Genomic DNA, 51,176 nt, shown 5'->3' with positions numbered 1-51,176 from the left:
TTTGGGCCGTGGGTGGCTTCGGTGATGGCTAGGGCGCGTTCGGCCAGGGGGCGGGCGGTGGCTGCCTCGCCCAGGTCGCGCAGCAGCGTGGCGAGGTTGTTCAGGCGGATGGCGACGTCGGGGTGGTTTGGGCCGTGGGTGGCTTCGGTGATGGCTAGGGCGCGTTCGGCCAGGGGGCGGGCGGTGGCTGCCTCGCCCAGGTCGCGCAGCAGCGTGGCGAAGTTGTTCAGGGAAATGGCGACGGCGGGGTGGTCGGGGTCGTGGGCGACTTCGTCGATAGCTAGGGCCTGCTCGAAAAGTGGACGCGCTTCTCGTGCCCGGCCATGCACCTGAAGGTAGGTGCCAGCGCGGTCCAAGAGCCAGGAGACTGAGCTGGCCAAGGACATGTCGTCCGGCATCACTCGGAAATGCTCGACAGCCGCTAATACATGGGGAAGCAATATCACCCACCGTGGCCAATCTTGCGGGGCGCCCATGATCTGAGAGGGCGCGTCCGCCTGCAGCAGGCGTAACGCTGCCCTTAACGGATCTTGATCATGCCTAGTTTCTTGAGAGACCTGCGAGGGTGCATGCGCCGAAGATGATGTCTGATGGGCGCGAACAGCTGCCTGCACGAGGCGGTGAATCTGCAGTCCACTGCCGGTCCGCTTCGCCAAGGAGAAGTCGACCAGCGTGGCGAGGACATCAGCGAACTCAAGAGAGTCAGCCGCTGCGTCGGACAGCGGGGTGGGCAACAGAGCTGGATGGCTGGTGAACAGATCGAGAGGTATTGCCTCTGGCGCGAGGTAGGCACACAAGTCGAGCAACTGCACAGCCGCTGGGGAGTTCGGGGCGATTTGATCCAGGCTGAGATCCCACAGCGTCGCGACGGTTGTACCGGCTCGATCTGCAACCAAGCCTCTGCCGATCAGCTCCTCGGTCCGGGTCTGTAGCAGCGTCAGGTACTCCGACGCCGGTATGCCTGTCGTGTCTAGGTAGGCCGCTGCCTGCTCCAACGCCAAGGGAAGGTGGCCCAAGAATTCGGCAATGCCGGTGGCGACCTCAGTGTCAATCTCGGGCGCTCGTGTTCGGATCAACGCGACGGCCGCGTCGGGTTCGAGAACGTCGAGATCTAACACGGAGCCGATGCCCTTGAATCCGCCGCGGCGCGTGGTGACCACTGCATGCCCGGGGATACCGGCTGGCTGCGGGAAGGTGGGAATCCAGGCCTGTACGTCAGCCACGCCGTTGGCGTTGTCGAACACCAGCAACCAGCCACGGGCCTGGCGCAACTGCTCGTGTACGGCTGTCCGGATCGCGTCCGGGTCAGGGTCGGGCTCCAATCCCAGCCGAGCAGCCAAGGCGGCGAACTGGTCGGGAATGGTCTCGGTCGTCTCGGCTGCAATCCACCACACCACCTCGTACTTGGTGGCGTGGGTGTGCACGTACTCGTTCACCAGTTGGGTCTTGCCTACGCCACCCATGCCGTGCACCGCGCTGACCGTGACCGCCGACTCGCCGTCGAGCGTGCGCGCCAGGGTGTCAAGGGCATCCGCTCGGCCAGTGAAGTTGGGATTCCGGGGCGGCACGTTCCAGACCCGGGCCCCTGTGCCTGGAAACGGCGTCTGATGGGGCACCGCTCGAGATGCGGGTGGGAACGGCGGGGGCGAGGCAGGCTTGGCCCGGCCCTTCCTCGCGCCGTCGACGAGTTGCCGCAGCTGCTGCCGGGCAGTTGCTTCCGCTAGCCCGAAGAGGTCCGCCCCAACCACACCACCTAGCAATCCTGGACGCTCACAGTCGGTGATCCGAACCGTCAGGAGCTTGCGCTGCTTGCCCGTCGGATCGGCCGCCCAGGCGGCTTGCCACTCGGCGCCGCCATACACCGACTCCAGGTAGGCGTCGGACAGCACCGCCAGAGTTCGCTCGGCGCGGGTGACACCCTCCTGCATGTTGTGGATCCAGTTGCTGCCGCCGACGAAGTCCCAGGCCTGGATGAGCACCCGGTTACCGGCTTCCTCCAACTGCCAGGCCACCCATTCGGCCCATGGGCGGTCCGCCTGGGTGTAGGAGACGAAGAAGTCCCACCTTTCGGAGTCCGTAGCCTTCGTCACCAGAGAAGAATCCCACAAACCGACCGGGCGACGGGCCGATGGCGGCGCCTGCGAGTACCGGCTCAGGCGCGGGTGAGGATCACCACCGGGATCTCGCGGTCGGTCTGCCGCTCGTGCTCGGCGAAGAACGGGTAGAGCTCCTTGAGCATGCTCCACAGCCGGTCCCGCTCGGCACCGGAGGCGGTGCTGGCCGTCGCGTCGAAGCGCTCGCTGCCGGCCTCGCTGTCGACCTCGACGCCGACCCGCGGGTTCGCGGCCAGGTTGACGTACCAGTCCGGGTGCTTCGGCGCGCCGATGTTCGAGGCGATCACCAGCAGCCGGTCGCCGTCCGGGTGGAACATCATCGGCGTGGTGCGCTGCTGGCCGGTCCTGGCCCCGGTGGTGGTGAGCAGCAGCAGCCGCTCGCGGTGCATGCCCTCGATCGGCCCACCGGCCCGGAACTGCTCGATCACCCGGCGGTTGATCTCCTTGACGTCCATGCGGTGCTCCTTCCGAGCCGATCACCTGGGTGCCGATTCTTGCGCTAGCCGAGTGCCAGCCGCACCGCGAGCACCCCGATCAGCGCGCCGGAGACCAATGCGGTGGCCCGCCGGGCCCGGGCACCGCTGAGCACCCGGCCGAGCAGCGCGCCGCAGCAGGCCAGGCCCAGTTGCCAGCTGGCCGAGGCGGCGAAGGCGGCGGCCACGAACAGCGCCTGCTCTCCCGGGCCGGGCGCGATCCCGGCGCGCAGCCCCACCACCAATGCCACGAAGTAGATCAGCGTGGTCGGGTTGACCGCGGTCAGGCCGGCCAACAGGCCGAAGGCGCGCAGCGGGCCGGGTGCCGCCGGCGCACCGGACGGTTCCGCCCTGCCAGCCACGGCGGAACGTTCGGGCGCCAGGCCGGCCCACACCGCCCGGGCGGCGACCGCCGCCAGCACCGCGACCGACACCCAGTGCAGCGTCCCGAGCGCCGGCCGGACCGCCTCCGCGGCCGCGGCTCCGCCCAGGGTGGCGCCGAGCGCGTAGGCACCGTCCACCGCGGCGATGCCGAGGGCCGCCGCCGCACCCACCCGCACCGAGGTGCGGGCGGCCAGCGTGATCAGGTAGGTGCCGACCGGGCCGATCGGTATGGCGATCGAGTACCCCGCCAGCAGGCCCGCCAGCAGCGCGGCGGTCACGGCTGGGCCAGGATCGACCTTCCTGCAGGGACGGACTGCTGACGGGTGGCCGCCGAGTCGGCACCCGCAGTTCTCCGTGTCCGGTCAGTGTCGAAGGTCATGCGGACAGGATGGGGCAGCCGGCGCGCCGCCGGCAACCGAGTTTCCTCCCGGCCCGGTCAGCCGATCCTCAGGACGACTGCCCCGCGCTGATGTTCACCAGCCAGCTGACGCCGAAGCGGTCGGTGCACATGCCGAAGAAATCGCCCCAGGGCGCCCGGTCCAGCGGCATGGTGACGGTCGCGCCGTCCGACAGCTTGTCCCAGTAGCCGCGCAGCTCGCCCTCGTCCTCGCCGCTCAGCGAGACGGCGAAATTGGACCCGGGCGTGTAGTCCATGCTGTTGGGCGTGTCCGCTGCCATCAGCGCCAGGCCGTTGTCGGTGATCAGCTGGGAGTGCATGATCTTGTCCTGCTCGGCCGGGTCCTCGCTGGCGTGCATCTCGGCGAACGTGCTCGTGGTCAGCTCGCCCCCGAACACCGAGTGGTAGAACTCCATCGCCTGCCGCGCGTTGTCGCGGAAGTTGAGGTACGGGTTGAGCCTGGTGGTCATGAGATCTGCCCTTCACTCGTCGGTGGCCTGATCCGGTACCCGCCAGATTTTGCCCTGCCGGCAGGCGGGCGGAAGCCATGTTGCCACCGTTGGTGCAGACCGCCTAGTGTCCGCCGCTGCCAGGTAGGAGGTGCCGGTGACCCTCAGTCGCGGTCGGCGCGCAGCAGCAGCACCGACCGGGCGGTCAGGCTGAGCTCGGTGCCGCCCTTGAGCGGCTCGGCGTCCGGCCGGCCGGCCACCTCGGTGGTGTCGATGACCACCGCGTAGCGGTCGGCCCACGGCCGGCCGGGCAGCGCGAACGGCATCGGCTGCTCGCCGGAGTGCAGCAGCAGCAGGTAGGACTCGTCGGAGATGACCTGCCCGCGCCGGCCGCGGTGGCGCAGCCCGCGCCCGTCCAGGTACATGCCGATGGTGCGCAGCCCGGGGTCGAACCAGTCGCGCTCGGTCAGCTCCCGGCCGGCCGGGTGGAACCAGGCCAGGTCCTTGCAGCCGTCGGCGTTGATCGGGCGCCCCTCGAAGAACGCCCGCTGTCGCAGCACCGGCGAGGCCCGGCGCAGCGCGATCAGCCGTCGGGTCAGCTCCAGCAGGTCGTCGGCGGCCGGGGAGTCCGCCCAGTCCAGCCAGGACACCTCGTTGTCCTGGACGTAGGCGTTGTTGTTGCCGCCCTGGGTGCGGTAGCGCTCGTCGCCGGCCACCAGCATCGGTGCCCCGGTGGACAGCAGCAGCGTGGTGAGCAGGTTGCGGACCTGCTTCAACCGCAAAGCGTTCACCTCCGGGTCGGTGGTCTCGCCCTCCACCCCGAAGTTGATCGAGCGGTTGTCGTCGGTGCCGTCGGCGTTGGACTCGCCGTTGGCCTCGTTGTGCTTGCGCAGGTAACTGGCCAGGTCGCGCATGGGAAAACCGTCGTGCGCGGTGACAAAGTTGATCGAGGCGAACGGCAGCCGGCCGTCGTCGGCGTACAGGTCCGACGAGCCGGTCAGCCGGAACGCCAGGTCCCGCACCCCGCCGGAGCCGTGCGCCCAGAAGTCCCGGACGGTGTCGCGGTACTTGCCGTTCCACTCCGTCCACAGCGGCGGGAACTCGCCCACCTGGTAGCCGCCGTCGCCGATGTCCCACGGTTCGGCGATCAGCTTGACCTGGCTGATGACCGGGTCCTGGTGGATGGTGTCGAAGAACGAGGACAGCTTGTCGACGTCGTGCAGCGACCGGGCCAGCGCCGAGGCCAGGTCGAACCGGAAGCCGTCGACGTGCATCTCGGTGACCCAGTAGCGCAGCGAGTCCGTCACCAGCTGCAGCACCGCCGGGGTCCGGACGTCGAGGGTGTTGCCGCAGCCGGTGTAGTCCAGGTAGCGGGCCGGGTTGGCCGGGTCCACCCGGTAGTAGCCGGTGTTGTCGATGCCCCGGTAGGACAGCACCGGCCCGGCCGGGTTCAGCTCGCCGGTGTGGTTGTAGACGACGTCGAGGATCACCTCGATCCCGGCGGCGTGCAGCGCCCGCACCATCGCCTTGAACTCGCGCACCTGGTTGCCGCCGAGCCGGCCGGTGTGGGTGGCGTAGGCGGCGTGCGGGGCGAAGAAGCCGATCGAGTTGTAGCCCCAGTAGTTCTTCAGCCCCCGCCGCTGCAGCGCCGGCTCGCTGACGAAGTGGTGGATCGGCAGCAGCTCCACCGCGGTGATGCCCAGCTGCTTGAGATAGGAGATGGCCGCCGGGTGGGCGAGCCCGGCGTAGGTGCCGCGCAGGTCGGCGGGGATGTCGGGGTGCCGGGCGGTGAACCCCCGCACGTGCAGCTCGTAGATGATGGTGTCTTCCCACGCCGTGTTCGGCCGGGGGTCGTTGCCCCACGGAAAGGCGTCGAGCACCACCACCGAGCGGGGGACGAAGGGTGCCGAGTCCAGGCCGTTGTCCGGGTAGCAGGCGACGTCGTCGACGAAGTCGCCCTCGATGGCCCGCGCGTACGGGTCGATCAGCAGCTTGGCCGGGTTGTGCAGCTGGCCGGCCGCGGGGGAGTACGGGCCGTCCAGCCGGAAGCCGTAGCGCTGCCCCGGATTGACCCCGGGCAGGTAGCCGTGCCAGATGTGGAAGCTCTTCTCCACCAGCCGCACCCGGGTCTCGGCGCCGCGGGCGTCGAACAGGCACACCTCGGCCCGGGTGGTGGCCGGCGACCAGATGCTGAAGTTGGTGCCCTCGCCGTCCCAGCTGGCGCCCAGCGGGAACGGGTCACCCGGCCACGCCACCAGATCGTCGGGGGAACTGCCCAGCCGGTGGGCCAGGCCGGAGCGGAGGTCGGATGCGGGTTCCATAGCGCAGGCGAGGTTACGCTGCCACCCGGCGGGCCGTTCTCTCACCGCTTGCAAACATGCGGTTGGATAGGGGCGTGGTTCCCGACTTCGAGCCAGATCTCGACGCCATCCTGCAGCTGCGCCAGGTGACGGTCCGGCGTGGTGAGAAGCTGCTGCTCGACTCCGTGGACTGGACCGTCGAGGAGGACGAGCGCTGGGCGGTGCTCGGCCCGAACGGGGCCGGCAAGACCACCCTGCTGCAGCTGGCCGCCACCACCCTGCACCCGACCAGCGGCGTGGTGACAGTGTTCGGCGAGCGGCTGGGCGGCGTGGACGTCTTCGAGCTGCGGCCCCGGATCGGGCTGTCCTCGGCGGCGCTGGCCCAGCGGATTCCGGCGGGCGAGCTGGTGATCGACGTGGTGGTCTCGGCCGGCTACGCGGTGATCGGGCGCTGGCGGGAGGCCTACGGGCGTCTCGACGTCCGGCGGGCCCGGACCCTGCTGGCCCGGTTCGGGGTCGCCGAGCTTGCCGAGCGCAGCTATGGCACGCTCAGCGAGGGCGAGCGCAAGCGGGTGCAGATCGCCCGGGCGATGATGACCGACCCGGAGCTGCTGCTGCTGGACGAGCCGGCCGCCGGCATGGACCTCGGCGGCCGGGAGGACCTGCTGCGCCGGCTGGCGCGGCTGGCCGCCGACCCGGAGGCGCCGACCATGGTGCTGGTCACCCACCACGTCGAGGAGATCCCGCTGGGCATCAGCCACGCGCTGCTGCTCGGCGAGGGCCGGGTGGTGGCCCAGGGGCTGATCGGCGACGTGCTGACGTCGGAGAACCTGTCCCGGGCCTTCGGGCTGGACCTCACCGTCGACTACGAGGGCGGCCGTTACTTCGCGCGTGCCCGCTGAGACCGCATCGCACGCGACCTGTCGGCGGCCCTGGGTAGGCTCGCGGCCATGACTGAGTTCGTAGCGCTCGAGGTCGCCGACGGGGTGGCCACCCTCCGCATCGACCGGCCGCCGGTGAACGCCCTGAACACCGCGGTGCAGGACGAGCTGCGCGCGGCCGCCGCCGAGTGCGAACGGCGCGACGACATCCGCGCGGTCATCCTGTGGGGCGGCGAGAAGGTGTTCGTGGCCGGCGCCGACGTCAAGGAGATGCACACCATGTCCGCCCAGGACATGCAGCGCCGGGCCGGCGCGGTGTCGGACTCGCTGGACGCCATCGCCCGGCTGCCCAAGCCGGTGATCGCGGCGGTGACCGGCTACGCGCTCGGCGGCGGCTGCGAGCTGGCGCTGACCGCCGACTTCCGGGTCAGCGCCGACGACGCCAAGTGGGGACAGCCGGAGGTCCTGCTGGGCGTCATTCCCGGGATGGGTGGCACCCAGCGGCTGGCCCGGCTGATCGGCCCGGCCCGGGCCAAGGACCTGATCTTCACCGGCCGCTTCGTCGACGCCCAGGAGGCCCACCAGCTGGGCCTGGTGGACGTGGTGGTGCCGGCCGACGAGGTGTACCGGACCGCGCAGGCGATGGCGGCCAAGTTCGCCCGCGGACCGGCGCTGGCGCTGCGGGCCGCCAAGACCGCCATCGACGTCGGCCTGCAGACCGACCTGGCCAGCGGGCTGCGGCTGGAGTCGCAGCTGTTCGCGGCCGTGTTCGCCACCGAGGACAAGCAGCGCGGCATGGCCTCCTTCATCGAGTCCGGCCCCGGCAAGGCCGAGTTCACCGGGAACTGAGGTCGGGAACCGAACATGACCACCGAACTGCGCACCACCGCACCGACTCCCGCTGCCAGCGCCGAGCAGGTCGAGGCCGCCTGGCACGACCCCAAGCTCGCCAACGTGCTCTACCACGACTGGGAGGCCGGCAGCTACGACGAGAAGTGGTCGATCAGCTTCGACCAGCGCTGCATCGACTACGCCCGGGACCGGTTCAGCCACGTCGCCGGCACGTCAGGCTGGCCGTACCGCCGGGCGCTGGAGCTCGGCTGCGGCACCGGGTTCTTCCTGCTCAACCTCAAGCTCGCCGGGGTGATCGACTCCGGGGCGGTGACCGACCTCAGCCCCGGCATGGTGGAGGTGGCCCGGCGCAACGCCGCCAACCTCGGCTTCGAAGTGGACGGCCGGGTCGCCGACGCCGAGTCCATTCCCTACCCGGACGCGAGCTTCGACCTGGTGGTCGGGCATGCCGTGCTGCACCACATCCCCGACGTCGAGCAGGCGCTGCGGGAGGTGCTGCGGGTGCTCAAGCCCGGCGGCCGGTTCGTCTTCGCCGGTGAGCCGACCCGCTACGGCGACTTCGTCGCCCGCCGGCTGTCCCGGCTGACCTGGTGGGCCACCACCCGGCTGACCCGGCTGGAGCGGCTGTCGGCCTGGGCCCGTCCCAAGGCCGAGCTGGACGCCTCGTCCCGGGCGGCGGCGCTGGAGGCGGTGGTCGACCTGCACACCTTCGACCCGGCCGAGCTGCGCCGGCTGGCCGAGCGGGCCGGTGCCACCGGGGTGCGGACCCGGACCGACGAGCTGACCGCGGCCTGGTTCGGCTGGCCGGTCCGGACCTTCGAAGCCGCCGTGCCGCGGGACAAGCTCGGGTTCGGCTGGGCGATGTTCGCCTTCACCACCTGGCAGCGGCTGCACCGGCTGGACTCGACGGTGCTGGCCCGGGTGGTGCCGGCCAAGCTCTTCTACAACGTCGAGATCACCGGGACCAAGCCGGCATGATCGATACCGTCCTGTTCGATCTCGACGGGACGTTGAGCGATTCCGCCCCCGGGATCCTCGGCGCGCTGCGGGCCAGCTTCGCCGAGGCGGGCCTGGGCTGGGTGGATCCCGACACCGCCCGGTCGCTGCTCGGCCCGCCGTTCTGGCACTCGCTGCCGCCGCTGGTCGGTGAGGAGCGGGTCGAGGCGGTGGTCGAGGCCTACCGCCGGCACTACGTCACCGACGGCGCGATGTTCGACACCACCTGCTACGACGGGGTGCTCGAGGTGCTGCAGGACCTCACCGGTCGCGGCTACCGGCTGGCGGTGGCCACCAGCAAGCCCGAGCCGCACGCCAGCGAGATCGTGGCGCACCTCGGGCTCGCCGGGTTCTTCGTCACGATCGGCGGCGACACCCTGGACGGCGCCCGGGACTCCAAGGCGCTGGTGGTGGGTGAGGTGCTGCGCCGGCTGGGCGAGCCGGACCCGGCCCGGGTGCTGATGGTCGGCGACCGCAGCCATGACGTGCTGGGGGCGGCGGCCCACGGACTGGCCTGCGCCGGCGCGCTGTGGGGCTACGGCACGGCCGCCGAGCTGACCGCGGCCGGTGCGGTGCGGCTGTGCGCCAAGCCCGCCGAGGTGCTGGAGCTGCTGCCCCGGCCGGACGCCGGCTGAGCCATGCTCGGCAGATGGCGGTTCCGCGGGCAGGCTGTCACCGGCGCTGCTGACCAGCCCCGCTACCTGAGCCTGGCCAGCCTGCGCTGGGTGCTGCGGCACCGCGCCTACACCCCGTGGTACCTGCTGCGGTACTGGCGGTTCTGGCGGTTCAAGCTGGCCAACCCGCATGTCGTCACCACCGGCTTCGTCTTCCTGGGCCGCAACGTCGAGCTGTTCGCCCGGCCCGGCTACGGGCGGCTGGTGCTGGGCCGCTGGGTGCACCTGGGCGACGGCACCTCGCTGCGCTGCCACGAGGGCACCCTGCGGATCGGCGACAAGGTGGTGTTCGGGCGCAACAACGTGGTCAACGCCTACCTCGACGTCAGCATCGGCGCGGCCAGCATCATCGCCGACATGGTCTACGTCACCGACTTCGACCACGTCTTCACCGAGCTGGACCGCCCGATCAAGGACCAGGGCATCGCCAAGTCCCCGGTGCGGATCGGGGCTGACGTGTGGCTGGCCAACAAGGTCTCGGTGGTGCGCGGCACGGTGATCGGCGACGGCTGCGTGGTGGCCGCCAACGCGGTGGTCACCCGCGACCTGCCGCCCTACTCGGTCGCGGTCGGGGTGCCGGCCCGGGTGATCCGCAACCGGCGCGCCGACCACGCGGCGGCCGCCGACACCCGGGCCGCCCTCGCCGACATGGCCGCCAAGCTCGGCCTCACCGGCTCCCAGACCTGACCGGCAAGCTCGGTCTCACCGGCAGGCTCGGTCTCACCGCCAGGCTCGGTCTCACTGGCTCCCGGGCCTGACCGGCAGCACCTCCGCGTAGACCTCCGCGGTGCGAGCGGCCACCGCCGTCCAGCCGAACTCCTGCCGGGCCCGGTGCTGGGCGGCTGCCGCGCGCCGGCGCGCGGCGGCCGGATCGGCCACCACCTCCCGCACCACCGCGGCGATGGCGGCCGGGCTCTGCGGGACGAACCGCAGCCCGGTGACCCCCGGTTCCACCAGCTCGGCCAGGCCACCGGTGTCCGAGACCGCCACTGGGGCGCCGGCCAGCTGCGCCTCCAGCGCCACCATGCCGAACGGCTCGTACAGCGAGGGCACCACCACCAGGTCGGCGGCGGCATACAGCCTGGCGAGCTCCCGTCCGTCGAGGAAGCCGGCCCAGTCGATCAGGTCCGCCACGCCGTACCGGGCGGCCCGGTCCTGCTGGTCGGCCAGCTGCTGGCCGGTGCCGGCCACCACCAGCCGGACCCCGGGCAGCTCGTCGCGCAGCAGCGGCAGCGCCTTGATCAGCTCCTGCAGGCCCTTCTCGTGCACCAGCCGGCCGGCGAACACCAGCAGCGGCCGGCCGGTGTAGCTGCGCGCCGGCCGGGCACTGCCTGCCGGGGGTTCGGCCGGCTCAGGATCCGCGCCGTTGCCGATCACCCGGATCTCCTCCGGCGCCAGCTGGAACAGCGTGCTGACCTCGCAGGCCATGAAGCGCGAGCAGGCGATCACCGCCGCGGCGTCGCGGCACAGCCAGCGCTCGGCCGAATGGATGGCCCGGGCCACCGGCTCGGCGAGCCAGCCCTGCTGCCGGCCGTGCTCGGTGGCGTGCACGGTCACCACCACCGGGCTGCCGGTCACCTGGTGCAGGGTGTGCGCGGTCTGGGCCACCAGCCAGTCGTGGGCGTGGATGACGTCGGGCTGCCAGCCGGCCACCAGCCGCAGGCCGGCCCGGGTCAGCGAGTGCTCGAAGGCCTGGGTCCAGGCCAGCACGCTCTCGCTGCCGAAGTCGATGGCCAGCTCGTCGGCCGCCGCGCGCCAGACCGTCACCGGCCCGATCCGCTGCTGCTCGGGCTCCGGGCGGCTGCCGCGGGTCAGCACCCGGACGTCGTGCCCGGCCGCCGCGAGCTGGCGCGCCAGCTGGCCGACATGCCGGCCCAGGCCGCCGACCACCAGCGGCGGGAACTCCCATGACACGATCAACACCCGCACTCAAGAGATGGTGCCCTACCGATGACGCAGCCGAACCCGTCGCACCCGCCCCGGCCGGGAGCCGCGACCGCAGAACCGTCCGGTCCGTCCGGCGAGCGGGCCGGCAGCCAGCTGATGGCCGGCGTGGTACTGCTGGTGCTGGCCCTGGTGGTGTTCGGCGTCTCCCGGGTGGTGGCGGCCCGCCAGCAGCATGCCTACGACCAGGGCGCCAGCCCGCCGCCGAGCTACACCATCACCGCCGGCCGGACCTACCAGCTGTCGGCGGACCGGTCGGTGGCCGAGCTGAAGCAGGCCGGCCTGCTCAACGACCTGGCCTGCTTCACCACCTCGGTCACCGGCGAGCAGAGCCCGCTGGCGCTGTCCTCGACCGCCGACGACGACCGCAACCTGCACCTGTTCGCCACCTTCATCGCCCCAGTCACCGGCAGCATCGCAGTCAGCTGCACCGGCATTGCCGGCGTGTTCGTCGACGACGCCGACAACGCGGCGCCCGACCGCAGCGCCGTCCTGGTGCTGCTGTCCGGCGGGATCGGTGTGCTGGGCGTGATCGCCGCCTGCTCGGGCGGCTATGCCCGCCGCCCGCGCGAGGTCGAGGAATGACCGGCCCCGACGCGGCCTATTCCGGCGGGCCGGGCAGCACCGACTGGGACGCCTGGCACGCCGACTACGCCGATCCGGCCTCCGCGCTGTCGGCCCGGCTGGAGGTGGTGCAGTCCGAGATCCGCGCGGACCTCGACCGCCGGGCGGCGACCGGCCGCCCCGGGCCGCTGACCGTGCTCAGCGCCTGCGCCGGCGACGGACGCGACATCCTCGGCGTGCTGGCCGAGCCCGCGTACCGGCCCGGCGCGCGGAACCCGGTCGCGGTCAGCCTGCTGGAGACCGACCGGCGCAACCTCGACCGGGCCGAGCGGTTCTGCCGGGAGGCCGGCCTGTCCGGCGTGCGGCTGCTGGACCGGGACGCCGGGGTGTCGGACTCCTACCTCGACGCCGCCCCGGCCGACCTGGTGCTGATGTGCGGGGTGCTCGGCAACCTCACCGACGCCGACGCCCGGCAGCTGGTGGAGTTCCTGCCGGCGCTGTGCCGGCCGGGCGCGACGCTGATCTGGACCCGGTCCCGACGTGCGCCGGACCTCACCCCGGCGCTGCGCGAGTGGCTGGCCGGCGCCGGGTTCACCGAGCTGGCCTTCACCGCGCCGCCGGGCGTGCTGGGCTCGGTCGGGACGTGCCGCTTCGACGGCCAGCCGGCGCCGCTGGTGGCGGGCCGGCAGCTGTTCCGCTTCATCCGGTAGATCCCGGCCGGCTCCGCGCGCCCCTCCGGCTCGGTGCCGCCGGCGTCAGTGCTTCGCGGACACCGGCGTGGGTTGACCACCTCGGTCGGCCGACGGGTTCCGCCGCATCGACCACCTCCGGGTGATCGGCCGCTCGAAACCGCAGTACAGCAGGTGCGCCACGGCGACGGTGACGACCAGGGCGACGGCGAGCAGCGCGATGCCGGTGGTCAGCGAGAAGAACTGCTCGTCGAAGAGCTTCCGGGCGTACTTCATCACCATGGTGAGAACGATGAAGTGCAGCAGGTAGAAGGCGAAAGAGATGTCGCCGAGCCATCGCATCGGGCGGCTGGCGAGGAACGACGACCGGCCCCGGCTGTCGGCAACCGCGGCTGCCGCGATCAACAGCACCATGGGGATCACGCACAGCACGCGCTGCGCGTACAGGTAGGGGACGTAGGAGGTCGCGACGTAGGTCGCGGCCAGCAACAGGGCCGAGTTCGCCATCCCGATGTTGCGCCAGCGGCCGGTCAGCACCAGCCGGGCCACCAGGATGCCCAACGCGAAGTCGAACATCCGGACCGGCGGCAGGATGTAGACCAGCCAGTACTGCAGCGGCGAGGCGTCGAAGTTGCCGGGCACTTTCGGGTTCTCCGACAGGAACGCGTAGGCCAGCACGGGTGCGGCGACGATGGCCGCGAACGTGCCCGCGGCCCAGTACTTCAGCCGGCTCGGCTCGATCCGGTCGGCCAGCCGGAGCAGTAACGGGAAGCAGGCGTAGAAGAACGCCTCGGCGCCCAGTGACCAGCTCGGCGGATCGACGCTGAAGTTGGTGAAGAAGTCGGGCACCCAGACCTGCAGCATGAACAGGTTGAGCACCGCTCGCCACGCCGGGGTGCTCGAGGCGGCGAAGAGCACCATCGCGAGCACCCATGCCACGACGTAGTTGGGATAGATCTTGAGCAGGCGCCTGCGCCAGAAGGCTCTGACGGTGTCGTTCACGCGTGCGGACCAGGTGAGCACGAACCCGCTGAGCACGAAGAAGAAGGTCACTCCGACCGCGCCGGCGTTGGAGGCGATCCGGGCCCAGTGACTGCCGGTCGCGCCGTAGCCGAACACGGCCAAGGTGGGTATCTGCAGCGAGGAGTGGTAGCAGAAGACCATCAGCGCCGCGACGAAGCGCAGCCCCGTCAGCGAATGCAGTCGGACGTGCGTGGACGGGCCGGGCCGCAGCGCGGGGTTCTGCGGGGTCGCTGTTACCCGGCCCTGGGCAACAGCCATTTCCTGTTTCGTCATCTGGGGGACTCCGTCACGGTGGGGGTTATTCCATCGGGGGTTTCTGTGCGGGTCGTGCGAACGGTGCGAGAGATCTCCAGCGGTCGTGCGGGCAGATCCTGAGCGGGGGAAGGGGTTACAGGTTCTGGGCGGAGTTCGTTGCGTTGCCGGTGCTCACCGCGGGGCTCAGCAATTCCTCACCGTTGCCGGACCACGAGGAATCGTCGGCCTGTGGTTTCGGAGTGGTGAAATTGATCGCGACCAGCAGGGTCAGCAGGATTCCCGCCGCGCAGACGAATACCGCATGCCGTAAACCGTCGTTGACCGCAAGCTCCAGCGCGGAGCCGGCCGAGGCATCGCCGACCCCGATGTTGGCCACCGCCACCAGCGCGGCAAGGCCCATCGCATAGCCGATCTGCTGGCCGGTGGACACCATCGCGCCGGCGACACCCTGTTCGGTGGGTGCGACGTCCGTGGCGGACGCCGCGAACACGGTGGTGTAGACGACTCCCTGCGGAATGCTGAGCAACACGAAACTCGGGGCGACCGCCAGGTAGCTGGCATCGGGGGACAGGCTGATGCCGAGCAGGACGACCGCAACCGCGCCCACCGCGAGGCTGACGATGAGCGTCGGCCGGACCCCGAACCTGGTGGCCAGCCGGCCGCCCAGCATCGATCCGGCGAATCCGCCGACCATCGGCGGCAGGTAGGCCATGCCGGTCCGCAGCGCGCTGTAGCCGTGTACGTCCTGGAAGTAGACGGTGATGAAGTAGAGCAGCGTGCCGAAGGTCGCCATGAACAAGGAGGCGACCACCACGCCGGTGGCGAGGTTGCGATTGCCGAACATCCGCAGCGGCATCAGGGCGTCACGGCTGCGGGACTCCACCAGCAGGAAGACGGCGAGCAGCACGATCCCACCGATCGCGCTGGCCAGCACGCCGCCGGAGTTCCAGCCTGCCACCGGACCCTCCACCAGGGTCAGGACCAGCAGCGTCGCCCCGCCGGTCACACTCAGCGCTCCCGGGATGTCGAAGCTGCGGTTGCCCTCGGTCACTCGGTCGGGCGCGATCAATGGGAAGGCGAGCAGCGCCGCGGCCCCGGCAAGCACCACATTGACGAGGAAGACCGCATGCCATCCGAATGCCTGGGTGAGCACGCCGCCGAGCAGCGATCCGATCACCATGCCGCTGGCGCCGGCGGCTGCCCATACCGACAAGGCCCGGTAGCGGGCCGGCCCGTTGCCGAACGAGGTGTTCACCAGGGCCAGCGTGGCCGGGAACAGGAAGGCACCGCCCAGGCCCTGCACGGCGCGGGCGAGAATCAGGGTGGTTGCGTCGTTGGCCACTCCGCCGGCGAGCGAGGACACCGCGTACAGCACCAGGCCGGTGACGAACATCCGCCGCCGGCCCAGCAGGTCGCAGGCCCGTCCGCCCAGCAGCAGAAAGCCTCCGAAGGCCACCGCGTAGGCGCTGATCACCCACTGCAAGGTGTGCGCGGAGAAGCCGAGGCTACTTCCGATATGTGGAAGCGCAACATAAACAATGTTATAGTCAATCGAAATTATTAGCTGGGCGAAGGCCAGTAGCGCCAAGGCGAAGCCGGAGCGTCGCCGGTGCAGCAACCGGTCAGGTGAAACTTCAGCCCGAGCAGACATGATCTGTAATTCCAATCACGAGTAACGAGAAACTTCGCCAGTGCAGATTCACTTTGGCTGTGACGCCGAGGCAACAGTCGCATATTCACCGCATAGCAGCATGGGACCGGTCTCCCTAGGATTAGCAATCCTTGGTTGGGTGGTTGGCTGGAGGACAGACTCTTGAGCATGAACCGCGCAGACCTCGCCGACTTCCTCCGTCGTTCGCGCGAGCGCATCCGCCCGGAGGATGTCGGCCTGGCCCCCGGCCTGCGGCGGCGCACGCCGGGGCTGCGACGCGAAGAGGTCGCCCAGCTGGCCGGCATGTCCACCGACTACTACATGCGGCTCGAACAGGGCCGCAGCCCGCAGCCCTCGACCCAGTTGCTGTCGTCGCTGACCCGCGCCCTCCGGCTCACCGAGGACGAGCGCGATCACCTCTTCCTGCTTGCCGGCCACCGGCCACCGGCGGGCCGGCGGGCGGGCAGCCACGTCCGGCCGGGCCTGTTGCACCTTCTCGACCGGCTGCAGGACACGCCCGCCCAGATCATCAACGACCTCGGCGATCTGTTGGCGCAGAACGACCTTGCCGAAGCACTGTTCGGCTGTGTCTGTACGGTGCGCGAACAGGATCGCAATATCGTCTGGCGCTGGTTCACCGATCTCTCCCAGCGGCAGGCATATCCTGCCGAGGATCACGACCGGTACAGCCGTCTGCACGTCGCCGACCTGCGAGCCGCGGCGGCCAGACGTCCCAATGACCACGACGTGAAAAGCCTGGTCAGGCGGCTCAACGAGGCAAGTCCGGAGTTCGCCGAACTGTGGGCGCTGCACGAGGTGGCAGTGCGCCGGGCCAGCCGGATCAGGGTGCTGCATCCGCTCATCGGCCACATCGAACTGAACTGTGAAACCCTGCTGACGCCCACCGAGGATCAGCGGCTGCTGATCTTCTCCGCCGCACCCGGCACCGATTACGTCCACGACCTGGAGCTGCTGCAGGCCATCGGCCACGAGCAGTTTCCCGGCGCCAGTTCCAGGCCGCGCGGGGCCTGACCGGAAGCTGAACCGGGGCCCGCGGGACCGAACCTCGCCGACCGCGGTCCGCTCTCGCGAGCGACCGCCGAGTCCCGCCCGGGCGGACGGCCCATACTCGCCACGGCTCCAGTGGCAACCCATTTGTGTTGTTTGTCGGAGTTAACAGACTATCCAGCTACCTGACATATTTCGCCATGATTCCATGGCGCGGGCCGTCCTGACTCCCACAAGATTGACCTCGGCCGCTACAGCCACTGCCCCCGGGCTGTCCCCCTTGCCCCCTGCTGGGAGTCAACACCCATGACGAACATCGCTGTCGTGTACTACTCCTCCACCGGTAATACCCACATCCTGGCCAACGCAGCCGCCGTCGCGGCGCAGAAGGCCGGGGCGGAGGTACGGCTGCGCAAGATCCCCGAGCTGGTCAGCGAGCCTCCCACCACCGACCGCGAGGCCTGGACCCGCCATGTCGAGGCGACCCAGGACGTGCCAGCGGTGCAGCTCGCCGACCTGGAATGGGCCGACGCGCTCCTGTTCGGGACGCCGGTCCGATTCGGCCTGCCGGCGCCAGCCCTGATGCAGTTCATCGACACCACCGCCGCGCTGTCCATCGGCGGCGGGCTGGCCAGCAAGACCGTCTCGGCCTTCGCCACCGGCTCCGCGCCGCACGGCGGTCAGGTCAGCGCGATCCTCGCGCTGCACAACAGCTTCTGCCACTGGGGTTCGGTGATCGTGCCGAACGGCTCTACCGACCCGGTGCTGTTCCTGCCCACCAACGGCAATCCGTACGGCAGCAGCAACGTCTCGCGAAACCAGCCCGGCAACGTGACCGAGGACAATCTCGCGGCGGTCGAGTACCAGGTCCGGCGGCTGCTCGACGTCGCGACGGCACTGGCCGGCAGCCGCGGGCTGGCGGACTGAGCGGGTGGAGATCGTGATGAGTACCCGACGCACGCCCGGACGGGTCGGACCGCCCGCCTCCCGGCCGAGGCGGCTTCGATGACCGCGGCTCCGATCGACCTGACGGAGAAGGGCGCCCTGCAGCAGCCGGCCTGGGACGACCTTGCCGAAGTCCGCCGGATCAAGGAGAGGCTCGCCGAGCAGCCGGCGCTGGTCGCCGCCGAGGATGTCAGTACCCTGCGCGGGTTGTTGACCAAGGTGGCTGCCGGCGAGGCGTACGTAATCCAGGCCGGCGACTGCGCGGAGGACCCGGCCGAGTCCACGATCGGCTACGTCGCCCGCAAGTGCGGCCTGCTGGACGTGCTGGCCGGCACCCTGCAGATGAACACCCACCGTCCGGTGCTGCGGGTCGGGCGCATCGGCGGCCAGTACGTCAAGCCGCGGACCAGGGCGACCGAGGTGGTCGGCGGGGTCGAGCTGCCCTTCTACCGCGGTCACATGGTCAACAGCCCGGAGCCCGATCCCGAGCTGCGCAAGGCCGACCCCAAGCGGTTGCTGGCCGGCTACCGAGCCGCGCGCGAGGTCATCAAGAACATCGGCTGGTCCGATCCCGGCTACGCCGGCATGCACTCGGTGTGGACCAGCCACGAGGCGCTGCTGCTGGACTACGAACTGCCCCTGCTGAGGCGCGACGACCAGGGCAATCTCCTGCTGGCGTCGACTCATTGGCCATGGGTCGGCGAGCGGACCCGCCAGGTGGACGGCCCGCACGTGGCGTTGCTGGCGCACGTGGTGAACCCGGTCGCCTGCAAGGTCGGACCCTCGATCTCGGAGGAGGAACTGGCCGCGTTGTGCGATCGCCTCGACCCGGACCGGGAACCCGGCAGGCTGACCCTGATCGTCCGGATGGGGGCGACCACGGTCGCCGACCGGCTGCCCGCCCTGGTACGCCTGGTACGCCGGCAGGGCCATCCCGTCATCTGGCTCTGCGACCCGATGCACGGCAACACCGTTGTCGCCCCGGACGGCCTGAAGACCCGGTTCCTCGAAGCGATCATGCGTGAGGTGCGGGACTTCCAGCGAGCGGTACGCGATGCGGGAGGCACGCCCGGCGGCCTGCACCTGGAGACCACTCCGGACGCGGTGACCGAATGCGTGCTCGACGCCACCCAACTGGCCGAGACCCGCGTCAAGTACACCAGCCTGTGTGACCCGCGACTGCGTCCCGACCAGGCGGTCAGCGTCGTCTCGGCCTGGACCGGGTAGTTCCGGCCGGCCCACATCCTCGCTCCCTACAGGCATCGCCCGGAGGTGTCAGTCAATGTCGAACAAGGTCGCCCTGGTCACCGGGGCAGCCGGCGGGATCGGCTCGGCCGTGGTCCGCACCCTCGCCGAGCGGCAGATCGAGGTCGCCGCCGTCGACCGGGACGGTGACCACCTTGCCCAGGCGGCCAAGCAACTCCTCGCCGACGGGCTGCCGGTGCGGACGTTCTCCGCGGACGTGACCGACCCGGAGAGCGTCGAGACGATGGTCGAGGCCGTGGAACGGCAGGTGGGACCGGTGGACTTCCTGGTGAACACGGCGGGGGTGCTCCGACTCGGCTCCGCGCGGACGCTGTCGCTCGAGGACTGGTCGGCCACCTTCGCCGTCAACGCCCAGGGCGTCTTCCTGGTGTCGCGGGCGGTCGCCAACCGGATGGTGCCGCGGTGCCGCGGCGCGATCGTCACCGTGGCCTCGAACGCCGCCGGCACGCCGCGGCTCGGCATGGCGGCCTACTCGGCGTCCAAGGCGGCGGCGACCATGTTCACCAAGAACCTCGGCCTGGAACTGGCCGAGTACGGGATCCGGTGCAACGTGGTGTCGCCCGGATCCACCGACACCGCGATGCTGTGGTCGATGTGGCAGGACGACAGCGGCGCGCAGGCCACCGTCGAGGGCCGGTTGGACCAGTACAAGCTGGGTATCCCGCTGGGCAAGCTGGCCATGCCGGAGGACATCGCGGCGGCGGTGGAGTTCCTGCTGTCCGACCGGGCCGGCCATATCACGATGCACGCGCTCACCGTCGACGGCGGCGCCACGCTGGGCGGATGAGGAACGGGCGGATGAGGAACGAGCGGATGAGCAGCAGCGGCGGTAGTTCACTGCGTACCGAAAGGGAGAAGATGCCTGCGTTACCCACCATCGAGAGCTACCCGTTGCCCACCACCGCGACCCTGCCTGCCAACACCGCGCGGTGGGTCGCGGACCCGGCGCGGGCGGTGCTGCTCATCCACGACATGCAACGCTATTTCGTCCGGCCGTTCCCGACGGCCTTGCGCGAGAGCCTGGTCCAGAACGTGGTGCTGCTGCGCGACCGCGCGGTCGCCGCCGGCATGCCGATCGCCTACACCGCGCAGCCGGGCGGCATGACCAATGATCAGCGGGGCCTGCTCAAGGACTTCTGGGGCACCGGGATGCGGGTCGATCCCGCCGAGCGGCAGGTCGTCGACGAGCTCGCTCCGGGCGTGCGGGACTGGGTCTTCACCAAGTGGCGCTACAGCGCGTTCTTCAAGTCCGAACTGCTGGCCACGATGCGCGCGCACGGCCGGGACCAGCTCGTCATCTGCGGCGTGTACGCGCACGTCGGGATCCTGATGAGCGCCGTCGAGGCGTTCACCAACGACATCGAGACGTTCCTGGTCGCCGACGCGATCGCCGACTTCAGCGAGAGCTACCACCGGCTGGCGATCGAGTACGCCGCCCAACGGTGCGCGGTAGTGACCACCAGCGACCAGATCCTGCGATGACCGCCGACACCGTGCCGCCGGCCGACCTGCTCGGCGACATCCTCGCCGGTTCGGTAGGGGCGTATGCCTTGCTGTACCGGCCCGAGAGCGGAGACCCCGACCGCATCGACGTGCTGGCCGGCGACATCGCGCACCTGGACACGCTTGCCGAACTGCCGCTGCCGACAGCTGCCGGCCCCGGCCACCAGCTGCTCACCCTGATTCCCTTCCGGCAGATCGCCGAGCGGGGGTTCAGCTGCGTCGACGACGCCGAGCCGCTGGTGGCGATCTCCGTCACGGCGCAGGACTCGGTCCCGGCCGAGCAGGTGATTAGCCGGCTGCCGGACGTGCCGATCACGCTGACCGGTCAGCATTTCGATGTCGGGGACGACGCCTACGCCGATCTGGTGCGCCAGGTCGTCGATGAGGAGATCGGCGGTGGCCTGGGGGCGAACTTCGTCCTCAAACGCTCTTTTCTCGCCCGGATCGCCGACTACGGCCCCGCGGCCGGCCTGTCCTTCTTCCGCCGGCTGCTGCAGCGCGAAGTGGGCGCCTACTGGACGTTCCTGGTGCACACCGGCACCCGGACCTTCATCGGTGCCACGCCCGAGCGGCACATCAGCGTGCAGGCCGGCAAGGCGGTCATGAACCCGGTGAGCGGAACCTACCGCTACCCGCCGTCCGGACCGACCCTGACCGGGGTGATGCAGTTCCTGGCCGATCGCAAGGAGATCGACGAGCTCTATATGGTGCTGGACGAGGAGCTGAAGATGATGGCCCGGGTCTGCGACCACGGCGCCCGGGTGACCGGACCGCATCTGAAGGAGATGGCCAGGCTGGCGCATACCGAATACCTCATCGAGGGCCAGAGCAGCGCCGACTACCGCGACATCCTGCGCGAGACCATGTTCGCGCCGACCGTGACCGGCAGCCCGCTGGAGAGCGCCTGCCGGGTGATCGCGAGGTACGAGCCGAACGGGCGGGGCTACTACAGCGGCGCGGTCGCGCTGGTCGGCCAGGACGAGCTGGGCGCCCGGACGCTGGACTCCGCCATCCTGATCCGGACGGCGGACATAGCCGGCGACGGCCGGATCAGCATCGGCGTCGGCGCGACCCTGGTCCGGCACTCCGATCCCGGTTCCGAGGCCGGCGAGACCCGCGCGAAAGCCGACGGGCTGCTCTCGGCTCTCGGAGCGAACGCGACCCCCAGCCTGGGTGGGCACCCCGAGGTCCGGGCCGCCCTGGACCGGCGCAATGTCAGCATCTCCACCTTCTGGCTGTCCGGAGCCGTGCCGGCCACCATCCAGCCGATCCTCGCGGGGCGCAGGGTCCTGGTGGTCGACGCCGAGGACACCTTCACCGCCATGCTGGAACACCAGCTTCGATCGGTGGGCCTGGCGGTGACGGTATGCAGGTACGACGAGCCGTACTCCTTCAGCGGCTACGACCTGGTCGTCATGGGGCCGGGGCCGGGCGATCCCCGGTCGTCGGACGACCCGAAGATCGCCCACCTCCGGGCGGCCATCGACGACCTGATCGAGCGCCGGCAGCCGTTTCTCGCGGTGTGCCTGAGCCACCAGGTGCTGAGCCTGCGGCTGGGGTTCGAGCTCGTTGCGCGCAGAACCCCCGCCCAGGGCGAACAGCGCGAGATCGACCTGTTCGGGGTGCGCGAACGGGTCGGCTTCTACAACACCTTCGTGGCGCGCAGCCCGGCGGGCTGGGTCCACTGCGGGCCGGCCGGCGAGGTCGAGGTCAGCCGGGACGAGCGCACCGGCGAAGTCCATGCGCTGCGCGGTGCCAGGTTCGCCTCCATGCAGTTCCATGCCGAGTCGGTGTTGACGAAGGACGGGCTCGGCATCGTCACCCAGCGGCTGGCCGAGTTGCTGGCCGGAGCGGAGCCGGTGGCGGCCGCCGAGCTGGCAGCCGGCAGCCGCGGCTGACCACGGTCGGCCGCGGGGCCGGATGGGAGGATCTCTGCTCGTGCGTGCCGCCTACATCGAATCCTTCGGCCCAGCGGAGGCGATCCGCATCGGGGACGTCCCGGCGCCCCGGCCGGGCCCCACCGATGTGCTGGTCGATGTCCGGGTGAGCACCGTCAATCCGGTGGACACCTTCGTCCGCTCGGGACTGTTCCCGACCCCTGGCACCTTTCCGCTGGTGATCAGCCGCGACTTGGCCGGTACGGTCCGCGAGGTCGGGCCCGGCGTAACCGGTTTCACCGTGGGAGACCGGGTGTGGTGCAACTCCCTCGGCCATGCCGGACGGCAGGGGGCGGCTGCCGAGCAGGCGGTGGTCGCCGCCGACCGGCTGTACCACCTGCCGCCGGAGGTGTCGATGGTGGACGCGGTCGCGGTGGTGCATCCGGCGGCGACCGCCTACCTCGCGCTCTTTCCGCACGGGCGGGTCCGGGCCGGCGACACCGTGCTGGTCGCCGGCGCGGCCGGCAACGTCGGCGCCGCTCTGGTGGTGCTGGCCGCCCAGGCCGGCGCCCGGGTGATCGCCACCGCTTCCGAACGGGATGCCGACTACTGCCGTTCGCTCGGCGCCGCCGAGGTGCTCGACTATCGCGACCAGTGCCTGGCCGACTCGATCCGCCGGCTCAGCCCGGCTGGCGTGGACCTGCTGCTGGATACCTCGGGGCGCAACGACCTGGTCACCGCGGTGCAGCTGCTGGCCCACCGCGGCCGTATCGTGCTGCTGGCCGGCGCCCGCTCCTGCCCGGTGCTGCCGGCCGGCGAGCTGTACATGAAGGACGGCTCGATCACCGGTTTCGTGATCTCACACGCCACCGTGCCGGAACTCGCCGGGGCGGCCGACTACATCAATCGGCTGCTGCCGACCGGGCTGCTGCGGGCCCGGGCGATCGACGAGCTGCCGCTCGCCGCCGCCGCCGACGTGCACCGGAGGCTGGAGAACGGCGAGCTGCGCGGCCGGCGGACCGTGCTGCGGCTGCGTACCGGCTGAGACCGGCCAGCCTGGTCGGTCAGCCGGTGGGCGCCGGCTGCAGGATCGGCGGCGTGTGCATCCACGCGATGTAGTCGTGCAGCTCCCGCTCCGACATCGCCGAGAGCACGGCGTTGCGAGCCCGCGCGGCTGGCCCCGCCGCGTGCCACAGCCGGATGCTCTCCCGGGCGGCCAGCTGGATTCGCGCGGTGCGGTGTCGCCGCTGCGCGTTGTATCTCACCAGTCGCTCCGGAAGGCCGGCCGCGGAGCAGTCCAGCAATCGCCCGAGCACGACGGCATCCTCCAGCGCCTGGCAGGCACCCTGAGCGGCATAGTGCAGCATCGGGTGCGCGGCATCGCCGAGCAGGGCGACCCGGCCGTCCACCCAGCTCTCGACCGGATCCCGGTCGACCAGCGCCCAGGACTTCCACTCGGTGCCGAGCGCGATCAACCGGCGGGTGGTCGCGCCCATGCCGGCGAACTCGCCCTGGACGGTCTGTGCCGAGACCGGCCTGCCGGCGATGGGTTCGCGGCTGCCGGTGTACCGGCTGCCGGCCAGGTTCAGGTAGCGACCTCCGGCAATCGGGTAGTGCACCAGGTGCCGTTCCGGCCCGGTCCACCAGGTGACCGACGTGGGCAGCCGCAGCTGTTCGGGAACCTCCTCCATCGCCACCATGGTGCGGTACACCACCAGCCCGGACACCCGCGGTGCGCCGTCGGCAACCAGTTGGCGCCGGATCTGGGAATGGATTCCGTCGGCCCCGATCACCACGTCGCCGGCCACCCGCTCACCCGAGTGCAGCACCACCGCGGCGGAACCGGCAGCCTGCTCGTAACCGGTCGCCGTGCAGTTGCTGCGCAGCGAGATGTCGGTCGAAGCCAGGCAGGCGTCGAGCAGCAGGCGGTGCAGCTCGGCCCGGTGCACCACCAGGTACGGGGTTCCGAACCGCTGCTGGTACTCCTCGGTCAGCGGCAGGCTCGTCACGTGCCGGTCGGTGACGCCGTCCATGAATCGCAGCTCGTCCATCCGCACGGCGATCTGCCGGGCGTCCCGGCCGACGCCGAGCGCATCGAGGGCATGGATTCCGTTGGGTGCGATCTGGATGCCGGCGCCGATCTCGGCGAATCGCTCGGCGCGTTCCAGCACGATCACCCGGTGGCCGGCGCCGGCCAGGCTCAGCGCCGTCGCGAGGCCACCGATGCCGCCACCGACGATGACTGCGTCGCTCATGTCCGAGGCCTTCTCAGCCGCCGCGCGCGGTGAGCATGCGCCCGAGTTCCAGGCGCTTGACCTTGACGGTTGCGGTGTGCGGCAGGTCTTCCAGCCGCCACTGCACCGGATCGGCCATCGGCGGCAGGTCAGCGGTTGCCTGCTTCCACTTCTGCAGGTCCAGCGACCTGCCCTCCACCAGGGACACCACCGGGACCGCCGCACCGCTCGGGCCGGCGACGATGACGACCTCCACCAGGTCGTCCAGCCTGCTGAACAGGGCGTCCTCGACGGCCAGCGTGCTGCCGAAGCCTTCGATGAGGTCCACCTCCCGGTCGAGCAGGTGGACGCAGCCCAGCTTGGTTCGGTAGCCCACGTCGCCCATCCGCCACCAGCCACCGGGCGAGACCTGCCGCTGGAAGCGCTCGTCCTCGCCGAGGTAGGTCTTGACCCGGCCGTCACTGCGGACCTCGATGTAGCCGGGGTTCGACGGCGACGGTGGCAGGCCGTTGCGACTGACCACCCGCACGCCCGTCATGCCGGGAAACGGCATTCCCACGCAACGGCCGTCCGCTGCCTCGGCATGGCGACGGGTGAAGGCACGCACCACCGCGGGCCCGATCTCGCTCTGGCCATAGAGCTGGCCGAACAGCGGCGCCCTGCGTCGGGTTGACTCGAGCAGGCGGCGCACCGTACGCGGATGGATGGCGTCGAAGGTGCTGCTGAAGAGCTTCACCCGGGCCAGCGGTCGCCGCGGGTCGCGCGCCATCTCCTCCCATGCCATGAAGGAGTTCGGGTGCGCCTCGATGACGCTCGGCTGGAACTCGGTGAACAGCTGCGCCGCGTGCTCGATGCCGCCGTCGACCATCACCAGCATCCGGAAGCCCCGCAGCAGGGAGATGGCCAGTGCCGTGAACAGCCGTGAGTGCACGAACGACACGTGGATCGCTATCGTCTCGCCCTTGCGCAGCAACGGCGACACCGCGGCAGCCTGCGGGCGGTACCGAGCTTGCAGGGTACGGCTGGTGTGGACCGCCAGCTTGGGGGTTCCGGTCGTGCCTGAGGTGTGCGTGATCAGGGTGGGCTCGTCCGGGAACACCGGTACCGGGTCGACCCGACGGGAACCGGCAAGCGAACGCAGGGTGGTCGCCGATCCGTGCTGACCGGAGGTCAGCAGGACCCGGACCGGGAGGTCGAAGACCGAATCGGTCAGCTCGGCGAGCTTGGCCTCGTCGGTGAGAAGGAACGGTGCCTGCGCGCGGTGCATCAGTTCCAGCACGGTAGGACCGTTGAGGGTGGGGGACAGCAGCATCGGCACGGCGCCGATGCGCGCGATCGCACAGGCCAGCAGGGTGATGTCGAAGCTGTCGGACTTGAACACCGTGATCCGGATGCCGGGCCGGGCGCCGACGGCCCACAACCGCGAGGCCAGGTCGGCTACCAGGTCACTGACGGTTCCGATCGGGATCCGGCGGCCCAGCTCGGGAGCCACGTCGAGATCGTGGTCGAGGACCAGCTGGTTGTCCGGATGCCGAGCCGCCCCACGCTCGAACAGCGTTCCCAGGCCGATGCCTCGATTGCCGATACGTTGCAGGTACAAGGTCAACTCCGTCGCTCGATGTAGCGGCAACCAGACAGTGCGAGTCGCGGTAGGTGGGATCAGCCCTCGTCGAGGATCTTCTTGAGCCGGTCGAGGGTTTCGGCGAGATCTCGCTCGAGCTTGGCCGACCACTCGGCGAAGAACCGCTGCTTCTCCTCGGCGTTCATCGAGGCGGTGATGCCCTGGATGCCCTCGGTCGCCGCATCCATCCGGAAGCGGTGGGCCAGCACGCTGCCGTCCGGCCCGGGCTCGATCTCGAAGCTCCAGATGCTTTCCTGCTTCTGGCCGGCCTTGGTGCGCATCGCCCAGGCGAAGCGGCGAGCGGGCTCGGCAGCCACCACCTCTGACTCGGTGGTCCAGTCCCCGCGTACCACCGGCGCCCAGGCGACCACCTCGGGAGACCGGAAGTTCTCGCCGCGGAACACCGACCCCACGGCGCCGGCCTCGCCGGATACCCAGCGCCCACCACGGCATTCCACGCTCCATTCACCGCTGCGAGGCAGGTCGGTGACGACGCGGTAGACCTGCTCCGGACTGCTCGCCACCGCTACCTGGGCACTGGCCTCGAACAACGGCGGACGGGCGGAGCGGGTTTCGGTCATGAGCACAGCTTGCAGAGCAAGCCGGAACAAATCAAAGGCCGACGGTCAGATCTGTCAAGTCTCATCGGGCGGCATCGAAAGGCTCTTCTGCTCCGCCACGCGGCGGCAGGGCAAGCTGACGAACATCCCTGCGAGGTGATTGGCCCTGCCAGCCCCGGCTGCCACTGTAGGAGCATCGCGGGTGCACCCGGGCATCCGCTGTGGCAGATGGAGTGAGATTCGTGAAGCAACCAGGACTGATCCTTGTGACCGGCGCGACCGGGCGCGTGGGCGGCGATGTGGTACGGCAGCTGGTGCCCTCCGGTGCCCGGGTGCGGGCCGCCAGCCGGAATCCCGAGCGGTGCCCGGCACCGGCCGGCGTCGAGCGGACACGGCTGGACCTGAGCCGGCCCGAGACCTTCGGCGCCGCGCTCGAGGGAGTGGAGTCGGTCTTTCTGTACGCGGTTCCCGACGGTGCCGACCGGTTCCTCGACGCCGCCCGGGCGGCCGGGGTCCGCCACGTCGTGCTGCTGTCCTCACACACCCTCTACGAGGTCGCCGAGATCCCCGAGCGGGCGCCCATCGCCGAGATGCACGAGCGGGTCGAGGAGGCGGTGCTCGCTTCGGGGCTGGACTGGACCTTCCTGCGGCCGGCGAACTTTGCCAGCAACATCCTCATGTGGGGCTGGGCCGACAGCATCCGGACGGAGGGAGTCGTCCGTTTCCCCTATCCGGACTCGACCAGCGACGCGATCCACGAGGCAGACATCGCCGCCGCGGCGGTGACGGTGCTGACCGAGCCGGTCCACCAGGGCCAGGGTTACTTCATCAGCGGCCCGGAGCCGATCTCCCAGCGCCGGCAGGCCGAAACGATCTCTGCGGTGATCGGCCGCCCGGTTCGCATCGAGGAACTGAGCCCCGACCAGGCCCGTGAGCAGCTGCGCCGGCTGCTGCCGGAATGGGTGATCGAGCCCACCATGGCGTGGTGGGCGGCTACCGACGGGGTGGACTGCGTGGTCACCGACGTCGTGGAGAAGCTGACCGGCACGCCGGCGCGCAGCTTCTCCCAGTGGGCGGTCGACCACGCGGCCGACTTCCGCTGAGCGCTGCCCGACGGGCGCTGCCAGCGAGCGGATCCGCCGCTTGCCGGTCGGTCCCGTAGAAGAAGACCAACGACACCAGGTCCTCGTCGGGGCGAACGTCTGCGGCGGAAGCACCTAGTCAGGGGATCCCGATCCGTAGGGCCGGGTGATCACCTCCAGCGCGTGCCCGTTCGGGTCGTCGAAATAAATACCTCGGCCCCCGTCGCGGGTGTTGATCCGTTGGGGGCCGTGGTGCCCCGGACCTGCCCAGAACGCAATGCCGTTCTCCTTGATCCGGGCGTAGATCTCGTCGAACTCCGCTTCGGTGACCAGGAACGCGTAGTGCTGGGAGGACACGGGGCCATCCGTGCTCAGGAAGTCGAGCTGGATGGCGTTGTCGAGCTCGACGGTGGTGAAAGGCGGGTGCTCCGCCGGAGCCGGCAGGCCCAGGAACTCCGCGAAGAATCCAGCGGTGGAGCGCTGGTCGCGAGCCCAGACGATGTGGTGATTCAGCTGGACGCTCATGGTCGTTGTTCCTCCTAGGCCTGCGTGGCGCACGGCGATTCCTTCGAACAGATGATCATTCTCGATTGTGGCAGCGCCGATGCGTCGGAGGCTGGAACTGGTTTGGCTAGGATCAGCAGTCCGTGGCTATGTCCGAACGGTGCGGGTAAACATGTTTAGGTCGAGGTTTGTCATAGTCAGTTCTTGACGTATCCATAATTCCTGTAAATCCCTTGTAATGCCAGAGACTCAGCTCCGCCGTGCTCGGCACGGTCAGCGGGCCTGCCACTGGTGACTGAAACGGAGATCCACCAATGTCCGATCCGAAGAATGGTGTCCTGGACCCGTGGGGAATGGCGTGGGTGCACCAGGTGTACCGACGCGAGTTCGGGCTGGCGCCGTCTCTGGTACGGAAGTCCGCCGCCGGTGACCGGGAGCGGGCGACGAGAGTTGCCGAGCACGTCACCGACATGGCGCTGTCACTGCAGGAACACCATGAGAACGAGGATTCGATCCTGTGGCCACGGCTGCTCGAGCGCACCGGGTCGGACTCGTCGGTGGTTCAGCGGATGGAGCAGGAGCACGAGGAGCTGCACAAGCTGCTGGTGCGGACCTTCGAGCTGGCAGACAGCTGGCGCGAGGATCCCACCGCGGAGAACGGGGACGCGCTGGCCAGCCACCTGGACCGGCTGTCGGCAGCCTCGAACGAGCACATGGCGGACGAGGAGGCCAACCTGATGCCGTTGGTCAGGCAGCACATCACCCAGCAGGAGTGGCTGGAGTTCGAGTCCCGGGGTGCTGAGTCGATACCGCCCGAGAAGGCGTTGATGTTCCTCGGTATGGGCCTGGAGGATGCCACTCCGCACGAGCGGGAGAAGTTCCTCGGTGTGCTGCCGCCGGAGGTCATCCAGATGTGGGAACAGACCGGAGCGCACGAGTACGAGCGACTGCGCTCGGAGCTGCTCGGCATGAGCTGAGCCGCTGTCCGGCTTCGATACGAACGGCTTGCACGCAACCCCTCGGCAGGCCGGTGCGCAATCGGCCGCATGCGATATGGACGTGCGCGATCGAGGCTGTCAAAACACAGGGCATCGCCACCATGTGCCGTTGCCCGGACTGAACAGTGAGAGAGGCAGATCAGTGGACGAGGACCTGACGAAGGAGTACCTCAACCGGATCGGGGCGACCCGGCCGGCACAGCCGGACCTTGACGGTCTGCGGCACCTGCAGGAACGCCAGATCATGACGGTGCCGTTCGAGAACATCGACTACCACCTCGACCGGCAGATCTTCATGACGGAAGAGGTCCTGACCAAGATCGTCCGTGAGCGTCGCGGTGGTGGCTGCTACGAGACGAATCCTGCCCTCGGCTACCTGTTGGAGTCGCTCGGCTATTCGGTCGCAATCCATCCCGGCCGGGTGTACTACCGCGACGGCCGGCTGAGCCCGCCACTGTGCCACCTGGTCCTGCGGGTGGATCTGGAGGAGCGCTGGCTGGTCGACACGGGTTTCGGGCGCAACAGCATGCACCCGCTGCGGTTCGACTCCCGGGAGCCGCAGGCCGACCCCAACGGCGAGTACCGGCTCGCCGACGCCGACGGTGGGATCGACCTCTACCTCAACGAGCGGCTGCTGTACCGGATCGACGACCGGACCGCGATCATCGACGACTTCCGGCCGACCTTGCAGTGGTACCGGACGGCGCCGGAGTCTCCCTTCATGCAGGACCTGTTCTGCTCGCTGCCCACTGAGACCGGGCGGGTCACTCTCAAGGGCCAGCAGCTGACGATCGCAGACGGCGACGGCAAGAGCGTCGAGGAGCTGACCGATGACCTGGCGGTACTGGCCGCGTACCGCAAGTACTTCGGCATCGAGCTCGAGCAGCCGCCTCGCGCGCCCGGCTCCGCCGACGCCGGCGTCCAGCTCTGATCGTGCCCGTCGTGCGCGGAGCTGACTCATGACCGGCCAGCACCCCCGGTCGGAGGGCGAGCTGGATCCAGAGCGGGCCGCCGCCCCGGCGCAGCTGCCCGAGCTGTTCATGCGGGCCTACAACGCGGGCGACCTGGCGAAGGTGAACCGGCTCTTCGAAACGGGTGCCGGAATGGCGCTGTCGCCGGAGGCCATGGTGTACGGGCCGGACCGGGTCGAGGCGATGCGAGCCTTCTACGAGCGGTACCAGCTGCCGATCGTCATCACCGTCCGGGCGGTACACGAGTGCGGCGACCTGGCCCTGGTGGTGGGCGACCACGTCATGGAGGGCAGGTGCCCGGACGGCGAGGTGGTCCGGGTGACCGGAACTGCCGCCGATGTCGCCCGGCGGGGTCCGGACGGGTACTGGCGCTATGTGATCGACAACCCCGGCATCCAGATCAACGGCTGATGCCGGACTTCATCCATACATGAAAGGGATTCCGTCGTGGTGACCGTGGCAGAGCCGATGCCGGAGCTGATCGCTGATCCGGCCCAGCGCCCTGATGACTATCTTTCCGCCGTACTACGCTGGCACTTCTCCGCCGACACCGGCTCGCCGTTCTGGCTGGCCCAGGCCGAGAAGCTCGACTTCGACCCGTTGACCGACATCGGCACCTTCGACGATCTGACGCGCTTCCCCAATGTCGCCAACGAGCTCCGGTCGGCCCGCGCGGAAGACCTGATTCCTCGGGGGTACGGGCCGAACCCCGAGGTGATCGGCGTGTTCGAGAGCGGCGGCACGACCGGCCAGCCCAAGCGGGTGGTGCTCCTGCGGGACTGGCTCGACCAGTTGATCGAGTGGAGCAGCGGGCAGCTCGACGAGCACGGCGTGCCCACCGGCGTGAACTGGCTCTGCGTCATACCGTCCGGCCCGCACATGGTGGGGGAGATCATCAAGCGCCAGGCGGCCTACCGCGGTGGCATGTCCTTTATGGTGGATCTCGACCCTCGCTGGGTGAAGCGGCTGATCGAGGCCGGAAAGTTCGACGAGGCCGGCGCCTACGCCGAGCACCTGGTCGAGCAGTTGCGCCATCTGCTGGCCAGCCAGGACATCGGCGTGCTGATGATCACCCCGCCGGTGCTGGAGCGGGTGGCCCGCGACGAACGACTGGTCGAACTGGTCAACGAGAAGGTGCGTGCGATCAACTGGGTCGGCACCCAGATGGACGTCGACACCCGAAGCCTCTACCGCACCGAGATCTTTCCCGAGGTGCGGCTCTACAGCGGGTACGGCAGCACGATGATCCTCGGCAACGCCAGCGAGCGGGTAGGCCTGACCGACGACGACCCGTGCATCTACGACCCGTACTCGCCGCACATGAGCTTCCGGGTGATCGATCCGGAGACCGGCGAGCAGGTGCCCTACGGAGAACGCGGCCAGGTGAGCATGACCCATGCCAGCAAGAGCTTCTTCCTGCCCAACAACCTGGAGCGCGACTACGCCACCCGGATCGCGCCACCACCCGGGCAGGTGGGGGATTCGGTGGCCGACATCGCTCCGGTGCTCGAGTTCGACGGCGAGACCGTGACCGAAGGTGTCTACTGATGGCCGAGGACCTCCTGCTGCTGGACGCGCTGGGGCCTCGCGGCAGTTACCGGGCCCGCAACCGGATGACCATCGTGGACCTGGCGGGCACGCCGGTCGCCGAGCTGAGCATCGTGCCGAAGCTGTTCGTCTCACGCGCGCTGGCCGCGCTGCACCGGGCGCCGGACCGGCCGATCGAGCACAAGCTCGCCCAGCTGGCCGAAGCGGGCCGGATCTTCGCAGAGGAGGAGATCCTGGGCCTGTCCCTGCGGCAGTACGAGAAGCTGGTGAGCAGGATCTCCGGCGTTCCGATCACGGTGGTGCGATCGGCAACCGCGGCGATCAGCGCGGCCGCGATCGCGGCCGGCAGCAGCGTCACCCAGGCGCGGCCGATCGGCGCGGTGGACGAGTGGCGGCATCCGGAGACCAAGCACGGCAGCGCGCTGTGGTGCCGCCGGGGAAATGTGTTCGCCGTCCATGCCGCGGGAAACCATCCCGGCCCACACGGCCTGTGGCTGGAGGCGCTCGCGCTGGGGTACCGGGTGGCGCTGCGCCCCTCCCGCCGGGAGCCGTTCACCCCGCACCGGGTGGTGACGGCGCTGCGGATGGCCGGATTCCGCGACGACGAGGTGGTGCTGCTGCCCACCGACCACGACGGTGCCGATGAGATGCTGCGGGGCGCCGACCTCGGCATGGTCTACGGCGGCGACGACGTGGTGCGCAAGTACTCGGCCAACACCGCGGTGCTGCCGCAGGGCCCGGGCCGGTCGAAGCTGCTGCTGACCGCCGATGTCGACTGGCGGGAGCACCTGGACACCATCGTCGACTCGATCAGCCACCAGGGTGGCGTCGCCTGCGTGAACGCCACGGCGGTGTTCGTCGAAGGTGACCCGGCACCGCTGGCGGCGGCGATCGCCGAGCGGCTGGCCGCGATCCCGACGTTGCCGCCGGAGGACGACCGAGCGGTGCTGCCGGTGCAACCGTTGGAGTCGGCGCGGGCCGTCGAGCGTTACCTGCAGGCCAGCGCCGCCGGTGCGACCGCCTGGCTCGGTGGCGACGGGATCGTCGACGAACTGGGCGACGGCAGCGCCGCCCTCCGGCCGGCGGTGTACCAGCTGGACCGTCCGGACGCCCGTCAGGCCGGCATCGAACTGCCCTTCCCGTGCGTCTGGGTGGCGCCCTGGTCGCCGGAGGCAGGCGTCGCACCGTTGCGCAACACCCTGGTGCTGACGGCCATCACCGGCGACGAGCCGCTGATCGACGCGCTGGTCGCGGAGCCGACGATCAGCAACGTCTACCTCGGCGATCACCCCACCTACTGGATGCGCCCGGGCGTTCCGCACGACAGCTACCTGGGTGAGTTTCTGATGCGTACCAAGACCGTCATCCGCGACTGAGTTCCCGGTCCTCGCGGCAGACCACAGCAGAGCTGACCAGTTCCGGCACGGTTCATCCGCCTACCTGATTGGAGGTTTTCATGTTGCTGGACAGCACGCGCTTGGAGCCTGCGCCTCGTGTCCATTCCCGACCGGCCCGCAACGCCGTGTTCGACCAAGTGGCTTCGACGCTCTTGCAGTCGTTGCCCCGGCGCGACCAGCGGGGCAAGGGCGCGGAATACCTCGCCGGCCTGTTGCAGACCACCGGCCGGAAGTCGGTTCGCAACATCGCCGCGACCTCGGCCAGCTCGGCGACCGAGCAGAGCCTGCATCACTTCATCAGCGACTCCACCTGGGACTGGCGACCGATGCGCCGAGCCCTCACCCGCTACGTCCTGGCCAGCATGCCGGTGCAGGCCTGGGTACTGCGGCCGATGACGATCGTCAAGGCCGGCTCCCACTCGGTGGGAGTCAGCCGTCGGTTCTGCGCCGAGGTGGGCCAGTCGCTCAACGTCCAGCAGTCGGTGGGCCTGTGGGCGGTGGGGCAGGACCTGAGCAGCCCGGTCAACTGGCGCCTGCATCTCACCTCGGCGTGGCTGCAGGACAACCGCCGGCGTCGGTCTGTCGAGATTCCGGACGACGAGCGGCTGGAGACGCTCGGCGAGTGCGCGGCCCGCACCTATCTCGATGCCAGGGCAGGGGTCGTGGGGTTCCCGACCCGGCCGGTGGTGTTCGACGCGCGGGACACCGATGTAGCCCCGGTACTCGACCTGCTCGGTGCTGCCGGCACCCCGTTCGTGCTTCGGATCCCGAACAGCTACCCGCTGAGTCCGGCCGACCCGGCGCTGCCCGGCCACCTCGGTGGCAGCCTCTCGGCCCAGGAGATCATGGCCGCCGCACGCGGCAACCGCTGCCCGGTCTATCTCCGCGACGCCGAGGGCAACCTCGACCAGACCTGGCTCGCCGGCATGGTCAGAGTGCGGCTGCCCCGCTCCGGCACGGTGCGAACCCCTCCTCGTGAGCTGATGCTGCTGGGTGCGGGACGGCTCGGCGGCAGCTGGCCGACCGAACTGTGGTTGACCGATCTGGTCGAGGCCGGACCGGCCCCCGTGCTGCAGCTGGCGGGCCTGCTCCGCCAGGTGGACCGGGACTTCGCCGAGATTGCCGACGAGGTCGGAATCCGCGACTACGCCGGGCGTTCCTTCAACGGCTGGCACCGGCACGCGACCCTCGCCTCCGCCGCACATGCCGTCGCCATGTTGACCGATCCGTCCCGGGACGCCGCGCGCTACGCCTCCTGACCGCGCGCCCGCCTCAGCAGGTCCGGGCGTCCAGCCGGCCGAACGGGCCGTCCACCGCGCGCAGCTCGGCGGCCAGCGCGTCGGCCCCGACCCCGGACTCGATCGCGTCCGCCAGGGCGGCGAACCGCTCGGCGTGCTGCCGGGCCCGCTGCCGGGCGTAGCCGGCGGCCGAGTCCCGGGTCACCATGAACGCCCAGTCGCTGGAGGACAGCAGGAACGCCTCGCGGACCAGCTGGTCGGCCGCCGCCGACCGGCCGGCATGCTCCGGGCGGCTGTCCAGCAGCGAGAACAGCCTTTTCTGCACGTGGGCGATCTCGTCGTTCAGCTCGGCCACCGCGTCGTTGTCCCACACCCGCCAGTCCTTGCCGGCCCCCCAGGACGAGGTGGGCAGCTCGATCCGGTCGGCGACCAGGCCGGCCTCGGCCGCCCCGCGCAGCGTGCTCAGCCGGACGCCGGCCTGCGGCAGCATCCGCAGCACGGCGTCGAGGAACTGCGGCCCCTCGTACCACCAGTGCCCGAACAGCTCGGTGTCGAACGCGGCCACCACCAGCGCCTCCCGGCCGTGCCGGTCGCGCAGCTCGGTCAGCCGGCGTACCACCGCGGCGACGAAGTCCCGGGCGTCGCGCAGCACCGCCGCGGCGGCCAGCCGCCGGTCCCAGGGCCGCTTGGCCTCGGACGGCACCGCGCCGCCGGTGACCCGGGCCGGCCGGAAACCCGAGGCGTGATCGAAAGTGTGGAAGTCCCGGTAGCTGCCGTCCCCGGGGTAGCCGGTGCGCGAGGACCAGACCCGGTAGGAGATGTCGAGGTCACGGGCGAAGGCCAGCACGTCGGAGTCCCCGACCGGACGGGCCAGGCCGGTGTCGCCGCGCACCGCCGGACCGTCCACCAGGAAGTGCGTCACCCCGTGCGCGGCGTAGAAGTCCTCCATGCCGGGGGCGTAGCCGCATTCCGGCGCCCAGATCCCGCCCGGCCGGCTGCCGAACCGCAGCCGGGCCTCAGCCAGCCCGGTGGCCAGCTGCGCGGCGGCGAACCGCTCGGTGAGCAGCGGCTGGAACGGATGGGTGGCCGGGCCCGACAGCAGCTCCAGCACGCCGGCCTCGGCCAGCGGCCGCAGCACCGCCGACAGCCCGCCGGTCAGCCACCGGCGCTGCAGGTCCTCCAGGCACGCCACCGCCTCCCGGCGCTCGTGCTCGGCCAGCGCCTCGAACCCGGGCCGGGCGGCCAGCTCCTCGGCGCGCAGCTGCCAGCGGCCGGCCCAGGAATGGATCTCGGCCAAGCAGTAGGGGTCGTCCAGCATCGCCGCCAGCACCGGGGTCACCCCGAGCGTGACGACGTCGGAGAAACCGTGCTCGGCCAGGCCCTCCAGCACGCGCAGCACCCGCCGCCAGGAGCCGGTGAAGGCCTGGTGCAGCCACTCCTCGCCGACCGGCCAGGTGCCGTTGTGCGCGACCCAGGGCAGGTGGGTGTGCAACACCAGGCTGAACCGGCCGACCGGGCTCACGGCCGCCTCGCCAGCAGGATCAGGTCCAGGCTGGCGTCCAGCCCGCCGAGGTCGTGCTGCCGGTCCGCGCCGACCTCGAAGTCGCGCCAGCCGACCGCGGCCACGTCGGCGGCCAGCTCCACCGGCCAGTCCGCCGGTGGGGTGGCCAGCTGGGCGGCCACCAGGCCGCCGTGCCGGCGGTCCAGCTCCACCAGCCGCGGCCCGGCGAACAGTCCGCGCACCGCCTGCACGGCAAAGCCGGCGCCGGCCACCAGCCGGCACAGCTCGGCCGCGGTGAACTCGTGGCTGTGGAAGGGATTGACCGGCCGGTCGGCACCGCAGGAGCCGGGGGAGAAGGTCAGCCGGTTCGGGGTGCTGAGCGCCAGCAGGCCGCCCGGCCGCAGCACCCGGGCGCACTCGGCGAGGAACTGCGGGTGGTCCCAGACGTGCTCGATCACCTGCAGCGAGACCACCGTGTCGAAGGCGCCGGCGGCCACCGGCAGCGCGGCCAGGTTGGCCCGGACGGCAGCCAACGCCGGGTACCGCCGGGCCAGGTGGGAGACGGCGGAGCCGTCGTAGTCCAGGGCCAGGACGCCCAGCACGCCGGGCGCCCGCTCGGCCAGCAACGATGCGCCGTACCCCTCGCCGGCGCCCACCTCGAGCAGCCGGGGACCGCCGACCTCGGCCAGCAGGTAGTGGTAGGCGGCCTGGTGCCGGCGGAACCAGTAGTTCTCGCTGGCGATCCCGGGCACCGTCCGCTCGCCGGTCAGCGCCAAGCCGGTCGAAGCCGAGTCGGCCGAAGCCCACCCGGTGGCGAGCGAACCCGTTGCCTCGATCGTCCCTGTCCTTCGCAGTCGGTGGGAACCCAGCTGTGGAATGGACCAGCCTAGGTGGCCGCTCCCTCGTCGCAGAACCGTAGCGGCGCTGCGACGGCCGTCCCACTCGTCGATTGCCCCATGCGGATGGGAGCCGGTTCCGGGCGGCGTGTAGAACAGTGCACGGGACACCCGCCGCACCCGGGCCGGGTCGCGGGTGACCGGAAACACGCCCCGGCTCCCGGTGCCTCATCTGCTACTGGTCGGTAACATAGCAGCCAAGCGCCGGTACCCCTCGCTGATCTCGAACCGACCGGCTGGACCGAACAGTAAGGACGATCCGAAGATGAACATCGTTGTCCTGATGAAGCAGGTGCCCGACACCTACGCCGAGCGCAAGCTCGACCCGGCCGACAACACCCTGGACCGGGCCGGCGCCGACGCCGTCATCAACGAGATCGACGAGTACGCCATCGAGGAGGGCCTGCGGCTCAAGGAGGCGCACGGCGGCGAGGTCACCATCCTGACGATGGGCCCGGAGCGGGCCACCGAGTCGATCCGCAAGGCGCTGTCGATGGGTGCCGACAAGGGCGTGCACGTGGTGGACGAGGCGCTGCACGGCTCGTGCGTGATCACCACCGCCAAGGTGCTGGCCAAGGCGCTGGGCACCCTGGACTACGACCTGGTGATCGGCGGCGTCGAGGCCACCGACTCCCGGCTGTCGGTGCTGCCGGCGCTGCTGGCCGAGGCCACCGGGCTGCCGCAGCTGACCGGGGCCCGCAAGGTCAGCGTGGAGGGCTCCGACGTCACCATCGAGCGGGTCACCGACACCGGCTACGACGTGGTGCGGGCCAGCACCCCGGCGGTGCTCAGCGTGGTGGAGAAGATCAACGACCCGCGCTACCCGTCCTTCAAAGGCATCATGGCCGCCAAGTCCAAGCCGGTCACCACGCTGGGCCTCGCCGACCTGGGACTGAGCGCCGACGAGGTGGGCCTGGCTGCCGCGACCAGCGCGGTGCGCTCCTTCGAGCCGGCGCCGCCGCGGGCCGCGGGCGTGGTGGTGAAGGACGACGGGAACGGCGGCGCCGCGATCGCCGAGTTCCTGGCCAGCAAGAAGCTCATCTGAGCCCGCCGACCCGACAACCGACCGACTAGACCGACCAGACCGACCAAGAGGAAATCACCCATGGCTGAGGTACTCGTCCTGATCGATTCGGCCAACGGCAAGCCGGCCAAGTCCGCGTCCGAGCTGCTCACCGCGGCCCGCTCGCTCGGGGAGCCGGCCGCCGTCGTGATCGGCGCTCCGGGCACCGCGGCGGCGCTGCGCGACCAGCTCGCCGAATACGGCGCGGCCAAGGTCTACGCGGCCGAGAGCGAGGACGTCGCGAACTACCTGGTGGCCCCGAAGGCCGAGATCCTGGCCCAGGTGGCCGGGCAGGCCAGCCCCGCGGCCATCCTGGTCGCCGCCACCCCGGAGAACAAGGAGGTGGCCGCCCGAGCCGCCTTCAAGATCGACTCCGGGTTCCTGGCGGACGCGGTCGGCCTGAACCCCGACGGCTCGGCCGTCCAGTCCATCTTCGGCGGCGCGGTCACCGTCAACTCGGCCGTGACCAAGGGCGTTCCGGTGATCAGCCTGCGGCCCAACTCGGTGGCCGCCGAGGCCGCGTCCGGTGCCGCCGAGCTGGTGACCGTCGAGGTGCAGCTGTCCGACAGCGCCAAAGCCGCCCAGGTGGTGGACCGGGTCACCGAGGCCAAGGGCTCGCGTCCCTCGCTGCAGGACGCCTCGGTGATCGTCTCCGGCGGTCGCGGGGTCGGCTCGGCCGACAACTTCTCGGTGGTGGAGCAGGTCGCCGACTCCCTCGGCGCGGCGGTCGGCGCGTCCCGGGCGGCCACCGACGCCGGCTGGGTGCCGCACCAGATGCAGGTCGGCCAGACCGGCGTCACGGTCTCGCCGCAGCTCTACGTGGCGCTCGGCATCTCCGGGGCGATCCAGCACCGGGCCGGCATGCAGACCTCGAAGACGATCGTGGCGGTCAACAAGGATCCCGAGGCGCCGATCTTCGAGCTGGCCGACTTCGGCGTGGTGGGCGACCTGTTCAACGTGGCCCCGCAGCTGGCCGAAGAAGTCAGTAAGCGCAAGGGATAACTCCCGCTACACTGGGCCCAGTGACGGTACGCGCTGAGCCCAGGGCACCAGGCGGCCGCGCCGGCACCATCTTCTCGCCGGCCTACCGGGTCACCACGCTCGGCATCCTCATCCTGATGACGATCATCGCCTTCGAGGCGCTGGCCGTCGCGACCGCGCTGCCCACCGCGGCGCGCAGCCTGCACGGGCTGGCCTCCTACGGCTGGGCCTTCACCGGCTTCCTGGTGACCAGCGTGGTCGGCATGGTGGTCTCGGGCATGTACTCCGACCTGCACGGCGCCCGCCGGCCGCTGCTGGCCGGCCTGCTGCTGTTCGTCGCCGGCCTGCTGGTAGGCAGTGCCGCGAACACGATGCTGGTGCTGGTGGCCGCCCGGTTCGTGCAGGGCCTGGCGGTCGGACTGCTGATCACCGCCATGTACGTGGTGATGGGTGAGGTCTACGACGACCTGCTGCGGCCCCGGATCTTCGCCGCGCTCGCCGGCGCCTGGGTGATTCCCGGCCTGGTCGGCCCGATGCTGGCCGGCTGGATCACCGAGCAGCTGTCCTGGCGCTGGGTGTTCGGCGGGCTGAGCCCGTTCGTGGCGCTCGGCGGCCTGCTGATCCTGCCGTCGCTGCGCCAGCTGCGCGGCTCGGTCACCACCGGCCGGATCGACCACCGGCGGGTCGGCTACGCGCTGCTGACCGCGGTCGGGGTGGCCGGGGTGGCCAACCTGGGCGAGCACCTGGACCTGCTCGGCGCGGCCGGCGCGGCAGTCGGGCTGGTGGCGATGCTGGCCGGGCTGCGCCGGCTGCTGCCCGCCGGCACCGCGCGGTTCGCCTCCGGAGTGCCGGCCGCCATCGCGTTCCGCGGCGTGCTGGCCGGGGTGTTCGTCGGGATGGAGGTCATCGTCCCGCTGACCCTGACGGTGCAGCTGCACTACTCGCCGACCATGGCCGGCACGCCGCTGATGCTCTCGGCACTCAGCTGGGCGGCCGCCTCGACGATCCAGAGCCGGTTGCCGCACCCGAACCGGGCCCGGCTGGTCGCCCTCGGGCTGGTGCTGATGGCCGTCGGCGGGGTCGGCATGGCGCTGGTCGCGCTGCGCACCGTGCCGGGCGCGGTGGCCTTCGCGCTGTGGCCGTTCGCCGGCTTCGGCGCCGGTTTCGCGATCACCAGCGCCAGTGTGGTGATGCTGGAGTGCACCACCGACGCCCAGCGCGGTTCGGACTCGGCCGCGCTGCAGCTGGCCGACTCCTCGGTCAGCGCCATCTCGGCGGCGTTCGCCGGGGCGTTCGTCGCGCTCGCGGCGCACGGCCGGATCGGCTACGGAACCGGCTTCGCGGTGGTGTTCGTGGCCATGGCGGGCCTGGCGGCGGTGGCGATCGGCCGGGCCTCCCGGCTCACCGGCGCGGCTGTCCGCCGGCCGGCCGACGGCGCGCCGGTGAGTCCCGCCGTCCCGGGCGTGACCGGCACCGGCCCGGCCACCGGCGCCGACCGGCCGCTGTCCCGCTCGGTCGAGTGCAGCTGGCCCGGCTCAGTAAGCTCGTAACCGATGCCCTACCTCGATCACGCCGCCACCACTCCGATGCTCCCGGAGGTGATCGACGCGGTCTCCGCGTCGATGCGCGCCTCGGCCACCGGGGTCGCGGGCAACCCGTCGTCGGTGCACACCTCCGGCCGGCAGGCGCGCCGGATCATCGAGGAGTCCCGGGAGCGGCTGGCGGCAGCACTGGACGCCCGGCCGTCCGAGGTGATCTTCACCTCCGGCGGCACCGAGGCCGACAACCTGGCCGTCAAGGGCATCTACGCCGCCCGCCGGGCCGCCGATCCCGCCCGCCGCCGGCTGCTGGTCAGCGCGGTCGAGCACCACGCGGTGCTGGACTCGGCCGACTACCTGGCCGAGCACTCCGACGCCGAGCTGGTGCTGCTGCCGGTGGACTCCGACGGGGTGGTGCAGCCCGAGACGCTGGCCGCCGCACTCGCCGACGACCCGGACACGGTGGCGCTGGTCAGCGTGATGTGGGCCAACAACGAGGTCGGCAGCATCTCCCCGATCCGGGAGCTGGCCGAGATCGCGCACGGCTACGGCATTCCGTTCCACACCGACGCGGTGCAGGCGGTCGGCGTTCCGGGCATGTCGTTCGCCGAGTCCGGCGTGGACGCGATGACGGTCACCGCGCACAAGATCGGCGGGCCGGTCGGCGTCGGGGCACTGCTGCTGGGCCGCGGGATGGACTGCATCCCGGTGCTGCACGGCGGCGGCCAGGAACGCGACGTCCGCTCGGGCACCCTGGACACCCCCGGCGCGGTCGGCTTCGCGCTGGCCGCCGAGATCGCGGTACGCGGCCGGGACGAGCTGGCGCCCCGGCTGGCCCGGCTGCGCGACCAGCTGATCGACGGCGTCCGGCGGGCGGTGCCGGACGCGGTGCTCAACGGCCACCCGGTGCACCGGCTGCCGGGCAACGCCCACCTGTCCTTTCCCGGCTGCGAGGGCGACTCGCTGCTGATGCTGCTGGACGCCCGGGGCATCGAGTGCTCGACCGGCTCGGCCTGCTCGGCCGGGGTGGCCCAGCCCTCGCATGTGCTGCTGGCGATGGGCACCGACTCCCAGCGGGCCCGTGGGGCACTGCGGCTGTCGCTGGGCCACACCTCCACCGCCTCCGACGTGCAGGCCGTCGTCGAGGCGATCGGGCCGGTGGTGGAGCGGGCCCGCCGGGCCAGCGCCGCCGTCGGGGTGGCCGCGGCCACCGGGCGCAGCGCATGAAGGTGCTGGCCGCGATGAGCGGCGGAGTGGACTCGGCGGTCGCCGCCGCCCGGGCGGTCGCGGCCGGCTGGGACGTGACCGGCGTGCACCTGGCGCTGTCCCGCCAGCCTGCCACCCTGCGCACCGGCTCGCGGGGCTGCTGCTCGCTGGAGGACTCCCACGACGCCCGGCGCACCGCCGACATCCTGAGCATCCCGTTCTACGTCTGGGACTTCGCCGAGCGCTTCGCCGCTGACGTGATCGACGACTTCGTCTCGGAGTACCAGGCCGGCCGGACGCCCAACCCGTGCCTGCGCTGCAACGAGAAGATCAAGTTCGCCGCGCTGCTGGACCGGGCGCTGGCGCTCGGCTTCGACGCGGTGGTCACCGGCCACCACGCCCGGCTGGTCGACGGCCGGCTGTACCGGTCGGTGGACGCGGCCAAGGACCAGTCCTACGTGCTCGCGGTGCTGACTCCCGGGCAGCTGGCGCACGCGGTGTTCCCGCTGGGCGACTCGACCAAGGACCAGGTGCGCGCCGAGGCGGCCCGGCTGGGACTGGCGGTGGCCAGCAAGCCGGACTCGCACGACATCTGCTTCATCGCCGACGGCGACACCCAGGGCTTCCTGGCCCGCCGGCTGGGCGAGCGGCCCGGCGACATCGTCGACACCGACGGCACGGTGCTCGGCAGCCACGCCGGCACCCACGGCTTCACCGTAGGCCAGCGCCGGGGGCTGAACCTGACCCGGCCGAGCGCCACCGGCGAGCCCCGCTATGTGCTGTCGATCTCGCCGAAGACCAACACCGTGGTGGTGGGCGGTGCGGCAGACCTGCAGGTCGGGCTGGTCCGGTGCGGCCGGCCGGTCTGGATCGCCGAGCCGCCGTCCCAGCCGTTCGACTGCCAGGTGCAGCTGCGCGCGCACGGCATGGTGTCGGCGGCCCGGATCGCCGCCGACGATGCCGGGCTGCGTGCCGTGCTCGGCGAACCCCAGCGCGGGGTGGCCGCCGGCCAGGCGCTGGTGATGTACGACGGCGACCGGGTGCTCGGCTCGGCCACCATCCTGGGCACCGAGCGGCCCGCCGGCGCCGGGGCTCAGCCGGCCGCGGTCGGCACCGGATGAGCTTTCCCTGGCCACCCGGCGCGGCGACCGGCATCGGCTCGCTGCCCGGCACCGACCCGGACGAGGCGGTCCGGCTGGTGCTCGGCGAGGCCGGCGAGCTGCCCTACCTGCCGGAGCTGCCCGGCCGCGGCTTCGGCGCTGACATGATCGCCCGTACCGGGTCGTTGCTGGTGGACTTCCCGCTGGAGTGGCAGCCGCACGGCTGGACCGTCGCCGGCCGCCCCGGCCGGGACCTGGCCCGGGCCCGCGACCACCTGCGGCGCGACCTGGACGCCGTCACCGAGCAGGCCCAGGGGGTGCCGCTGCTGAAGGTGTCGGTGTGCGGCCCGCTGACCCTGGGCGCCTCCCTGGAACTGCCCAACCTGCACAAGGTGCTGACCGACCACGGCGCATTCCGCGACCTGACGGGGTCGCTGGTCGAGGGCACCCGGACCCTGCTGGCCGACCTCGGCGGCCGGCTGCCCGGCACCGCGATCGTGCTCCAGGTGGACGAGCCGGGCCTGCCGCAGGTGCTGGCCGGCGAGGTGCCGACGCCGTCCGGCTACGGCACCGTCCGGTCGCTGCCCCGCTCGGTGGCCCAGCCGGCGCTCGCCGAGCTGCTGGAGCTGGCCGCCCCCGGCCACCGGGTGGTGCACTGCTGCGCCGCCCGGGTGCCCTACGACCTGCTGGCCGGTGCCGGCGCGTCGGCGGTGTCGGTGGACGCGAGCCTGCTGACCGACGCTTCCCTGGACGCGCTCGGCGAGCTGGTCGAGGCCGGCGTCTCGCTGTGGCTGGGGGTCTTTCCCGGCACCGACACCCCGATCTCGGCAGCCGAGGCCCGGGAGCGGATCGGCCGGCTGTGGGCCAAGCTGGGCTTCGGGGCGGACCGGCTGGCCGGCGCGGTGGTCCCGACCCCGGCGTGTGGCCTGGCCGGGGCCTCGCTGCCGTACGCCCGCCGGGTGATGGCGCAGCTGCGCGAGGTCGGCGCGGCGCTGCGCGACGGGCTGGAGTAGCTGGCACCGGGCTGGACTAGCCGGAACCGGCTGGAGCAGCCGGTCAGCCGAGCGTGCTGGTGACCGAGCCGTCGGCGGCCAGTCGTACCGACAGCGGCCGGCCGGCGAAGCGCAGCCCGGTCACCGACAGCTCGCCCAGCGGCGGCCGGCCGGCCGGGCCGAGCAGCGGCCGGAACTCCAGCGAGCCCGCCGGGGCGTCCGGCCGAGGCCCGAGCAGCGCCGAGACGATCGCCATCGCCGAGGCGGCCGACCAGGCCTGCGGCCGGCAGGACGCCGGGTAGGGCAGCGGGCGCCGGCCGGGCTCGGCACGGTGGCCGCCGTGCAGCTCCGGCATCCGGTAGTCGAAGCCGGCAGCGGCGGCCAGCAGCCCCTCGATCAGGACGGTTGCCGGGCCGGCGCTGCCGGCAGCCGCCAGGCCGGTGACGGCGATCGCGGTGTCGTGTGCCCACACCGACCCGTTGTGGTAGCTCAGCGGATTGAAGCGGGCCGCCGAGCTTGCCAGGGTGCGCAGCCCGAAGCCGGCGGACAGCTCCGGCGAGTCCAGCCGGGCGGCGACCAGGCCCTCCTCCGCCGCGCTCAGCAGCCCGGTGCCCAGCAGATGGCCCATGTTCGAGGCGACCGAGTCCACCGGCTCGCCGTGCCCGTCCAGGGCCAGCGCCGGGTAGCCGCCCCGCTGGTCGGCCAGCCAGAACCGCTGCCGGAACCGCTCGGCGAGCTTGGCCGCCCAGGCCCGCCAGCGCTCTGCGCCGGGGCGGCCGAACGCCTCCAGGAGGGCGGCGCCCGCCATCGCCGCCGCGTAGCCGTAGGCCTGCACCTCACTCAGGGCCACCGGCGGGTCGGCAAGCCGGCCGTCGGCGAAGGAGACCGAGTCGGCCGAGTCCTTCCAGCCCTGGTTGGAAAGGCCGTGCCCGGAACGATCGACGTAGCTGAGGAAGCCGTTGCCATCGGTGCCGTAGTCGGCCAGCCACGCCAGCGCCCGCTCCAGGTTGGGCAGCAGCTCTTCGACCTCCAGCCCGGGCAGCCCCCACCGCCAGCTGTCGTGCAGCAGCAGGATCCACAGCGGGGTGGCGTCCACCGTGCCGTAGTAGGTGGCCGGCAGCCGCAACGGCCGGCCCAGCTGGTGGCCCTCGTGGTGCTCGGTCTCGACGGCGCGGATCTCGTGCAGGATCTTGCCGGGCTCCTCGGCGGATTCCGGATCGACCCGGCTGCCCTGCCGGCGGGCCAGGGTGCGCAGCGTGCCGCCGGCCAGCTCGGTGCCCAGCGGCAGCAGCATCCGGGCCGCGAGCAGGCAGTCCCGGCCGAACAGGGTCAGGTACCAGGGCGCGCCGGCGGCCAGGAAGTGGTCCCGCGGTTCCTGCGGATCGGCCAGTTCCAGCGCCGCGAGGTCGGCCACCGACCGCGCCAGGAAGCCGGCCAGCCGCGGGTCGTCCGCTCGGACCGCCGGCACCGCCAGCCGGGACGGGCCGACCGGCGCGAGCACCACCGGGGCCGCCGGGCCGGTCGCGGAATAGCTCAGCTCGACGGTGACGCTGTCGCCGGGTCCGAGGTCGACGTCCCAGCCGAGCCGGGCCGGCGCGGTGCTGACCTCGGCCGGGGCCGGGGTTGCCACCGCGGTGACCTCGGTGCCGTCCGGGCCGGTCCAGCGCAGCCCGTCCGGCCGCTCGGCGGGCACCAGTTCGGCGGGGGGCAGGCCAGCCTTGACGGCGGCCATGCCGGCCAGGTCGCAGCCCAGCTCCAGGGTGAGCCGGGCCCGGACCGGCTCGCGCGCCGCCGAGCGGACCGTGATCGATTCGGCTACGCCGTCGGCAGCGGCGGCCCGGCGCCGTTCGACGGTCACGGTGGGATCGGCTCCCGGATCTCCCAGGCCGCGGGCCACCGACACGCTCCGGCTGGCACCGGCGCCGTCCAGCTCACCGGAGATCGGGGCCGGCTCGGCGCCGGCGACCTGCAGCACCGACCGGGACAGGATGCGCCGGTCGGCCAGGTAGCCGCCCTGCACGCCGCCGTCGCGCAGCTGGCCGTCCCGGCCGGTGAGCACCAGCGCCGGCGCGCGCACGCAGGCCAGCAGGTCGTGCAGGTACGGCTGCTGGTGCGGGGCGTCGGTCATCTTCGATCGGCTTCCTGGTCGGGTCGCGGCAGGGTGGTGCCGGTAGGCCTCCCACCCTGCCAGGGCCGGCGGCGACCGCGGCGCCGGGTCTGGCAGAACTGTCGGTGCCGCGTCTGGAAGAACTGTCGGTGCCGGGCGGTAACTTGATGCCGTGACCACAGCCGACCAGCACCCGGGCAGCGCCGACGCCGAGCCGACCGGCCCAGTGGCCGGGACCGAGCCGGCGGCCGAAGCCCCGGCCGAGGCCAAGCAGCGCCATGCCGAGCTTTCCGAGCAGCTGAACGACGCCGCCTACCGCTACTACATCGCCAACGCGCCGACCCTGTCGGACGCCGACTACGACCGGCGGATGCGCGAGCTGGAGCGCCTGGAGGACGAGTACCCCGCGCTGCGCACGCCGGACTCGCCCACCCAGCGGGTGGCCGGCGACTACTCCTCGCAGTTCGCGCCGGTCAACCACCTGGAACGGATGCTCTCGCTGGACAACGCCTTCACCGCCGAGGAACTGGACGCCTGGCTGGTCCGGGTGGAGCGCGAGGTCACCGCGCCGCGGTTCCTGTGCGAGCTCAAGGTCGACGGGCTGGCGATCAGCCTGGTCTACGAGCGCGGCCGGCTGGTGCGCGGCGCCACCCGGGGCGACGGCCGGACCGGGGAGGACGTGACCGGCAACGTCCGCACCATCGCCGCGATCCCGGACCGGCTGACCGGCACGGAGGTTCCCGACGTCATCGAGGTGCGCGGCGAGGTGTACTTCCCGCTCACCGAGTTCGCGAACCTGAACGCCAAGCTGGTCGCCGAGGGCAAGGCGCCCTACGCCAACCCGCGCAACACCGCGTCCGGGTCGCTGCGCCAGAAGGACCCGCGGATCACCGCCGCCCGCAAGCTCGAGATGGTGGTGCACGGGGTGGGGCACGTCGAGGGCGGCCCGAAGGTGGACAGCCAGTCCGGGTGGTACGACTACCTGCGCCAGTGGGGGCTGCCCACCTCGCCGCGCGCCAAGGTGGTCTCCTCGATGACCGAGGTGCGGGAGTTCATCGACCACTACGGCGAGCACCGCCACGACGTCGAGCACGAGATCGACGGGGTGGTGGTCAAGGTCGACTCGCTGGCGATGCAGCGCCAGCTGGGCTCCACCAGCCGGGCGCCGCGCTGGGCGATCGCCTTCAAGTACCCGCCCGAAGAGGTCAACACCAAGCTGCTCGACATCCAGGTCAACGTCGGGCGCACCGGCCGGGTGACCCCGTTCGGCGTGATGGAACCGGTCTTCGTGGCCGGCTCCACCGTCGAGATGGCCACCCTGCACAACGCCAGCGAGGTGGCCCGCAAGGGCGTGCTGATCGGCGACACCGTGGTGCTGCGCAAGGCCGGCGACGTCATCCCCGAGATCCTCGGCCCGGTGGTGGCGCTGCGCGACGGCTCGGAACGCGAGTTCGTGATGCCCACCCACTGCCCCGAGTGCGGCACCGAGCTGCGGCCGCAGAAGGAGGGCGACGCCGACATCCGCTGCCCCAACCAGCGGTCCTGCCCGGCCCAGCTGCGGGAGCGGCTGTTCCACGTCGCCGGCCGGGGCGCCTTCGACGTCGAGGCGCTCGGCTACGAGGGTGCGGTCGCGCTGCTCAAGGCCGGCCTGGTGAGCGACGAGGGCGACGTGTTCTCCCTGACCGCCGAGGACCTGGCCCGGTCGGAGTTCTTCCGGCGCAAGGACGGCGAGCTTGCCGCCAACGCCCGCAAGTTGCTGGAGAACCTGGAGGCGGCCAAGACCCAGCCGCTGTGGCGGGTGCTGGTGGCGCTGTCGATCCGGCACGTCGGCCCGACCGCGGCCCAGGTGCTGGCCAGGGAGTTCGGCTCGATCGACGCGATCGCCAGGGCCACCCCCGAGGAGCTGGCCGCCGCCGAGGGGGTCGGCATGACCATCGCCGAGTCGATCCGGGAGTGGTTCTCGGTCGACTGGCACCAGGAGATCGTCAAGAAATGGGCCGCGGCCGGCGTCCGGCTGGAGGAGGAGCGGGTCGTCGACGACAGCCCGAAGCCACTGGCCGGGCTGGCGGTGGTGGTGACTGGCTCGCTGGAGCGCTACAGCCGCGACGAGGCGGCCGCCGCGATCGCCAGCCGGGGCGGCAAGGCGGCAAGCGGGGTCTCGAAGAAGACCGCGTTCGTGGTGGTGGGCGACACCCCGGGCAGCAAGTACGCCAAGGCGGTCGAGCTGAAGGTGCCGATCCTGGACGAGGACGGCTTCACCGTGCTGCTGGAGCAGGGCCCGGAGGCCGCCACCGCGGTGGCCCGGATCGGGGAGGAGTGACCAGCCGGTAGCGAACGAGCGCTCGCCCGGGTACTGCCGGCGTCAGGCCGGGTGCGGGTCGAGCACGGTCGCCGCGATCGAGGCCAGGTGCGAGAGCCGGATGATCTCGCTGGCCAGCCAGCGCAGCGCCGGCCGGCCGACCAGGATGGCCCGCCGGCCGAGCGGCACCACGGCCAGCTCGGTGTCCAGGCTGGCCCATTCCGCGGGCGCCCAGGCCTGGTCGGCGTCCAGCGGCCGGGCCGGGTGCGGCGGCCACCACGGGGTGGCCAGCGTGCCGATCTCGGGGGCGGCGGAGCTGCGGGCGATCACCGTGGCGGGGCTGCCCTCGACCTCCGGGGCCTGCAGCACCAGTGCCCAGCCGGCCCGGAACAGCCGGCAGACCCCGTCGGCGAGCACGCCGGGGGCCTCCGTGCCGCTGACCGCCAGCTTCTCCAGCAGCTCCAGCTCGCGGAACGGGTCGATCACCCCGGCGTAGGACCGGATCGACTCGACCCGGACGCCCGGCACGCTGGCGGCGGCGCTCACCATCGAGTCCGGCAGCTTGCCCGGCGCCAGCTCGACCACCAGGTCGTCGGTCGCCTGGCCGGCCGAGCGTTCCACGATGTCGACGCTGAGGATGTCGGCGCCGGCGTGGCCCAGCGCTGACGCGACCGCACCGAGCGCACCCGGGCGGTCGGGCAGGACCACGCGTATCAGGAAGGACACCCGCCCAGTGTGCCGTGGCTTCATGTCGCCGGTGTTACGCGCGCCGGGCCAGCACACCCCCAGCACCGGAGAAGGGCCCGGAGAAAGAACCGGAGTAAAGAGCCGGAGCACCCACGGGCCGGATCGAGGCCGGTGCGGCGGAGCCCTAAACTCTCCAGTTGTGCCTGACGATCGATCTCCCCTGACCCGCGACGAAGTGGCGCACCTGGCCCGGCTGGCCCGGCTGGCGGTGACCGAGGACGAGCTGGACCTGTTCGCCGGCCAGCTGGACGTCATCCTCGGCTCGGTGGCGCGCATCGGCGACGTGGCCGCCGCCGACATCGAGCCCACCACTCACGCGGTGCCGTTGCAGAACGTCTCCCGACCGGACGAGGTCCAGCCGTCGCTGCCGCGCGAGCAGGTACTGGCCGGCGCCCCCGCGGTGGAGGACGACCGGTTCCGGGTGCCGCAGATCCTCGGAGAGGAGGAGTAGTGGCCGAGCTGATCGAGCTGGACGCGGCCGAGACCGCTGCCCGGATCGCCGCCGGGGACGTCAGCGCGACCGAGGTCGCCCAGGCCCACCTGGACCGGATCGCCTCCTCCGACGCCGACATCCGGGCGTTCCTGCACGTCGACACCGAGGGTGCGCTGGCGGCCGCCGGCGCGGTGGACGAACGCCGCCGGTCCGGTGAGCCGCTCGGCCCGCTGGCCGGCGTGCCGCTGGCCATGAAGGACGTGGTGGTGACCCGCGGGCTGCCGACCACCTCCGGGTCGAAGATCCTGCAGGGCTGGGTGCCGCCCTACGACGCGACCATCACCCGCCGGGTCCGCGAGGCCGGCATCGTGATGCTCGGCAAGACCAACATGGACGAATTCGCGATGGGCTCGTCCACCGAGAACTCCGCCTACCAGGTGACCCGCAACCCGTGGGACCTGTCCCGGGTGCCGGGCGGCTCGTCCGGCGGCTCGTCGGCGGCGGTGGCGGCCTTCCAGGCGCCGCTGGCGATCGGCACCGACACCGGCGGCTCGATCCGGCAGCCGGCCGCGGTCACCGGGATCGTCGGGCACAAGCCGACCTACGGCGCGGTCAGCCGGTACGGCCTGATCGCCTTCTCCTCCTCCCTCGACCAGGCGGGCCCGTTCGCCCGGACGGTCACCGACGCCGCGCTGCTGCACCAGGTGCTGGCCGGCCACGACCCGCTGGACTCCACCTCCATCCCCACGCCGGGGCCGGACGTGGTCGCCGCCGTCCGCGAGGGTGCCGGCAGTGACCTGTCCGGCGTCCGGGTCGGCATCGTCACCGAGCTGACCGGCGTCGGCGGCGGCTACCAGCAGGGCGTGCTCGCCGCGTTCCGGGATGCGGTGAACATCCTGGAATCGCTCGGCGCCGAGGTCGTCGAGGTGTCCTGCCCGCACTTCGACTATGCGCTGGCCGCCTACTACCTGATCGCGCCCAGCGAGGCTTCGTCCAACCTGGCCCGCTTCGACGCGGTCCGCTACGGCCTGCGGGCCGGCGACGACGGCAGCCGCTCGCTGGAGGAGGTCATGTCGCTGACCCGGGAGCAGGGCTTCGGGCCTGAGGTGAAGCGCCGCATCATGATCGGCACCTATGCGCTCTCCTCGGGCTACTACGACGCCTACTACGGCCAGGCGCAGAAGGTCCGGACGCTGATCGCCGACGACTTCCGCCGGGCGTTCTCGCAGGCCGACGTGCTGGTCTCGCCGACCTCGCCGTTCGTGGCGTTCGGGGTGGGGGAGCGGGTCGCCGACCCGATGGCGATGTACGTCAACGACCTGTGCACGCTGCCGGCCTCGCTGGCCGGCACCCCGGCGATCTCGGTGCCGTGCGGGCTGTCCGACGAAACCGGCCCGGCGCTGCCGGTCGGCCTGCAGATCATGGCCCCGGCGATGGCCGACGACCGCTGCTTCCGGGTGGCCGCCACCTTCGAGGCCGCCTACGTCGCACGCAACGGCCAGATCCTGGCCGGCCTGTCCCGGGCGGGCTCGGTCGGCGCCGGCACGGACGGAGCAACCCGATGACCCAGACCCCGCAGGCCACTGAAAGCACTGCCTACGACGACGTGCTCACCCGCTACCAGCCGGTGTTCGGCCTGGAGACCCACGTGGAGCTGGGCACCGCGTCGAAGATGTTCTGCGGCTGCGCCACCACCTTCGGCGCCGAGCCGAACACCCAGACCTGCCCGGTGTGCCTGGGGCTGCCGGGCGCGCTGCCGGTCGTCAACACCGCCGCGATCGAGTACACCATCAAGATCGGCCTGGCGCTGAACTGCTCGATCGCCTCGTGGTGCCGGTTCGCCCGCAAGAACTACTTCTACCCGGACATGCCGAAGAACTACCAGATCTCGCAGTACGACGAGCCGCTGTGCACC

The 51,176-nt window shown here is 71.3% G+C and carries 46 protein-coding genes and 1 pseudogene; 31 read left to right on the top strand and 16 right to left on the bottom strand.

Translation table 11 applies throughout. The annotated features are described in order from the left end of the window. The 5 genes from fxsT to glgX form a co-directional block, all read right to left on the bottom strand. Positions 1–2,090: FxSxx-COOH system tetratricopeptide repeat protein (fxsT, locus tag VLJ82_RS14380; protein ID WP_408664050.1), on the bottom strand; the 2,090-nt coding region annotated here is incomplete at its 3' end. Between the two features lie 62 nt (positions 2,091–2,152). After that, positions 2,153–2,569, bottom strand: a complete 417-nt coding sequence (locus tag VLJ82_RS14375; protein WP_408664049.1) for a nitroreductase family deazaflavin-dependent oxidoreductase — start codon at positions 2,567–2,569, stop codon at positions 2,153–2,155. 44 nt (positions 2,570–2,613) lie between these two features. Then, a complete protein-coding gene (locus tag VLJ82_RS14370; RefSeq protein ID WP_408664048.1) occupies positions 2,614–3,249 on the bottom strand; it encodes a LysE family transporter in 636 nt (211 codons plus the stop codon). 169 nt (positions 3,250–3,418) lie between these two features. Continuing rightward, complete coding sequence (locus tag VLJ82_RS14365; RefSeq protein ID WP_408664047.1) at positions 3,419–3,838, bottom strand: VOC family protein; 420 nt, start codon at positions 3,836–3,838, stop codon at positions 3,419–3,421. Between the two features lie 143 nt (positions 3,839–3,981). Then, positions 3,982–6,138, bottom strand: coding sequence for a glycogen debranching protein GlgX (gene glgX, locus VLJ82_RS14360; RefSeq protein WP_408664046.1), 2,157 nt, complete (start codon positions 6,136–6,138; stop codon positions 3,982–3,984). A gap of 56 nt (positions 6,139–6,194) precedes the next feature. Between glgX and VLJ82_RS14355 the strand changes: the two genes are divergently transcribed. From VLJ82_RS14355 to VLJ82_RS14335, 5 genes are read left to right on the top strand one after another with little or no spacing between them, the layout of a single operon-like run. After that, positions 6,195–7,019 (top strand): ABC transporter ATP-binding protein, encoded by an 825-nt coding sequence (locus VLJ82_RS14355; protein WP_408664045.1) that lies wholly within the window; start codon positions 6,195–6,197, stop codon positions 7,017–7,019. 48 nt (positions 7,020–7,067) lie between these two features. Beyond that, positions 7,068–7,847 (top strand): enoyl-CoA hydratase/isomerase family protein, encoded by a 780-nt coding sequence (locus VLJ82_RS14350; protein WP_408664044.1) that lies wholly within the window; start codon positions 7,068–7,070, stop codon positions 7,845–7,847. 15 nt (positions 7,848–7,862) lie between these two features. After that, positions 7,863–8,828, top strand: a complete 966-nt coding sequence (locus tag VLJ82_RS14345; RefSeq protein WP_408664043.1) for a class I SAM-dependent methyltransferase — start codon at positions 7,863–7,865, stop codon at positions 8,826–8,828. Further along, positions 8,825–9,481, top strand: a complete 657-nt coding sequence (locus VLJ82_RS14340) for an HAD hydrolase-like protein (RefSeq protein WP_408664042.1) — start codon at positions 8,825–8,827, stop codon at positions 9,479–9,481. Before VLJ82_RS14345 ends, VLJ82_RS14340 begins: the two co-directional genes overlap by 4 nt. Positions 9,482–9,484: 3 nt before the next feature. After that, on the top strand, positions 9,485–10,207 hold the full coding sequence (locus VLJ82_RS14335) for an acyltransferase (RefSeq protein WP_408664041.1): 723 nt from the start codon (positions 9,485–9,487) through the stop codon (positions 10,205–10,207). 51 nt (positions 10,208–10,258) lie between these two features. Here the strand turns inward: VLJ82_RS14335 and VLJ82_RS14330 are convergent, their stop codons facing one another. Next, positions 10,259–11,449: a glycosyltransferase family 4 protein gene (locus VLJ82_RS14330; RefSeq protein ID WP_408664040.1), complete on the bottom strand. Its 1,191-nt coding sequence runs from the start codon at positions 11,447–11,449 to the stop codon at positions 10,259–10,261. A gap of 21 nt (positions 11,450–11,470) precedes the next feature. Here VLJ82_RS14330 and VLJ82_RS14325 point away from each other — a divergent pair, with 21 nt between their 5' ends. Beyond that, complete coding sequence (locus VLJ82_RS14325; RefSeq protein WP_408664039.1) at positions 11,471–12,049, top strand: hypothetical protein; 579 nt, start codon at positions 11,471–11,473, stop codon at positions 12,047–12,049. Beyond that, a complete protein-coding gene (locus VLJ82_RS14320) occupies positions 12,046–12,738 on the top strand; it encodes an SAM-dependent methyltransferase (protein ID WP_408664038.1) in 693 nt (230 codons plus the stop codon). Before VLJ82_RS14325 ends, VLJ82_RS14320 begins: the two co-directional genes overlap by 4 nt. 45 nt (positions 12,739–12,783) lie before the next feature. Here the strand turns inward: VLJ82_RS14320 and VLJ82_RS14315 are convergent, their stop codons facing one another. Together VLJ82_RS14315 and VLJ82_RS14310 are read right to left on the bottom strand one after the other, a co-directional pair. Continuing rightward, positions 12,784–14,013 (bottom strand): acyltransferase family protein, encoded by a 1,230-nt coding sequence (locus VLJ82_RS14315; protein WP_408664037.1) that lies wholly within the window; start codon positions 14,011–14,013, stop codon positions 12,784–12,786. Positions 14,014–14,128: 115 nt separating this feature from the next. Then, a complete protein-coding gene (locus VLJ82_RS14310) occupies positions 14,129–15,646 on the bottom strand; it encodes an MFS transporter (RefSeq protein ID WP_408664036.1) in 1,518 nt (505 codons plus the stop codon). A 168-nt stretch (positions 15,647–15,814) separates the two neighbouring features. On the opposite strand from VLJ82_RS14310, the gene VLJ82_RS14305 reads away from it, so the two are divergent. From VLJ82_RS14305 to VLJ82_RS14275, 7 genes are all read left to right on the top strand, one after another. Then, a complete protein-coding gene (locus tag VLJ82_RS14305) occupies positions 15,815–16,678 on the top strand; it encodes a helix-turn-helix transcriptional regulator (RefSeq protein WP_408664035.1) in 864 nt (287 codons plus the stop codon). A 282-nt stretch (positions 16,679–16,960) separates the two neighbouring features. After that, a complete protein-coding gene (locus VLJ82_RS14300; RefSeq protein WP_408664034.1) occupies positions 16,961–17,581 on the top strand; it encodes a flavodoxin family protein in 621 nt (206 codons plus the stop codon). Positions 17,582–17,659: 78 nt separating this feature from the next. After that, positions 17,660–18,826: a 3-deoxy-7-phosphoheptulonate synthase gene (locus tag VLJ82_RS14295; protein WP_408664033.1), complete on the top strand. Its 1,167-nt coding sequence runs from the start codon at positions 17,660–17,662 to the stop codon at positions 18,824–18,826. A 55-nt stretch (positions 18,827–18,881) separates the two neighbouring features. After that, positions 18,882–19,652: a 2,3-dihydro-2,3-dihydroxybenzoate dehydrogenase gene (locus VLJ82_RS14290; RefSeq protein WP_408664032.1), complete on the top strand. Its 771-nt coding sequence runs from the start codon at positions 18,882–18,884 to the stop codon at positions 19,650–19,652. A gap of 71 nt (positions 19,653–19,723) precedes the next feature. Then, on the top strand, positions 19,724–20,347 hold the full coding sequence (locus VLJ82_RS14285) for an isochorismatase family protein (RefSeq protein ID WP_408664031.1): 624 nt from the start codon (positions 19,724–19,726) through the stop codon (positions 20,345–20,347). Continuing rightward, positions 20,344–22,266: an anthranilate synthase family protein gene (locus VLJ82_RS14280; RefSeq protein ID WP_408664030.1), complete on the top strand. Its 1,923-nt coding sequence runs from the start codon at positions 20,344–20,346 to the stop codon at positions 22,264–22,266. Before VLJ82_RS14285 ends, VLJ82_RS14280 begins: the two co-directional genes overlap by 4 nt. A 40-nt stretch (positions 22,267–22,306) precedes the next feature. Then, entirely contained in the window at positions 22,307–23,290 is a 984-nt protein-coding gene (locus VLJ82_RS14275) for an NADPH:quinone reductase (protein WP_408664029.1), read from the top strand. A 19-nt stretch (positions 23,291–23,309) separates the two neighbouring features. Here the strand turns inward: VLJ82_RS14275 and VLJ82_RS14270 are convergent, their stop codons facing one another. Genes VLJ82_RS14270 through VLJ82_RS14260 form a run of 3 tightly spaced genes read right to left on the bottom strand, consistent with a single transcriptional unit; the run spans position 23,310 to position 26,681 of the window. Continuing rightward, positions 23,310–24,500: an FAD-dependent oxidoreductase gene (locus tag VLJ82_RS14270; protein ID WP_408664028.1), complete on the bottom strand. Its 1,191-nt coding sequence runs from the start codon at positions 24,498–24,500 to the stop codon at positions 23,310–23,312. A gap of 13 nt (positions 24,501–24,513) precedes the next feature. Further along, positions 24,514–26,079 carry a class I adenylate-forming enzyme family protein gene (locus VLJ82_RS14265; protein ID WP_408664027.1) on the bottom strand — a complete coding sequence of 522 codons (1,566 nt, stop codon included), beginning with the start codon at positions 26,077–26,079 and terminating at the stop codon, positions 24,514–24,516. 59 nt (positions 26,080–26,138) lie between these two features. Further along, the gene (locus VLJ82_RS14260) at positions 26,139–26,681 is read right to left on the bottom strand and encodes an SRPBCC family protein (RefSeq protein ID WP_408664026.1); all 543 of its coding nucleotides are present in this window, start codon (positions 26,679–26,681) and stop codon (positions 26,139–26,141) included. Positions 26,682–26,902: 221 nt separating this feature from the next. Between VLJ82_RS14260 and VLJ82_RS14255 the strand changes: the two genes are divergently transcribed. Continuing rightward, positions 26,903–27,763, top strand: a complete 861-nt coding sequence (locus VLJ82_RS14255; protein ID WP_408664025.1) for an SDR family oxidoreductase — start codon at positions 26,903–26,905, stop codon at positions 27,761–27,763. Between the two features lie 114 nt (positions 27,764–27,877). On the opposite strand, the gene VLJ82_RS14250 is transcribed toward VLJ82_RS14255, so the two are convergent. After that, the gene (locus VLJ82_RS14250; RefSeq protein WP_408664024.1) at positions 27,878–28,267 is read right to left on the bottom strand and encodes a VOC family protein; all 390 of its coding nucleotides are present in this window, start codon (positions 28,265–28,267) and stop codon (positions 27,878–27,880) included. Positions 28,268–28,560: 293 nt separating this feature from the next. On the opposite strand from VLJ82_RS14250, the gene VLJ82_RS14245 reads away from it, so the two are divergent. The 6 genes from VLJ82_RS14245 to VLJ82_RS14220 all read left to right on the top strand — a co-directional run bounded on the left by VLJ82_RS14245 (position 28,561) and on the right by VLJ82_RS14220 (position 34,419). After that, positions 28,561–29,223 carry a hemerythrin domain-containing protein gene (locus VLJ82_RS14245; protein WP_408664023.1) on the top strand — a complete coding sequence of 221 codons (663 nt, stop codon included), beginning with the start codon at positions 28,561–28,563 and terminating at the stop codon, positions 29,221–29,223. 163 nt (positions 29,224–29,386) lie between these two features. Beyond that, the gene (locus VLJ82_RS14240; RefSeq protein WP_408664022.1) at positions 29,387–30,175 is read left to right on the top strand and encodes an arylamine N-acetyltransferase family protein; all 789 of its coding nucleotides are present in this window, start codon (positions 29,387–29,389) and stop codon (positions 30,173–30,175) included. A 28-nt stretch (positions 30,176–30,203) separates the two neighbouring features. Continuing rightward, complete coding sequence (locus VLJ82_RS14235) at positions 30,204–30,626, top strand: YybH family protein (RefSeq protein ID WP_408664021.1); 423 nt, start codon at positions 30,204–30,206, stop codon at positions 30,624–30,626. A gap of 39 nt (positions 30,627–30,665) precedes the next feature. Further along, complete coding sequence (locus VLJ82_RS14230; protein WP_408664051.1) at positions 30,666–31,763, top strand: phenazine antibiotic biosynthesis protein; 1,098 nt, start codon at positions 30,666–30,668, stop codon at positions 31,761–31,763. Further along, positions 31,763–33,139, top strand: a complete 1,377-nt coding sequence (locus VLJ82_RS14225; protein ID WP_408664020.1) for an aldehyde dehydrogenase family protein — start codon at positions 31,763–31,765, stop codon at positions 33,137–33,139. The genes VLJ82_RS14230 and VLJ82_RS14225 overlap by 1 nt, the downstream gene beginning before the upstream one ends. Positions 33,140–33,219: 80 nt before the next feature. Then, complete coding sequence (locus VLJ82_RS14220) at positions 33,220–34,419, top strand: IS701 family transposase (protein WP_422653728.1); 1,200 nt, start codon at positions 33,220–33,222, stop codon at positions 34,417–34,419. Between the two features lie 13 nt (positions 34,420–34,432). Here VLJ82_RS14220 and VLJ82_RS14215 read toward each other — a convergent pair whose 3' ends face one another. After that, positions 34,433–35,920: a 1,4-alpha-glucan branching protein domain-containing protein gene (locus tag VLJ82_RS14215; RefSeq protein ID WP_408664018.1), complete on the bottom strand. Its 1,488-nt coding sequence runs from the start codon at positions 35,918–35,920 to the stop codon at positions 34,433–34,435. Then, positions 35,917–36,675, bottom strand: a complete 759-nt coding sequence (locus tag VLJ82_RS14210) for a class I SAM-dependent methyltransferase (RefSeq protein WP_408664017.1) — start codon at positions 36,673–36,675, stop codon at positions 35,917–35,919. Before VLJ82_RS14210 ends, VLJ82_RS14215 begins: the two co-directional genes overlap by 4 nt. Before the next feature lie 385 nt (positions 36,676–37,060). Here VLJ82_RS14210 and VLJ82_RS14205 point away from each other — a divergent pair, with 385 nt between their 5' ends. The 6 genes from VLJ82_RS14205 to VLJ82_RS14180 are packed head-to-tail and all read left to right on the top strand — an operon-like array spanning position 37,061 to position 43,696. Further along, positions 37,061–37,840: an electron transfer flavoprotein subunit beta/FixA family protein gene (locus tag VLJ82_RS14205; RefSeq protein WP_408664016.1), complete on the top strand. Its 780-nt coding sequence runs from the start codon at positions 37,061–37,063 to the stop codon at positions 37,838–37,840. A 60-nt stretch (positions 37,841–37,900) separates the two neighbouring features. Further along, on the top strand, positions 37,901–38,860 hold the full coding sequence (locus tag VLJ82_RS14200; RefSeq protein ID WP_408664015.1) for an electron transfer flavoprotein subunit alpha/FixB family protein: 960 nt from the start codon (positions 37,901–37,903) through the stop codon (positions 38,858–38,860). Positions 38,861–38,880: 20 nt separating this feature from the next. After that, positions 38,881–40,389: an MFS transporter gene (locus VLJ82_RS14195; protein ID WP_408664014.1), complete on the top strand. Its 1,509-nt coding sequence runs from the start codon at positions 38,881–38,883 to the stop codon at positions 40,387–40,389. Between the two features lie 3 nt (positions 40,390–40,392). Then, a complete protein-coding gene (locus VLJ82_RS14190) occupies positions 40,393–41,604 on the top strand; it encodes a cysteine desulfurase family protein (protein ID WP_408664013.1) in 1,212 nt (403 codons plus the stop codon). Further along, entirely contained in the window at positions 41,601–42,704 is a 1,104-nt protein-coding gene (gene mnmA / locus VLJ82_RS14185) for a tRNA 2-thiouridine(34) synthase MnmA (protein ID WP_408664012.1), read from the top strand. Before VLJ82_RS14190 ends, mnmA begins: the two co-directional genes overlap by 4 nt. After that, a complete protein-coding gene (locus VLJ82_RS14180) occupies positions 42,701–43,696 on the top strand; it encodes a methionine synthase (protein ID WP_408664011.1) in 996 nt (331 codons plus the stop codon). The genes mnmA and VLJ82_RS14180 overlap by 4 nt, the downstream gene beginning before the upstream one ends. A 43-nt stretch (positions 43,697–43,739) precedes the next feature. Here VLJ82_RS14180 and VLJ82_RS14175 read toward each other — a convergent pair whose 3' ends face one another. Then, positions 43,740–45,803, bottom strand: coding sequence for a glycogen debranching N-terminal domain-containing protein (locus tag VLJ82_RS14175; protein ID WP_408664010.1), 2,064 nt, complete (start codon positions 45,801–45,803; stop codon positions 43,740–43,742). 151 nt (positions 45,804–45,954) lie between these two features. On the opposite strand from VLJ82_RS14175, the gene ligA reads away from it, so the two are divergent. Continuing rightward, positions 45,955–48,102, top strand: a complete 2,148-nt coding sequence (ligA, locus tag VLJ82_RS14170) for an NAD-dependent DNA ligase LigA (RefSeq protein ID WP_408664009.1) — start codon at positions 45,955–45,957, stop codon at positions 48,100–48,102. 42 nt (positions 48,103–48,144) lie between these two features. Here the strand turns inward: ligA and VLJ82_RS14165 are convergent, their stop codons facing one another. Next, on the bottom strand, positions 48,145–48,807 hold the full coding sequence (locus tag VLJ82_RS14165) for an ACT domain-containing protein (protein ID WP_408664008.1): 663 nt from the start codon (positions 48,805–48,807) through the stop codon (positions 48,145–48,147). A gap of 160 nt (positions 48,808–48,967) precedes the next feature. Between VLJ82_RS14165 and gatC the strand changes: the two genes are divergently transcribed. From gatC to VLJ82_RS14150, 3 genes and pseudogenes are all read left to right on the top strand, one after another. Continuing rightward, the gene (gatC, locus tag VLJ82_RS14160; protein ID WP_408664007.1) at positions 48,968–49,279 is read left to right on the top strand and encodes an Asp-tRNA(Asn)/Glu-tRNA(Gln) amidotransferase subunit GatC; all 312 of its coding nucleotides are present in this window, start codon (positions 48,968–48,970) and stop codon (positions 49,277–49,279) included. After that, positions 49,279–50,826: an Asp-tRNA(Asn)/Glu-tRNA(Gln) amidotransferase subunit GatA gene (gatA, locus tag VLJ82_RS14155; RefSeq protein ID WP_408664006.1), complete on the top strand. Its 1,548-nt coding sequence runs from the start codon at positions 49,279–49,281 to the stop codon at positions 50,824–50,826. The genes gatC and gatA overlap by 1 nt, the downstream gene beginning before the upstream one ends. After that, positions 50,823–51,176, top strand: a pseudogene (locus VLJ82_RS14150) (Asp-tRNA(Asn)/Glu-tRNA(Gln) amidotransferase GatCAB subunit B); the annotation flags it as partial. The gene gatA and the pseudogene VLJ82_RS14150, both read left to right, overlap by 4 nt.

The sequence above is a fragment of the Jatrophihabitans sp. genome (genome assembly GCF_035474675.1).
Taxonomy (GTDB): Bacteria; Actinomycetota; Actinomycetes; order Mycobacteriales; family Jatrophihabitantaceae; genus Jatrophihabitans_A.
This window is presented reverse-complemented; position numbering and strand designations above follow the sequence as displayed.

Bases quoted from the DNA above. Each gene is read 5' to 3' on its own strand.
- VLJ82_RS14375 (WP_408664049.1), bottom strand. From the start codon at position 2,569: ATGGACGTCAAGGAGATCAACCGCCGGGTGATCGAGCAGTTCCGGGCC.
- VLJ82_RS14365 (WP_408664047.1), bottom strand. From the start codon at position 3,838: ATGACCACCAGGCTCAACCCGTACCTCAACTTCCGCGACAACGCGCGG.
- glgX (WP_408664046.1), bottom strand. From the start codon at position 6,138: ATGGAACCCGCATCCGACCTCCGCTCCGGCCTGGCCCACCGGCTGGGC.
- VLJ82_RS14355 (WP_408664045.1), top strand. From the start codon at position 6,195: ATGCGGTTGGATAGGGGCGTGGTTCCCGACTTCGAGCCAGATCTCGAC.
- VLJ82_RS14350 (WP_408664044.1), top strand. From the start codon at position 7,068: ATGACTGAGTTCGTAGCGCTCGAGGTCGCCGACGGGGTGGCCACCCTC.
- VLJ82_RS14345 (WP_408664043.1), top strand. From the start codon at position 7,863: ATGACCACCGAACTGCGCACCACCGCACCGACTCCCGCTGCCAGCGCC.
- VLJ82_RS14340 (WP_408664042.1), top strand. From the start codon at position 8,825: ATGATCGATACCGTCCTGTTCGATCTCGACGGGACGTTGAGCGATTCC.
- VLJ82_RS14335 (WP_408664041.1), top strand. From the start codon at position 9,485: ATGCTCGGCAGATGGCGGTTCCGCGGGCAGGCTGTCACCGGCGCTGCT.
- VLJ82_RS14325 (WP_408664039.1), top strand. From the start codon at position 11,471: ATGACGCAGCCGAACCCGTCGCACCCGCCCCGGCCGGGAGCCGCGACC.
- VLJ82_RS14320 (WP_408664038.1), top strand. From the start codon at position 12,046: ATGACCGGCCCCGACGCGGCCTATTCCGGCGGGCCGGGCAGCACCGAC.
- VLJ82_RS14315 (WP_408664037.1), bottom strand. From the start codon at position 14,013: ATGACGAAACAGGAAATGGCTGTTGCCCAGGGCCGGGTAACAGCGACC.
- VLJ82_RS14310 (WP_408664036.1), bottom strand. From the start codon at position 15,646: ATGTCTGCTCGGGCTGAAGTTTCACCTGACCGGTTGCTGCACCGGCGA.
- VLJ82_RS14305 (WP_408664035.1), top strand. From the start codon at position 15,815: ATGAACCGCGCAGACCTCGCCGACTTCCTCCGTCGTTCGCGCGAGCGC.
- VLJ82_RS14300 (WP_408664034.1), top strand. From the start codon at position 16,961: ATGACGAACATCGCTGTCGTGTACTACTCCTCCACCGGTAATACCCAC.
- VLJ82_RS14295 (WP_408664033.1), top strand. From the start codon at position 17,660: ATGACCGCGGCTCCGATCGACCTGACGGAGAAGGGCGCCCTGCAGCAG.
- VLJ82_RS14290 (WP_408664032.1), top strand. From the start codon at position 18,882: ATGTCGAACAAGGTCGCCCTGGTCACCGGGGCAGCCGGCGGGATCGGC.
- VLJ82_RS14285 (WP_408664031.1), top strand. From the start codon at position 19,724: ATGCCTGCGTTACCCACCATCGAGAGCTACCCGTTGCCCACCACCGCG.
- VLJ82_RS14280 (WP_408664030.1), top strand. From the start codon at position 20,344: ATGACCGCCGACACCGTGCCGCCGGCCGACCTGCTCGGCGACATCCTC.
- VLJ82_RS14270 (WP_408664028.1), bottom strand. From the start codon at position 24,500: ATGAGCGACGCAGTCATCGTCGGTGGCGGCATCGGTGGCCTCGCGACG.
- VLJ82_RS14260 (WP_408664026.1), bottom strand. From the start codon at position 26,681: ATGACCGAAACCCGCTCCGCCCGTCCGCCGTTGTTCGAGGCCAGTGCC.
- VLJ82_RS14250 (WP_408664024.1), bottom strand. From the start codon at position 28,267: ATGAGCGTCCAGCTGAATCACCACATCGTCTGGGCTCGCGACCAGCGC.
- VLJ82_RS14245 (WP_408664023.1), top strand. From the start codon at position 28,561: ATGTCCGATCCGAAGAATGGTGTCCTGGACCCGTGGGGAATGGCGTGG.
- VLJ82_RS14235 (WP_408664021.1), top strand. From the start codon at position 30,204: ATGACCGGCCAGCACCCCCGGTCGGAGGGCGAGCTGGATCCAGAGCGG.
- VLJ82_RS14225 (WP_408664020.1), top strand. From the start codon at position 31,763: ATGGCCGAGGACCTCCTGCTGCTGGACGCGCTGGGGCCTCGCGGCAGT.
- VLJ82_RS14220 (WP_422653728.1), top strand. From the start codon at position 33,220: ATGTTGCTGGACAGCACGCGCTTGGAGCCTGCGCCTCGTGTCCATTCC.
- VLJ82_RS14205 (WP_408664016.1), top strand. From the start codon at position 37,061: ATGAACATCGTTGTCCTGATGAAGCAGGTGCCCGACACCTACGCCGAG.
- VLJ82_RS14200 (WP_408664015.1), top strand. From the start codon at position 37,901: ATGGCTGAGGTACTCGTCCTGATCGATTCGGCCAACGGCAAGCCGGCC.
- VLJ82_RS14190 (WP_408664013.1), top strand. From the start codon at position 40,393: ATGCCCTACCTCGATCACGCCGCCACCACTCCGATGCTCCCGGAGGTG.
- mnmA (WP_408664012.1), top strand. From the start codon at position 41,601: ATGAAGGTGCTGGCCGCGATGAGCGGCGGAGTGGACTCGGCGGTCGCC.
- VLJ82_RS14180 (WP_408664011.1), top strand. From the start codon at position 42,701: ATGAGCTTTCCCTGGCCACCCGGCGCGGCGACCGGCATCGGCTCGCTG.
- VLJ82_RS14175 (WP_408664010.1), bottom strand. From the start codon at position 45,803: ATGACCGACGCCCCGCACCAGCAGCCGTACCTGCACGACCTGCTGGCC.